The following is a 56,653-nucleotide window of genomic DNA, read 5'->3' on the forward strand; positions in this document are numbered from 1 at the left end:
TTCGGCTTTCTAGCGGGTGGTGGAAGAACTATAGTTTCATAGAAATCTTCCAGATCTGCAAATGTAGACTGCAGGATAAGTTCATCCTTTGTGTGCTTGGTTACAGCAGTTCGCAGGTTATCGGGCACAAAGTATTTCGTAACAGCACCATAAAATGAAACAGCATGGGCACAGCCTTCTATAAAACATGGGAGCTTCTCATTTGGAAAAGCTTCTGCATAGATCAGGCTGCTGACTCCAAGCGTGGTCGCAAAGATATGGACTTTTTTGATCTCGCCCGTTTCGGTATCTGTTAACAGTTCCGGCTGATCACCGACCCAGTCGATATACATCTTTTCACCCGGGATTCGGTTTACGGCCATTGATACCTTCTGGCCACCATAGTTTTCTGCTATGAATCGGTTGAAGTATTCGTAAAACTGTGACTTCTCATAACCATCAGGATTCTTTTCTTTATAATCCAGCCAACAGAACGAAATGTTCATGCGGCTCCCTGGTGCATGGATTCTGTCATAGTAATACTGGAAATCTGGAAGTGGGACATCTTTCCTCTGTAGATTTTTCTGCGGATAGAAAAGGTTCTCCACTTTCTTAGGTGCCATCATTCGGAGTTCCTCGATTGGGATTCCGTTGGCATGGTATCGGCTCATGATCAGATTTAATGTACCTGAGCCAATCTTGTAACGGTCCATAACGGACCTGGTCTGGCATCCATTCAAACGCATCTGGATGGAGCCGATAATCGTGTTGTAGTCTTGCATAGTTATGCCTCCTTTCGCAATCATTTGATGACTACGAAAGAACTATAACACGTTGAAAACTTATTGATCAGCTGAAGCGGAAACGCGTTCAGTTACATCCGGAAAGACTGATCAGCTCTTAGCGGAATGCGTGGTCAGATGAGCCGGAATTTGCAATATGATGTGAGTTGTGAAATGAAAGGAGCTTAATTTTATGAATCAGTTAAATTTAAAAAAATCAACACATTTATTATCAGTTGTCTGCACCATTATTGTTGCAATTACAATGATAGCAAATATTGGCGCCATACTTCTTTTAAGTGGAACATTATTAAGTCAGATTATTAGTCCGGAATACTTGGTAACACAGATGATACAAGCAGACATGGGGTTGAGTTTTAGTGAATGGATTATATTATTAATTTGTTTCATCATAAAATGCAGCTGCATGTTTTGTATGGTTAGATACTCAAAAAAACTATTTAGTTGCATTTCAAAAGCTGAATCGCCTTTTACTAGCAACACAACAAAATGCATTGAAAAAATCTCTATTTTTGCATTTTTATCTGTGATATGTCCGATATATCCATATTATCACCTCAGTGTATTGTTATTTATAGAAGGAATCCTTGTAGCTTTGGTTTTGCGAAGTATTGCTCTGATATTCCATTATGGATGTGAACTCCAACAAGAATTCTATGGGCGTCCCTCATTGGATTGATTTATTTGGGCGCCCTGTATTTCCGTTATTCCTGTTTCTTGCCGCAGATAGTTTTTACTATACCCACAGCAAAAAGGGATATATTAAAAGACTGTTGTTTGCAAGTTGGGGTATGACGATTTTAACCTTTATTGTGCAACGGCTCGTTCCTAACGATACGATTATGCTGGCGAACAATGCGTTCAGCACATTTTTTGTCGTAGCAATATATATGCTAAGCTGGGACTATATAAAAGCAGGTATAAGGAAAAAGAATAAGAAAGATATTGGAAAAGCTGCTTTGTTTATGCTTTTACCAATCCTGTTTATGCTGCCGATGGTTCTCATGAGCTATCTCATTTCATCTGGGTCTACATCCGGTGGATTACTCCAAACATTGGCATTTATTTCTATGCTGCTTCCGAATCCCGTTTCTGTTGAAGGCGGCTTACTGTATGTTTTGATGGGGATTCTGCTTTATATTTTTAGGAAAAACCGTCGTATCCAAATTGCTGTTGTTATTGTAGTTGGGGCTATTGCGTATTTTAGATTTGGAGGTGTACAATGGGCTATCTTGTTAGCTCTGATTCCTATGGTTCTGTATAATGGGCAGAAAGGAAAAGGATTTAAAAATTTTTTCTATATTTTCTATCCAACCCATATTATTGCCTTGTATCTATTAGCAACACTTTTAATGAAATGATAATTATATTCGTCTGATCGGATATAAACCTTATACAACTAAATACCCGCTACTTACCAGAACGGCGAAAAACTGTTCTGTGAATACGACCAGCAAGTGAAGCACTACCCGGAAAAGCGTGGTATCTGCCACAATGAAATCCTGCTTTGTGTGCAAAAACGGCAGTTCTGTCACTGAACTGCCGCTTACATAATTACATAACATACATATACAGATTAAAATTTTCGTTTAACCCTTACAGCATACACTCTGCAGGAGCCGGAAATCCTATATCTCCCCGTACAGGGCCAGACAGCTGAAAATTTATATTTTTTTCAGACCATCCTCTCTTATGATCATTGATCTATGATCCCTGAGTATTTCTATCGGTTGTTAATAGCTGTCACAAGCGCGTCAACAGAGGCATGGATAATATCCGAGTTTACACCGGCGCCCCAGGAAAGACTGCCGTCCGGCTTCTGGATACCCACATATGCAATAGCCTTGGAACTGGAGCTCTGCTCCAGCGCATGCTCCTGATAGGTTACAAGATTAAACTTAAGTTCATATGCCTTTTTCAGAGCATTGCTGACTGCGTTAAGACGTCCGTTTCCGGCAGCTTCTGTGGTAGTTGTTTTTCCGTTAAAGCTGGATGTTACCTGAGCAACAAAGCCTCCGTCTTTCTGCCGGAAATGAACCTCATCCACACGATATGGCTCCACCACATTTTCAAAGGTCTTTTTAAACAGGCTGAAAATTTCTTCCGGATGCAGCTCTTTATGACTGTGGTCAGAAACAGCCTTGGCAGCATACCCCATTGCCTCCCGCATTTTTGCCGGAAGATTCAGACCATACTGTGTTTCCAGAATATAACCTACGCCGCCTTTTCCGGACTGGCTGTTAATACGGATCACATCTGCATCATAATTTCTTCCCACATCTGTAGGATCAATAGGAAGATAAGGAACTGTCCAGTGACCCGGATCTTTTTCCTCTCTCCAGTGCATTCCCTTGGCAATAGCATCCTGGTGTGATCCGGAAAAAGCAGCAAACACAAGCGCTCCGCTGTAGGGGCTTCTTTCATCTACCTTCATGCCCGTACATTTTTCATAAACCTCACAGATGCCCGGCATATCTGAAAAATCAAGCCCCGGATCGACTCCCTGAGAATACATATTCATTGCAAGAGTTACAATATCCACATTTCCGGTACGCTCTCCGTTTCCAAAAAGAGTTCCCTCCACTCTGTCTGCACCTGCCAGAAGTCCCATCTCTGCGTCAGCCACACCGCAGCCTCTGTCATTATGAGGATGCTGAGAAAGAATCACATGTTCCCGATACTTCATATGAGTGCTCATGTATTCAATCTGGCTTGCGTACACATGAGGCATGGAAAGCTGAACAGTTACCGGAAGATTGATAATGCATTTATTTTCCGCTGTTGGTTTCCATACGTCCAGCACCGCATTGCAGACTTCAAGAGCATATTCCGGCTCTGTTCCTGTAAAGCTTTCCGGACTGTACTCAAACTGGAAATTGCCTTCCGTCTCCTCTGCCAGTTCTTTTAAAAGCTGTGCACCTTCTACGGCAATACGGATAATTTCTTCTTTTGACTTTTTAAATACCTGCTCTCTCTGTGCTACAGAAGTGGAATTGTACACATGGATGATCGCTTTTGGAGCGCCTTTGACCGCCTCAAAGGTTTTTCTGATAATGTGTTCTCTTGCCTGAGTCAGAACCTGGATAGTTACATCCTCCGGGATCAGGTCCTGCTCGATCAAAGTTCTGAGGAATGTATATTCCGTCTCAGAAGCGGCCGGAAAACCAACCTCAATTTCTTTAAAGCCAATTTTTACAAGAAGCTTGAAAAACTCTATTTTCTGCTCCAGGCTCATGGGAATCACAAGGGCCTGATTTCCGTCGCGAAGATCCACGCTGCACCAGGACGGAGCTTTTTCTACATATTCTTTTTGCGCCCACTTTGTACACTTTTCAGGCGGCATATGATACTGCCTCTGATATTTTTTTACATTTTCCATTCTTTTTCCCTCCATTTTCGTATCATGCGTTTTCAATGTGAGATTTCTCTTTATAAAAAGAACAAAAGCATAGCGAAAAACCATTTTCACAGACTGTTCCATTCATATTTTCCAGATATTTCTGCCAGTATGCAGAACAGTACCTTTTTACAGAAAAAATATATAATAGATTTCTCTGCAAAAGAACAGAACAGACAAGACAGCTTCGAACTCTTTCCATCCTCCTGGAGCATTTTTATATACCAGAAAAATCAATACAGAATATGCTGCTTTTCCGGTATACAAAAAAATCTCCCATCTCTACATTTCTGTAAGAGACGAAAGATTATACTTCCGCGGTACCACTCTTCTTTATGAACAGTTTCATACACTCACAGGATACGGAATCTTCCTCTTGCATCTGTCTGCTGAAAATCCTTATATCCCTTCCATATAACGGTGGATTCCGTCTGCGCCTACTAACCACTGGCTTTGGGGCAGATACTCCAAGGTGAGTTCCATGATTCCCTTCTACTGTCTTCCACCAGCCGACAGCTCTCTGTGCTCCAGTTTTCATGTACTATTCCTTATCAACGCATTTACGTATTAAATTGTTTCGATGGATATAGACTAACACACATGATACAATTCTGTCAAGAAATTTTTTCTTCAAAAAATTGTTGCAAAACTATACACACTTTGATATAATAATCATCACCGGGGTATGGCGTAGCTTGGTAGCGCGCGCGGCTGGGGGCCGCGAGGTCGCAGGTTCAAATCCTGTTGCCCCGATTTATATTTAAGAATGAAAGATTTCCGAGATTTCGGAAATCTTTTTTGTTTATCAGGAAACAGGAAAGTAGTACATTTTATACAAGTCTTTCCAGTAAATAAAAACACTCCGCGAATATGCAAGCAGATGCAGAAAAACGAAAAAGCAGCTCCCGGTTCTTTGTCTGGTTTTCGTCTTTTCCTTTCTGCAGGACAGGACATCGGAACAGTACCTCAGCCCCGCCCTTCTGTATGAGAGTAAAAATTATTTTAGCTTTGTGATTTTATAACGGGAAGTGTATTCTCTGCCAGACTGTTATGAGAATATCCGTCATAGCGTTTTTTCCGATTATAAAAGGTTATAGAAGCTTTCTGATGATCTTGATCAAGGCTGACAGTTCCATATGCAATATCTACCGGAACCACCCCATATGCAGGTTCCCTGCCCTTTATAATCTCCACGTTGGAGGTGTTTGCCTGAGCTTTTTTCAGATAGTAACGGAGCACCGGCTTTTCATATACCTGATAAGTTCCCAGGGGAATATTGGAAACTGTCACCTCCAAAAGCGCATAACCATTTCCGTCCACCTGATATGCATCCTGCATAAAAACAACAGAATCTTCATATTTCCGTTTATTTCCGCGAATATCCGTGCCCTCGATCACAAAAGAAAACGTAGGATTTCCATGCGCCCAGGTAATTTCTGATTCAAGGATCTTTTTAATAATTGTGATCTGTCCTGTGGGAAGCTGAACAGGTTCATTTTCCGCCTCCAGTTCCAGGATCTGCCCGTCTTCTGTCAGATGGATTTCCTTTTCCCATTTTCCCTGATACCCCTGTGGAACTCTGGTTTCCTTTATCATAAATTTCCCCTGATTTTCATCCGTAAGTTCCAGCTCAGAACATGTGTAACACTGTTCTTTTTCCTCATAGCTAAAAAGAACTGCTTTTTCTTCATAGCTTCCTGCTACTTCATTCCATGCATAAGCCTGAAATTCCGCACCTTTCAGCTTCTCTCCTGTAATGGCATCCTTTTTTCTGATATGCACAGTTCCGTACTTTTTGGGGATTGGATCATTTTTCACAGAGAACTGCAGTTGTACGTCCTGTTTCATCAGATCAATTTCCTGACTCCATTCTCCCTGATACCCCTGCGGGTTCTTTGTTTCCTCTATTCGAAATTTTCCCTGATTACTGTCTGTGAGCTTCAGGATCTGACTTTTATAAATCTCCCTCTGCTCATCGTATATCAGTGCTGTTCCCTCTTTTTGATACTCCTTTTGTTCCTCATTCCACTCATAAATAACAAATTCCGCACCTTTCAGCAAACCTCCTGTCTCAGAATCCAGCTTACGGATTTCCACCATGTGTTCTTTAAGAGGAGCATTGGTTACACGATAAGTAAATGTTTTATCAGTTCCCGGTTCTGTAAGTATCAGTTCCTGGCTCCAGCTTCCTGTGTATCCCGGAGGATTTTTTGTCTCCTCTACTTTAAACTTTCCCTGATTTATTTCCGTATACACAAAAACATCTGAAATATATTTTTTCTGTTCTTTATCGTACTTCAAAAGTTTTCCGTTTTCATAGTTTCCTGAATTTTTATTCCAGGTAAACAAAGTAAATTCTGCTCCCTCAAGAAAAATTCCTGTTCCGCCAGCAACCTTTTCAACAGATACTTTTCCCTTCATATCCGGATCATCTTTTACCTCCAGTGTAACGCGTTTCCCGGAAGAAACAGTACAGGATGAAGCAGAAACTGTGATCAGATAGCCGGGAGCCGCCGTTCTTTCTTTCACATAGTACTTTCCCGGAACAAGGCTGTCAAAAAGAATCTCTCCTTTCTCATTTGTAGTTCCCTCTGCAACCTTTTCATCCTTTGCGTAAATGCGTATGCCTCCACTGTACAGATCCTGTCCTGCATATAGAGAATATACTGCACCAGCAACCGGCTGGCCTGTCAGAGAACTTGTTTTTTGGAGAAGAATACTTCCGGAAGGCTGAAACGAAAGATTTAATTTAAGAATCCCCCTGTCTCCCTGGTATACGCAGGCTCCAAAATCCTGAATATCCTGTCCAGTCTGAACAGAACCATCTACAATAATATATTTTACAGGTCTCAGTGTCATTTTCCAGGAAAACTGTTTCGTACCTTTTGAATTTTCCGGAAATACCAGTTTAAAACAGTATCCGTTTTTCATCTTTACACTTTTTCCCTTTGCCAAACGATTAGGGCTATCCGGTTTTTCTTTTGCCGCGCTTTCACTGGTCCAGTAAGCAAGCTGCCACGCATCGTTAGTTCCTCTGGAGATTGTCAGTCCGTTTCCGGCTTTTCCTGTATCTATTACTGTACACAAAGGTGAAATCTGAAATCCGTTTTTAAATGTTGACTCCAGCCACCCAAATCCGGAGGACGGTTTGATCCGATACAGGGTCATACCAATATTCAGAGGATTGGCTGTAACGGTATTGCCGCTGGTATTGACTGATTTAAGTTTTACTGCACTTCGGCTGGGAATGGTGAGACTTTTCAGTTTGTCAATAAAACGAAGCAGCCCCACATGCTTGATCTGAGCTTCCGTCGCTCCATTTACATCATTGGCATATACTTTGGAAAGCGCCTGGTGAGTAAATACATATCTGTTCTGCCATTTTGACCAGTTCACATGGGAACAGCTCGGATTATAACTGTCGCAGATATCTCCCGGTCCTCCATATCCAAAATAAAGAATCTTTCTCAGAGTCGAATTGGAAAAAAATTTTACTGCGTCCGGCTTCAGATCCACGTTTCCGTCAATTCCCATTTTAGACGCCTTCATACAATAAAGAGGCGATCTTGTTACCGCTCCATCTGAATCTACATACTCTATATAACGCAGTCGGGCATGAATAGGAGAATTTGCAGTCCACACTTCATCACAGTTTACAATTGTCGAAGTGGAAATAAGTCTGTACCTGTCCGGAGCAAGCAGAACTGACGCATCCTCTTCTGACATCAGCTCTGTTTCACCAATATCTGTAAGAGAGGCAGGGGCAAATCCTACAATCTCTCCTTCTTCAATTTCCCTGATCAGCTGTTCATCTTCCGGTGTATCTCCAAAAAGACTGTCTGCATTATCCGGAGTAAGAATGGTTCCTGTAAATTCTTCCGTAATCTCTTCCGGCTCTGCATGTGGCTTTTCCCCATCGAAATCTTCCGGATTTTCTGGCGCTTCTTCCGAAGACGCGTCTCCCTGCATCTCTTCTTCAGTATCTTCCTCAACCTTGATTTCAGGTTCTTCCTCTAATTCCAGCCCTTCAAACTCCCCTTCTTCATTTTGTTCCTGTTCCATTGTCCCATTGTGTTCTTCTTCCGGAATACACAGGCTCCCTGCCGGCGAAGACAGTCCCATCACTGCTGCCAGCAAAAAACTGACTACTGTTTTTTTCATTTCCTCCGCCCTCCTTTCCTGCAGATAAACACTGTCAGGATCACAGCTCCGGAACTTAAAAGAATCATGAATACTGCCTCCGGTTGTGAGAAATCTCCTGTTTTTACAGAGGAGACTTTTTGCGCTTTTTTATGACCTGAAGCTTCACTTTTTCCTGAACCAGTTTTCTTTTCAGAATTTTCATTTACCGTAAATATCCACCGCACTTCTGCATCCCTCAATGCGTAGGAATTATCCCATTCTGAAGGTATTGAAAGGGAAAACCTCAGTTTTCCTTTTTCATCAGGAGAAAATTTCCCAAGGGAGTGATTTTTACTAAGTCCGGGAGAATCCAGAGTTCCCTCGTACAGTCTCGTATCATCCATATCTACTGTAAGTTTTACTCCCTTCAAAAGCTCTGTCTGGCTTTTGTTCTGTCCTTCCACTGCTGTACGGAATAATATTTCCGCTTCCTGATCCGTTGTATTGGAAACTGTGACTGTATCCTGAAATTTATCTCCCGGCATGGCAGTTCCCATATTCACAAAAAAGTCACCCGGAACAGACAAAAGTTTATGAGCCTGTCCGTTAAACTCCACTGACAATTTTGTTTTTTTCTTTCTGCATACAGTTGTACCATTCTCTTCATGAACACAAAGCTGTATCTCCTGATTTCCCCATGGCGACATTGCTTTAAAATCCGGATTAAAATTTGCCGCCTGGATTGCCTCTGCCTGAACGGTAATTCCAAGCTGCTGCCCGGTATGCTCCTCCGTCCATGTTTCCGGAACTGTTACCTCTTTAAAAAGATCTGTACTGTCCTTCCGTTTCAGAATACTTGTATAGTAATAATACTCACCTCTCTGCACCCACTTTTTTGACATTCCGGATATATTTTTGTCACTGAATCCCTCCATATTCTCCCTGTCATTTTTGTAAGTGATCCGTGCCCGCACCCAGCAGGGGCTTGCATAATTGGTGATTCTGGGAATTTTGGATATAACATCTCCCGGAACTACTGCCTTGGTTCCTGCAAAAGATACCTCTGTACTTCCTTTTTTTTCATATTCCTTCAGTCCGATATTAATGTCTCCTGTGGAAATATGATTTTTCACCTTTAAAGTATCTGAAAAATATCCATAAGTACCGGTTCCTCCCAGAAAAGCAGCCGCTGTTAAAACCGCCGCTGCTTTAATCAGCTTTTTCATCTGCACCACCTTCCTTTCAGACCGGAGAGCCATAATATTCCCAGGCCTTTTCATAGTCAGAAAATCCGGCAGACTGAACAGACTCCTCGTATACCTGTATTTTAAATTCAGGCAAAAGATCCAGATAAGTATCATCCAGCCTGGAAGAGTCTATAGATACTCCTGTAAACAAAGGAGCAGTGGTCTCTCCCTCTTTTAAAATATGGCGATAATAATAATACCCGTCATCTCTATGCACCCAGTTATCCGTATCCAGATTCTTCAGAACCACTGCCTTTCCGATATCATTATTGGAATATCCCAGCGAAATCCGTACAAAACAGTCTACATTAAAGCCCTCTTCCCCTGACGCTGTATTAGATACCCATACCTTTTTCTTATATTCCGGATTTTTATCAATGGGAGTGGGTGTTATATTGGGAAACTCTTCCTCTATATCTGTTGTATTATGTCCTGCTGCCACTGTATTCTCAGCTTTGTCAAAAGACGTCAGATATGCTGCAGTTCCCCCGATTCCCAACGCTGCTGCCAGTATCAGTGTCACCCCTGTAATCTTTTTTCTTCCGGTCATTTCTCACATCTGGCCTCCTTTTTGTCATAACGGTCATGTTGTCACCTGACCTTCCTGCTCTTTATTCTGATTTACATATTTTTTATAGGCTTCTTTTGCCTGTTCCGGAATACTGTCTTTATCTCCTCCTGTATAGGAGCTCTGAATGGCATAGGCTCTTACAGGAATACTGATCTGCTGTGTGTCCAGCTGTCCTTCAATAATATTCAGGAATTTCACCATGTCAAACAACGGCTCCGTGGTCTGCTCCGGTTTCAATATTTTATCGTATGCATATACATAAACAGCTGCCGTTTCTTTTTTCTTTTTGTCGATCAGGGACCAGTTTTCCTTTGCTGTAAAGGTAAACAGTTCCTGCATTTTTTTATTCAGCCGGTTGCCCTCCTCATCCGCTGCCATCACATCTGCCATAGGAACTGTTACTTCCATATACACAAATGCATCATTGACTCCCGTGTTTTGGATTTGAGGATCCTTTTCTATTTCTTTTCCCGGTTCGATCTTCGTATGTTCTTCCTGTTTCCATCCCGGCTCTTCCAGTTCAATTTCTACTTTTCCTACTGTAAACTGATTATCAGCTTTGTCATAATCTGTCAGATACGCAGAAACACCCCCAAGAACAGCCAGACACAAAGCACCTGTTAAAAATATCGCTTTACTTTTATTTCTTACTGATTTTTTCATATTTTCTGTCTGTGCAGAACTGCCTGCACACTCCTTTCCATTGCATTCCAAGAAAAAACAATTCCTGTATGAGCATAAGACTGATAAGACCAAATACGGGTTTGCTCTTCAAAAATGCTGCCACATATCCCAAAACCGGAATAAAAAATACCACAGTTCCAACAATCTGTTCCTGCATAACAGGAGCCGCATCCTCACCTTCATTGGCATCGCCTCTGGTAATATAAGCAGAATCCCTCTTATCAGTAACCCTGTGTGTGACCAGCATATCATCCATACGATACGTAATAATATCTCCGATCCCCGGCATGGTCTTTTTTGTGTCTGTAAAAATAATTCCACCGGTTTTCAGCGCCGGTTCCATGGAACCGGATAATACTACGTTCACAGAAAATCTTTTAAAAGCAGCAAGAATCAAAAATACTCCGGCAATAGCTGCAAGCAGGATTCTTCCCGCATACTCTCTCTTTTTCATATGCTCATCCTTTCCTGTCTGATCAAATAAAAACAGCTCCGCTTTCTTTTGGCGGAGCTCTACCCCGCAGATATTTTTTCATAGATCACGCCCGCTTTCTCCTTCTTTAAAAGAGGTTTGATGAAATGAAATGTTCTGAATTGAAATTTAAGAATAAAAAAGAATTGAATGACACCTGACGATAAACAGATCATATGCTCTGCTCTGAAGATCCCCTGTAAGGAGAAGGCGGCGTATTCTTTTATATAAGACCAAGGAAATATATTTTCCTTAACCTTCGCAATAAATAAAACTGCTGTACGGGAAGAACAAAGGCGTCCCGTTCTGTGTATATCCAAATAATCCGTTTATGGAATTTCCCCGATATTCCTTCAGAAGAAGGTGGTGCAGGAAGAAGCTCCTGCTTGTTAAGATGATTTTATTCTAGTCCTGCCAATACAAAAAGTCAACGAAATTCGTTCGCCAAATTACGCCTGTAAATTATGACATTTTTCTTATTTTGTTCTGTCTGTAAAAACCACATGTTTTTTTAATTGAAATGCCTGTAAAAATGTGTCCGATTCTTTTGTATTTGCCTGTGTGTACCCATAAAAAGCCTGATCATTTTTGTGTGCATATGCCAGGCTTCATTGTGCCATATTCAGTCTTTCTCCGTTTACAGAAAACAAAGGATATAGATAAAAGTGATAAAGCCAAAAAATCAGCTTCCGAAACCTGTCCCGGATCCGGAAGCTGATATATGTTTATTTTTCGGTTTTTGCATTAATATAATTGATCAAACCGCCTGCCTGAATGATATTCTGCATAAATTCAGGAAATGCCTGACCCTGGAACTCTGTTCCTCTGGTACGGTTATAAATAACGCCTGAGTCAAAGTCCACTTCAACCTGATCGCCATCCTCAATCCCTCTGCTGGCCTCAGGACATTCAATAATAGGAAGCCCGATATTAATGGCATTACGGTAAAAAATCCTCGCAAAAGTCTCTGCGATCACACAGCTGACTCCTGCCGCCTTAATGGCAATGGGTGCGTGTTCCCTGGAAGAACCGCAGCCAAAGTTTTTGTCCGCTACAATAATGTCTCCCCTGTTTACCTTATTTACAAATTCCTTATCTATATCCTCCATACAATGTGTTGCCAGTTCTGCCGGATCTGAGGAATTCAGATAGCGTGCAGGAATGATCACATCTGTATCTACATTATCTCCATATTTAAAAACTCTGCCTTTTGCCTGCATTCTTCTTCCTCCTTATAATCCCAGTTCTTCCGGCGCTGCAATTTTTCCCATGACTGCGCTTGCAGCAGCCACAGCCGGACTTGCCAGATAAATTTCAGACTCCACATGACCCATACGTCCTACAAAATTTCGGTTTGTAGTAGAAATGCATCTTTCTCCTGCTGCCAGAATACCCATGTATCCTCCAAGACAGGGACCGCAGGTCGGAGTGCTGACCACTGCACCTGCCTCAATAAAGATCTTCAGAAGTCCCTCTTCCATTGCCTGAAGATAAACAGACTGTGTTGCCGGAATGATAATGCAGCGCACGCCCTTTTTCACTTTGCGTCCTTTAAGAATCTCTGCTGCTGTTCTGAGATCCTCGATCCTTCCATTGGTACATGATCCGATCACAGCCTGGTCGATCACGATCTCCTGGCTGATCTCATTCATTGTTTTTGTATTTTCCGGAAGATGCGGAAAGGCAACCGTAGGTTCCAGCTTACTGAGATCAATGGTATACTCTGCCTCATACACGGCATCCTCATCCGCCTCATACACTTTATAAGATCTCATGGAATGTTCTTTCATATAAGCTTCCGTCTGGTCATCCACAGGGAAGATACCGTTTTTTCCACCTGCCTCAATTGCCATGTTTGCAATGGTAAAACGGTCATCCATGCTGAGATTCTTAATTCCGTCTCCTGTAAACTCCATGGACTTATATAAAGCTCCGTCCACGCCGATCATTCCGATAATATGCAGGATCACATCTTTTCCGCTGACCCACTTTTTCGGTTTTCCTGTCAGATTGAATCGAATGGCTGACGGAACCTTAAACCAGGCTTTGCCTGTGACCATTCCTGCTGCCATATCCGTACTTCCCACACCTGTGGAAAATGCCCCGAGAGCTCCGTAGGTACAGGTATGGGAATCTGCGCCTATAATCACATCACCAGCTACTGTCAGCCCTTTTTCCGGAAGAAGCGCATGTTCAATTCCCATTTCTCCTACGTCAAAATAATTGCTGATCTCATGCCTGCAGGCAAACTCTCTTACACATTTACAGTGCTCTGCTGATTTAATATCCTTGTTTGGGATAAAATGATCCATAACAAGGGCGATTTTATCTTTGTGGAACACGGTATCCGCTTTCATTTTATCCATTTCATGAATCGCCACCGGAGATGTGATATCATTTCCAAGAACCAGATCCAGTTCCGCCTCTATCAGCTGTCCGGCCTCCACATGATCCAGCCCTGCATGGGCAGCCAGAATCTTCTGTGTCATTGTCATTCCCATAATCTATGTCCTCCCTGTAAATTCATACAGCCGTTTTATAAAAACTGCAGATAATTTTCTTTTTATGATGTTATTTTATCACAGGCTCTGATATAATACTAATACATATTATTCATACTTATTATGTTTTACAGTTATATTAAGGAGGCTAATTATGCAGGAAAATTTATCCCTTTATCATATTTTCTATGTTACAGGAAAAACAGGCAGTATTTCCAGAGCCGCAAAAGAACTGTACATCAGCCAGCCCGCTGTAAGCCGTGCTGTACAGAAGCTTGAACACAACCTTAACACCTTGCTTTTTAAAAGAAACTCCAGAGGAGTTGCCCTTACCCCTGACGGAAAAATTCTTTTTGAAAAAATACAGGCAGCCTTTGAGCTTGTCGATGAAGGAGAACGTGCCATCCTTCATAACGGTTCCAGAAACGTTCCGCAGCTCCGTATCGGAACCAGTACCACGCTCTGCCGATATGTTCTTCTTCCCCGGCTGAAGCCCTATATCCTGTCTCATCCCCAGGTGCGGATCAGCATTTCCTGCCAGTCCACTTATCAGACTCTGGAACTTCTTGATGAAGAAAAAATTGACATAGGGCTGATTGGCAGACCCCATAATCTTCAGGGATATTATTTCCGCCCGGTTATGACAGTCAGCGATACCTTCGTTTCTACCACACAGTATTTAAAAAACCTGCAGGAACTCTATCCTGGGGAGCCTCTTTTTCACAATGCAGTATTTATGATGCTTGACGAAGAAAATATTTCCCGTCAGACCATAAATGCAAGAATGAGGGAGCACCATATGGAACCGGCCCATATTCTGGAGGTTTCCACTATGGATCTTCTGATACAGTTTGCGGAAACAGGACTGGGAATTGCAGGCGTTGTCCGTCAGTTTGTGGAACCGGAGCTGAAAAACGGCGTTCTTTGCGAGATCCCTCTGGATTTTGATTTTCCGGATCGGGAAATCGGATTTGTGTGCAAAAAAAAAGACAGAGGACTTCCCCTGCTCCAATACTTTTTCCCGGATATTTAAAAAGGACAGGAAACTTCTCGTTTCCTGTCCACTGATGTACTGATTTTAGTTGTTGATCAGCTTGTCTTCGCCGTTCCAGCTGTACAGCTTACGGATCTCTTCACCGACTTTTTCAGATTCATGCTCTGCAGCAAGCTTTCTCATTGCCTTAAAGTGAACCTGACCGCCTGCTGAAGACATATCCAGAAGGAAATCTTTTGCAAAAGTGCCGTCCTGGATGTCCGCAAGGATCTTCTTCATAGCCTTCTTGGTATCTTCTGTGATGATCTTCGGTCCTGTAATATAATCGCCGTATTCTGCAGTGTTGGAAATAGAATATCTCATTCCTGCAAATCCGGACTGATAGATCAGGTCAACGATCAGCTTCATTTCATGGATACACTCAAAGTATGCGTTTCTCGGATCATAACCTGCCTCGCAGAGAGTTTCAAAGCCTGCCTGCATCAGCGCGCATACACCGCCGCAGAGAACTGCCTGCTCGCCAAAAAGGTCTGTTTCTGTTTCTGTACGGAAAGTTGTTTCCAGAACACCGGCTCTTGCTCCGCCGATTCCGAGAGCATAGGCAAGCGCCATATCAAGAGCTTTTCCTGTGGCATCCTGCTGAACAGCTACCAGACACGGAACACCCTTGCCGGCCTGATACTCGCTTCTTACCGTATGACCCGGTCCTTTTGGAGCGATCATCGTAACGTCTACATTCTTCGGAGGCACAATACATCCATAATGGATATTGAATCCATGAGCAAACATCAGCATATTGCCTTCCTCAAGATTCGGCTCAATATCGTTTTTGTAAAGAGCAGCCTGCTTCTCATCGTTGATGAGGATCATAATAATATCTGCCTGTTTTGCTGCCTCTGCCGCTGTATATACTTCAAATCCCTGCTCCTCAGCCTTTTTCCAGGATCTGCTGCCTTCATACAGACCAATGATAACATGGCATCCTGACTCCTTTAAATTCAGCGCATGAGCATGTCCCTGGCTTCCGTAACCGATAATCGCAATCGTCTTACCATCCAGTAAACTTAAATTACAGTCTTCCTGATAAAAAATCCTGTTTGCCATTTTTATTTCCTCCTAAGTTTTTATAAATTTTTTCATAATATATCGTCAAGGGATTCCCCTCAGCAATCCGGCTGAAAAATCAGAAAAATCTTACATCTGCCGCTCCTCTGGAAAGTCCTGTGATCCCTGTTCTGGCAAGTTCCAGAATCTCATAGTCTTCCAGAAGATCCACGAACGCCCCCAGCTTACTTTTACTTCCGGTAAGCTCGATCACAAGGGAATCTTTTCCCACATCGATCACATTGGCGCGAAAAATATTGGCAATAGATATAATTCCTTCTCTCTGCTCCGGTTTCGCTGCAACCTTTACCAGAACCAGCTCTCTGCTGACACTGTTATCCGGCTCCAGTACCTTGATATCTCTTACATCTACCAGCTTTGCAAGCTGTTTTGTAATCTGCTCCAAAATCAGCGCATCTCCACTGCATACAACTGTCATTCTGGAAAAACGCTCATCTGCCGTAACACCAACGGAAAGACTGTCAATGTTATAACCTCTCCGGCTGAAAAGTCCTGAAATACGACTGAGCACACCTGCGGTATTATCTACTAACAGGGACAAAATTCTCTTTTGCATAACACACCTGCTTTCACCACTTTAGTCCTGTAAACCTTTACTTCATAAAAACTCTGCATGGATATCATTATAACAAGATTCAATCATTTGTCAATGTAAAAATGTATGTTTATACAAGATATTTATTTTTCAGGGTTTCAATTGCCTTAGGAGTCAGATAAAGCGCTTTTTTCAGAAAATGTTCCACAGAACCGAAATCCTTTTCAATTGTGTCAAAAACTGTGTCCAGATATTCCCCTTTGACCTTATAAAGAATCCGCACTTTGTCCATTACCTTACTGTCTACAATGGTTTTTGTTTCCAGATAACGGACCATATGCTGCATCTCCTCTTCCAGATAAAGATTTGTTTTCATAAAATCCTCACGGATGGTTTTTCTGGGAACCCCAAGAGCGCAGAGAAGCAGGGCGGTACCAATCCCCGCCCGGTCTTTTCCTGCACTGCAGTGCCACAGAACAGCGCCCTTCTCATGGTTCAGAAGGATATCCATAAAACGAGCATACTGCTTCACTGAATACTCGTCCCTGACAAAGCTGCGGTACTGATTATGTAAAAAATCATCGGGAAGCTGACCGGCTTCTGTAATCAGCTCCAGGAAACTTCCTGTCTGGGAAATCCCGGCCGTCTCTTCATCCACAATAGGAATCTCATGATAACGCACTCCCTCGATCACAGTATCCGGTTTTTCCAGGATCTCTTTCTGGGTTCTGAAATCAATCACTTCCGTAAGATGATATTCTTCTGTGAGGACATCCTGGTCTGTCAGAGAAATATGATAAAGACTGCCGCTTCTTAAAAGACGTCTGGGAAGAATATGTCTTCCGTCCTCTGTCATCAGCGCTCCCAGGTCTCTGGTATTCGGAAGACTCTGCAGGTGGATCCTGCCTCCTTTCGGAAAGCCCACCACAATGTCAGGATTCAGCGCTTTCAGAAGCTGTACACAGTCTCTTACTTCCCTGTCTGTCATATCAAATTTATAGCGTTTGCGTCTTCTGGTCACAACCACCAGATAACTGGTGCTGATCTGTTTCTGAGCGCCGCCTTCCACTCCTTCCTGTCTTTTATAAACCCACAGGATATCCCTGCATGGAAGATAGTTCATCATCATATGTCTGGCAAAGACCAGGTTTCCATCTTCAATCCTTATTTTCCCATATTTCATAATGATCCCCCCATTGCAGATTTCCGCCATGTTTTTCCATTGGCTTTTTCTCTCTTTCTCTTATTCCCTGTGATCTGTCGCAGGTTCAGCAGACTTTTCCCATTTTTTTTATCATCTGATAAACCGTTTCCAGACTGTACGGAAAAATATTTTCATCCAGCTCCATCTTCGGATGATGAAGCGGATATTCTTTTCCCGGAACTGCTGCCAGAAAAATCAAAAAGACTCCCCTTGTCCTCTGGAAGTAGCGATAGGCATTGTCTCCTGCCAGAAACAGTTCATCCTCTCCCTCAAGAATAAAACGCTCCCCGAATACCTCCTGACCGATTCCTGCTGCAAGCTCTGTAAACTCAGAATCGTTTGCAAAAGAAAGCACAGGTTCCTTTAAAAGACTCAGAGTGATCTTTGTTCCGGTTTCTTTTTCTGTATTTTTCAGACGTTCCTCCAGCAGACAATACAGTGCCTGAAAATCTTCTTCTCTGCAGGCCCTTATATTTCCGGTAAGCGTCATGGAATCTGCAATAATATTTCCGTATTCACCTCCGTGAGCCGTTCCGATTCCCACAAGACAGGGCGCATGTCCCTGATAGCTTTCGTTAAGGTCATGCACCTCCTGTATCACTCTGGCGCCTGCATAAATACTGTCAATTCCTTTATGAGCTTCACTCCAGTGGCTGGATTTTCCTTTTACCTCAATTCCGATTCCTGCAATCATAGCAGAAGCCTGGCCTTCGTGAACCGCCATTCCAAAGGGCATATCCACAGCAAAATGAAACATCAGAAAAGCATCTGCCGGACCGTCCAGGGCTCCTGCTTTTATCATCCTTTTTGCCCCTTCTCCGATTTCTTCTGCCGGCTCAAACAAAAATCTTACATTTACCGGAAATTCTTCTTTTTCCTCAGAAAGAATACCGCATAAAGTCAGCGCCACTGCCAGAATACCGTCATGTCCGCAGGCATGCATACGCCCCGGATTCACAGAGGCATATGGAAGCCCTGTCTTTTCTTCCATAGGAAGGCCGTCCATTTCTGCCCTTACCACCACAGTTTTTTTCCTTTTTTTCAGCTCAGGCAGTTCCGCGATCATTCCTGTAGGAAAAACCGGGGTAATTTCATACCCCAGTTTCTCCAGATAGCTTTTTATATATGCCGATGTTTCCTTTTCCTCAAGACCCAGCTCCGGATGCATATGAAAGTAATGCCTGTGCCGGAGAAGCTCTTCTTTATAGTTTTCCGCCTCTTTCATTAACTGAACATCTCTTTAAATGTTTTTTTCTGTTCCACTGCCTCTGTAACAAAAGCCATTTTTGAAGTATCGCCAATAAGAATAGCTCCGCAGAGACGGTTGTTCAGGAAATAATATTTCTCATACTGCTTCCGTCCCATGTCTTTAAATTCCACAGTTCTGTAAATAAGATTCGGATTTTTTCCATTATCTCCGATGGCATAAAGACCTGTGTTCATTCCGTGGAAAGAAAGTCCTGCTGAAACCGTAGTATATGTCAGCGCATCTCCTGCCGCATTGGCTCCTGCAACCTTTCCCTGTTCCAGAGCCTGAGGCCAGATGGCATAATTGATTCCTTCATATTCCGCGCAGTCTCCGCAGGCAAAAATATTCTCGTCACTGGTACTCATATCTGCATTTACCACAATGCCTCTGTTAATGTCAAGTCCTGCATTTTTTGCAGCTCCCACATTTGCGCGTACTCCTGCAGAAACAATCACCAGCTCTGCGGGAAATTCTCTTCCGTCAGCCAGTTTTACACCCGTTACAGAGCTTTCGCCCTCGATTGACGCAATCTGAACTCCTGCGTGAATGTCAATTCCATTACTCCTGCTGATGTCTGTAAGCATCTGGCTTGCGCCCTCATCAAGCTGGCGTCCCATGATCTGCGGCGCAGCCTCCAGAACAACCACCTGTTTGCGGTTTTTTTTCAGCTCCCAGGCGGCTTCCAGACCCAGAACGCCTCCGCCGATCACAACCACATTCTGTACTCTGTCCAGCATTGCCTCGATCTTTTCGATATCGCTCATACGGCGGATGGCAACAACCTCAGGCTTGTCCGTTCCCGGAATCGGAGGCACAAAGCATTCGGACCCCAGAGCGTAAATAAGCTTTGTATATTTCAATGCTGTTCCGTCCGAAAGTGTTATCTCTTTTTTATCTGTATGAATACCTGTTACTTCTTTTTCAAGGAGAAGGTGGATATTGTTCTCCTGATACCAGGCTTCCGGCTCAACCAGGATTTCTTTTGCATCCAGCTCCGCTACCATGGATTTTGTCAGCATAGGACGGTTGTACGTAGGATAAGCCTCATTTGAGATCATGATCACAGAGCCTGTTTTATCCCTTTCACGAATTGCTTTTGCCGCGCTTAATCCTGCCGCACCGTTTCCGAGGATCACATAAAAATGATCTGTATTTTTACGGAAGCTGCTTTCTTCTGCATCTACCGGCACAAAATTCTCTTTTCCCACACCGCAGACCGGGCAGACTTCCATGGATGAATCAAAGATCTCACCGCAGACAAGACATTTTACCAGTGTGCGTGAACCTTTTTTCTTCGGATTCTCTTTTTTCTGAAGAATGCATCCGAAATTATATCCGTATTCATAGGCATCCAGAAGATTGTTTTCGCCTGGTTTAAAACGAATCTTCAGACCATCTACAACCTTCATGCGAAGCTGTTTCAGTCTCTCGATAATATGAGGAACTCCCTCGCCGCTCCATCCGTAGCTTCCAAAGGCGCTTGCCAGCTTTCCGCCGTGTGTTCCGGCAAATATGGAGGTAGTCAGATCCCAGATTGGTTTTAAGGCCTCTCCTACGATTGTGGGAGTACCGAACAGAATACCGTCTGCAAAGCCCAGTTCCTCCAGCACCTTGTCCTGGTCAGCTTCCACAAGGTCATAGCTTCTGACATCAATATCGCCGCTGTCCTGAATACCTCTTGAAATTTCTTCGGCAAGCTGCTTCGTATAACCATATGCGCTTACATAAGGAATAATGACTGTTTTTTTCCGGTTGGGATTTACAACCGTACACCAGTCCTCATAAATGTTATACATACGGTCGATATTTTCATCGATCACCGGTCCGTGTCCCGGGCAGATCATGGATACATCAAGCTGACGTACCTTGTCCAGAGCCTTTAGCATAAACGGCTTAAAGGGTCCGATAATACAGTCAAAATAATATTTTGTAGCACGCATATAGCCTTCCTGATCTGTGACCTTGCTGGCAAGAACATCATGGAAACCATAATGAGAACCAAAAGAGTCGCAGGTTACAAGAAGCTGTTCTTCTTCAATATAAGTATACATGGTATCCGGCCAGTGAAGATTGGGAACTACAAGGAAGCGGAGAGTTTTTCCGCCGATTTCCATAGTCTGATTATCTTTTACAGCAATGGAAGTAAAATCATGATTTACAATTTCTTTCAGAAATCCAATGGCGCAGCCTGTAGCTACGATTTTCATCTGAGGGCTGTACTCCAGAAGTCTTCCAATACTTCCTGCATGATCCGGCTCTGTATGATCCACGATCAGATAATCAATTTTTGTTACATCAATAATTTCTTTCAGCTTGTCAAGATATTCGTCAAAAAATTTCTCTTTGGCTGTCTCAAAAAGGACGACCTTGTCTCCGGCTTTCCATACATAGGAATTATAGGTAGTTCCAAATTCCGTATACATGATAATATCAAATACCCGAAGATTATCATCCACAATTCCTGCCCAGTAAAAACCATCGCGTAATTCAAGCGTTTTCATCCAAATTCCCTCACTTTCCAGTAAATTATTCTGTTTCTCTCTTTCAGACGAAAAGCATACTCTCTGTCTGTCAGAATCTGCTTCCTGTTCCGATCAGTCCCAGCTTTTCCAGCCCGTTTTTTATTCCATAATGGAACATATCCGTGGTAATATGATCTGCCAGCTCTTTGATCTTCTGTGAGGCATTTCCCATTGCCACCTTTGTTGCCGCATATTCAAACATGGAAAGGTCATTATTGCTGTCTCCAAAGACAACCGTATCCTCCCATGGAATATTGTAGATTCTGCACACCGCAGCTATTCCCGCAGCTTTGCTGCAGCCCTTTGGTATCAATTCCACTGTTGTCCCCACAAAAGAATTATTTTCATGACGGATCACATCGTAGTAGGCGGACAGCTCTTTCAGAGCCTGCTCTGCATTACAGCCTTCTTTCATTTTTGCACTGATCTTATTGATCCTCATAGACTTTTCATTGCCTTTAATGGGACGCCACTTTGGTCCAAGAGCTTCCGTGATAAGATCCCGGTACCAGTTTACTTCCAGTGTATACTCATCCTTGTCATAATACATAAAATCCGCCCCTTCCATTACCGGGACCAGACCGTATCTGCGCAGGATTTTTACAGAAAGCTCTGCAACTTCAGAAGACATCTCCTTGTTAAACAGCCGCTGGCCGTTTTTTTCTATGGTAGCGCCACAGGCGCTGATCATTCCGGTAAAAGGGATCTGTTCCAGATATCCCGGAACAAACGCCCTGCTTCTTCCTGTACACAGCCATGCCTCATGTCCGTTTCTCACAAGCTGTGTAATGGCTCTTACCGCGCTGTCCGGAACTCCCTTCTCTATATCGCAGACAGTACCATCCGCATCAAAAAATACCGCTTTTTTATTCATTTTTCCTCGTCTGTCTTTCTTTTATGCTGTTATTTTCAAAATCAGCCTGTATTCTTTTACGCAAAAAACAGTTCTGCTGCTTTTACCAGACTGTAGGTGTCCATCACTCCGGCTGTCTCATAAGGAGAATGCATAGCAAGCTGAGGAAGTCCGATATCTACCGTGCTTACCGGCACCTGAGTATTGGAAATATTTCCCAGAGTAGAACCGCCTGCTATGTCGGAACGGTTTACAAATGTCTGGTACGGAACCTCTGCTCTCGCGCAAATTTCTTTAAATACTGCTGCTGATACAGCATCTGTACAATATTTCTGGTTTGCATTATATTTAATGACAATTCCGCCGTTCAGAACCGGATGGTTCACCGGGTCAGACTGATCTGTATAATTCGGATGAAGAGCATGAGCATTGTCTGCTGAGATCATAAAGCTGTCTGCCAGGCACATCAAATATTCTTCATAGGTCCTTCCCAGGCCGGAATTGATGCGCAGCAGTGTATCCTTCAGAAATGCAGAAGCTGCCCCCTGTCTGGTTCCGCTTCCCACTTCCTCATTGTCAAGAACACAATGTACAGCAATGCTCTCTTTTTTGCCGCCTGAAAGAAAGCCTTCCAGAGATGCAAAAGCGCACTGAAGATCATCCAGTCTTCCTGCTGAAACAAATTCCCGTTCAGCCCCCCATACGGTTCCCTGAACCCGGTTGTACAGAAACAGGTCATGCCCTAAAATATTTTCCTCACTGGTTCCTGCTGCCTCTGCGATCAGTTTTCCAAATGGCTCTTTGGTTCCTGCTGTTCCATACAGAGGAAGAAGATCCTTCTGCGGATTATAGGCATATCCGGAATTTACTTCCCTGTTCATATGAATGGCAAGGCTGGGGATCATAAGAAGATTTCTGTCAATGTCTACCAGTTTTTCTTTCAGCTCTCCGTTTTCCCGGACAACCACTCTTCCTGCCACGGAAAGAGGACGGTCAAACCACGGAGACATAAGCATTCCTCCGTATTTTTCCACATTCAGCTTTACATAAGCCTTTTCCACTGTGATCTCAGGATTTTCTTTAATCTTAAAAGTCGGAGAATCGCTGTGACTTGCCATAATGTGAAAGCTGTACGGCGCTTTTTCCGGAATGGAAAAAGCGATCAGCGCTGAATTGTTTCTTGTAACCATATAATTTCCGCCGGGGGTCAGGCTCCACAGTTCTTTTTCGGAAAGCTCCTGAAAGCCATTGCCAGCCAGTGTTTTTTTCATTGTATCCACTGCATGAAAAGCAGTTGGACTTTTTCTGATAAATTCAAGTAATTTCTCTGCTGTTTCGTAATACATTTCTACTTACCCCTTTATCTTTTGACTCCTTTCTATTATACGGTAAAATTCACAGTAACGCAATGAAAACCTGGTTTCTTCAATCGAGTAGGAGGGGAAATATTATTTCCCCGACCTCTCACACCACCGTGCGTACCGTTCGGTACACGGCGGTTCAATCAACTTCACAAGTAACACACCTTTCGGTGTAGTAATCTAACATTGAGACTAGTCCAAATGAGGCTAGTCTTTTATTGCTTATTGCAATCTGTAGGTCTCCGCATCGGGCGGGTCTCGCATAGCCATGTATATATGCTGTTTTCCATGCGCTCCATTGTGGCACACCTAGCTTAATCAGATTCTTTGCTCTGTTTTGTGGAGTTTTCCAATGTTTCCAAATGCACATACGAAGTCTGTATCTGATGTTACCGTCAAGTTTCTGGCAGAGTTTCTTCATACTACCTATCTTGAAGTAGTTAATCCAACCTCTGATAAGCTGATTAAGTTTCTCAACCTTGCAGCTGTTTGTTATCAGTCACTTTATAACAAACCGATCTTTCAATTTTCATGCAAAATAAAAGAGGTCCTGATATAAAGGAATCTGACGTATTTTTCATCAGATTGTTTTATCCTGAGACCTCTTGTATTATCATATGGTTTTGTAACCACGAAATAAAAAGCAGAAACCTCCCCGACCAAAGTTCGATTCCTGCTTTTACCCAAACATAGCTTACGCTACATTTATGCATACCTATGATAACAGTTTATACAGGAAACTACAACCTTATTTCTCAGGATTTTTACAATAAAACTATTGATTCTCTTGATCTGAACCTTATTTCATGTACCTGTGGCCACTCCGGCTGTCTCATCCGTTATGGTTCTTACAAACGCAACGTCCAGCTTACTGACCGTGTCCTCTCACTTTCTGTCGTTCGTGTGTACTGCAAGGCCTGCGGGCATACCCATGCGCTGTTACTTTCATCCATGATCCCTTATTCACTGATCCCTCTGATTCTGCACGTCCGTCTGATTCATGCTTATGAGCATGAAATCGGATTCCGGAACATACTGGCAGAGCAGTACCTCGTGGATGAAAACAACCTGAAATCCATCATCCGGAACTACCGCTTACATTGGAAACAGCGGCTGCTCTCCATGAGGCTTCCTTTCCCTGATATCCCCAGCCTGGTCTCAGCATGCTTTTCCCTCTTTTCCAGACAGTTCATGCAGATTAAATCAACCTCCAATAAACTTTTTTCCTGCCAACATAACCTTACACGACAGGTCCTGTTTTATCCCTTATCCTTAAGAAAAAGGAGGTATATAAAACTTATGAAGCAGGAAAAACAACAGGAAGTCGCCCTGATGCGCTATGGTGCCATCGCACCTATCATTGCGGGACTTGATGAACGTTATCCAAGCAAAACCGCTTTTTTCGCAGAAATCTCTGCAAAAGGACTTATGGGGCCAGATGGAACTGCGGCAGACACCAAACAGGGATATGCGCCGCTACGAACGCCCCCATATCAACGAAGTCTGGTGTGGGGATAGCAGTGTCGGTCCCCGTCTTACGACGCCTGATGGCAAAAAACACCGGATCTATATCATTGCACTGATCGATGATGCCAGCCGGTTCATTACCGGGATCGATGTGTTCTACAATGATAACTTTATCAACCTGATGTCGGTCATGAGATCAGCCATAGCAAAGTATGGGCGCCCCAAGATTTTCAACTTTGATAATGGAAAATCTTATAAGAACAAACAAATGGAACTCCTTGCCGCAAGGATCGGCACCACACTCAGTTACTGCCAGCCATACACGCCAACCGGAAAAGCCAAGATTGAGCGCTGGTTCCGGACCATGAAGGATCAGTGGATGGCCTCCCTTGATATGCGGGATTTCCATTCACTGGAAGAACTGAGGGGAAGCCTGCATGCTTTTGTCCAGAGATACAACCAAGCCCCACATTCATCCCTTCGCGGGCTGTCCCCACTGGACCGTTTCTTTTCAGAGCCGGAACAGATCCGGAGACTTTCAGAGGAAAGCCTCCGGCAGGATTTCCTTCTGGAGATTGAACGCCGGGTATCTGCTGACAGTGTGATCGTCATCGACCAGATCGAATACGAAGTGGATTACCGTTTTGCACGGCAGCGTATCCGCCTTCGCTATTCCCCGGATATGAAAGAGATCTTCATTGTGGAAACTGACGGGATGCTGACTCCGATCCGGCTTCTCAACAAAACGGAAAACGCATTGATAAAAAGAAAAAAGTACGCTTATGCAAAGGAGACGAATGATTATGGATTACACTGCAAGATACGGAACGGATTGGAATTCAATCCTTTCCTGAAAAACTCAAAGGAAGTACTCGTGGAAACACAAGAATACAAATTTGCTGAATAACACACGCTCTTTCCTCTCATCTATCCGCCACATTTACTCGTACTTCCAGCAACCTTTGGACTTCATCTTCTTTTGCAGACTTATCCTTATTTCCGAGCCTCATATGTGATTTCTGTCCGTCGGACCAAGAGTTTGCCTACAGCTTCCACCTCACGATGGACACCCTTGCTGTTCGGCTATACACTTCCTCGTTGCCTAGGCGTGTTCGGGACTTTCACCCATTAGAGCGCGCCCATGGCGCGCAAACAAAAAGCTGCAGGTCATATACAGACCAGCAGCCTTCTGTTTCTTTAAATCTGTGTTATACGATGGATTGCTTCCTGTGTGGTTTCGTAGGAACCAAATGCTGTCAAACGAAAAAAGCCTTCTCCATGAGCGCCGAATCCGGATCCTGGAGTACCCACTACATGCGCATTTCTCAGAAGATGATCAAAAAACTCCCAGGAGGACATCTGATCCGGTGTTTTCAGCCAGATATAAGGAGCATTCACTCCTCCGGAGACGGAATATCCGGCTTTTTTCAGTTCACTGTAGATATAATGGGCATTTCTCATATAATATGCCACCTGTTCCCGAAGCTGTTTTTTTCCTTCCTGAGAATACACCGCCTCTCCGGCTCTCTGAACAATGTAAGGAGCTCCATTAAACTTGGTTCCATGACGTCGTGCCCATAACCTGTGAAGCGACACTCCATCGCGAACCAGTTCCCGGGGTATCACCGTAAATCCAAGACGCACACCGGTAAATCCGGCATTTTTTGAAAAGCTGCGCAGCTCAATCGCACAGGTTCTTGCCCCGTTGCATTCATAAATACTGTGAGGGATATCTGTTTCCGTAATATACGCCTCATAAGCTGCATCATAAATAATCACTGCACCTGTACGATTGGCATAGTCCACCCATTCCTGAAGCTTTTCCTTGGTAATGGCAGCGCCGCTTGGATTGTTCGGAAAACAAAGATAGATCAGATCCGGCACTTCTTCCGGAATCTCGGGAAGGAATCCATTGGATTCCAGACAGGGCATATAGATCACTCCGTCAAAATTTTCCTTTTCTTTGTTATAAGCCCCGGTCCTTCCCGCCATCACATTGGTGTCCACGTAAACCGGATAAACCGGATCACAGACAGCCACCTTATTATCTGCCCCAAAGATCTCCTGGATATTTCCGGAATCGCTTTTTGCTCCGTCAGAAATAAATATCTCATCTGCTGAAATGTTACATCCTCTGTCTTTGTAGTCATTCTTTGCAATGGCATCTCTCAAAAATTCATAGCCCAGATCCGGTGCATACCCCCGGAAAGTTTCCTGATGTGCCATTTCATCCACTGATCTGTGAAGACTTTCAATAATTGCCGGGGCAAGAGGCTGTGTCACATCTCCAATTCCAAGGCGAAGGATTCTGGCTTCCGGATTTTCCTTTTGAAAAGTGGACACTTTTCCGGCAATTGTGGAAAACAGATAACTGCCCGGCAGTTTCAGATAGTTTCTATTTACTGTTACCATATTCTATCTCCTGTTCTTGTTTATTTCTTCCGTAAGGGCGTCCCTTACCGCCTCAGGGCTTGCTGTACCCTTCAATTCTCTCATCATCTGACCTACAAAAAAACCGAATACTTTATCCTTACCTCCCAGAAGCTCTGAAAAAGGACCCGGATTCTCTGCAAGAACCTTCTGAACCACACGCTGCATAAGATCGTCATTCTGCACGATCCCCAGACCATGCTCCCGGACAAAAACTTCCGGTTCTGTATCTTCGTTAAAGATATGCTCAAATACCTTTTTTGCATTGGCAGGGCTGACCTTCTTTTCCTCTACCATATAAATCAGCCGTGCAAGGTGTTTCGGCGAAAAACAAACCTTTTCCGGTTCTGTACCGTATTCTTTTATCAGGCGAAGAACTTCCCCCATAAACCATGCTGCTGTCCTTTTGGGATTCTGACTGAGTTCTGCTGTTTTTTCAAAAAGATCAGCCAGATGTGCCGATTCCGTCAAAACTCTGGCATCATAATCGGAAAGTCCCATCTCATCCTGATATATCTGCTGCTTTTCTTCCCGCAGCTGTGGCTGCGTATTACGGATTCTCTGAATCCATTCATCTGAAATATGAACCGGCGGCAGATCCGGATCCGGAAAATATCGATAATCCTTAGCGTCTTCCTTTGATCTCATGGCACGAGAGCTTTCTTTATTGTCGTCCCACCGCCTTGTCTCCTGAATTACCGGCCTTCCCATTTCAAGAAGCTCGATCTGTCTCTCCCGTTCAGCTTCAATCGCTCTTGTGATGGCTTTGAAAGAATTCAGGTTCTTCATCTCTGTTCTGGTTCCCCAGACATCGCTTCCTGACTCACAGACAGAAAGGTTGACATCTGCACGCATGGAACCTTCCTGAAGCTTACAGTCCGAAATTCCAAGATACTGCATCATACAGCGAAGTTTATCCAGATATGCAATAACCTCCTCAGCGCTTCTCATATCCGGTTCGGAAACAATCTCGATCAGAGGTACTCCGCTTCTATTATAATCTACCAGTGAACAGTCTTCCCATTCGTCATGGATCAGTTTACCAGCATCTTCTTCCATATGTATTTCATGGATCCTGATCTTTTTCTTTCCGGCTGAGGTTTCAATCTCTATCCATCCATCATGACACAACGGCAGATAGAGCTGTGATATCTGATAATTCTGCGGATTGTCAGGATAAAAATAATTTTTCCGGTCAAATTTGCATAGTTGATTGATCTGACAATTTGCCGCAATTCCGGCTTTCAGTGCAAATTCCACCACCTGACGGTTCAGAACCGGAAGAGAACCGGGCATCCCGGCACATACCGGACAGGTATGGGTATTTGGCTCTCCGCCAAATTCCGTAGAACAGCCGCAGAAAATTTTGGTTTTTGTGGCAAGCTCTATATGAACCTCCAGTCCGATCACGGTCTTATACTGTCTCATACCTCTGTGCCTCCTTTTTCTGCTGATGGAAATTTCCCCCGTGCATTTTCAAATACAGCCGCTGACCGGATCAGCGTATTTTCTCCAAAACAAGGGCCAATCATCTGAAATCCTACGGGCAGCCCTTTTCTGTCAAAGCCACCCGGAAGGGAAATGGCAGGAAGGGCGCAGAGATTTACTGCTACTGTATAAATATCACCCAGATACATGGTAAGAGGATCTTTCAGGCTTTCTCCCAGCTTTGGAGCCGTATGGGGAGCCGCCGGAGCAAGAATCACATCATACTTCTCAAAGGCCTGGTCAAATTCTTTTTTAATCAGAGCTTTTGCCTTTAATGCTTTCAGATAATAAGCGTCATAATAACCGGAGCTCAAAACAAATGAGCCCAGCATGATTCTGTTTTTTACCTCTTTTCCGAACCCCTGCGTTCTTGTTTTTCTGTACATATCATGAAGTCCCTGATATTCTGCCGCACGAAATCCATACTTTACACCGTCAAATCTTTCCAGATTGGAGCTTGCTTCTGCACAGGCAATGATATAATATGCCGGGATTACATATTCCGTGGTTTTCATTGAAAAAAATTCCACTTCAGCTCCCAGTTCCTCCAAAAGCTTCAGAGAAGCAAGAAAAACCTTGCGGACTCCTTCTTCCATTCCCTCTGCCATATATTCTTCAGGAACGCCAAACCGCATTCCCTTCAGATCTTTCCCTGAAGTCAGCCCAGGTTTCGGAAGTTCTCTCCTGAGAGAAGTGCTGTCCTTTGGATCATATCCGGCAATTACCTGAAGGAGAGCAGCACAGTCTTCTGTATTTTTTCCCACAGGACCAATCTGATCAAGAGAAGACGCATATGCCACCAGACCATATCGGGATACGGTTCCATAGGTTGGCTTGATTCCGGTCACTCCGCAAAAAGCGCTGGGCTGACGAATGGAACCGCCTGTGTCGGATCCAAGAGCCATATATGCCTCTCCGGCCGCAACTGCCGCACAGGAACCCCCTGATGAACCGCCCGGTACATGCTCTGTATTCCACGGATTTGCCGTAACACCAAAAGCAGATGTTTCTGTTGTACTTCCCATGGCAAATTCGTCCATATTCGTTTTTCCTATGAGGATCATTCCTGCCTGTTCCAGACGGTCGATCACCTCAGCCTGATATGTAGGAATAAAATTTTCCAGTATTCCGGATGCACAGGTTGTCTTTTTACCTCTGATACAGATATTATCCTTTACCGCGATCGGTACTCCTGCCAAAGGACCTGTATAGATTCCCTGCTCAATTCCTTTCTGAACCTGCTCTGCCCTCTTATATGCGTCCTCTTCATAAAGATCCAAGTATGCATGAATTTTCTTTTCTTTTTTTCTGATCTGGTGAAACACACTTTCTACACTGTCTGAAACGCAGATCTTTTTTCCCCTGATATTACGGGACAGTTCCAGTGCAGTCATCTGGCTTAATTCCATTTATGTCACTTCCTATCCTATTGTCTTCGGCACATGATACTGGCCGTCTTTTGTTCTTGGCGCATTAAACAGCATGGCAGTTTTCTGGTTTTCATTTACGATTTCATCCTCACGGAACACATTCTCACTGCCAAAAATATGGGACATAGGCTCTGTACCTTCTGTATCCAGCTGATCCAGCTTCTCTACATAGGTAAGCATTTTCTGCATTTCCGCCCGTGCGGCCTCCCGTTCTTCCTCTTCCAGAGAAAGCTTTGCAAGAAGGCAGACATTTTCCATTGTTTCATCATCTATGATCTTTGCCATGGATATTCCTCTTTTCTGCTTTTTGATTCCCTGTTAACCTGAAATATTTTTCCTGTATCCGGATCAGGGTTCCAGACGGTTCATGTCTCTTGGAAACAAACAGGCTTCACGGACATTTTCCTCTCCCAGAAGCTGCATCGTCAGCCGTTCCAGGCCAATCCCCAATCCGCCATGAGGCGGCATACCATGTTTAAAAGCATCCAGATACTGTTCCATGCCTTCTTCTTCCATCCCTCTGTCTGCAATCTTGGCGGTAAGCTGCTGATAATCATGAATGCGCTGTCCTCCAGTTGTAACCTCAAGACCACGGAACAAAAGATCAAAGCTCAGCGTAAAACGCGGATCTGCCGGATCATCCATTGCATAAAACGGCCGCTTTTTTGACGGGTAATGAGTGACAAATACAAAATCAGAATTATATTCTTCCTTAAAATACCTTCCGATCAGAGCTTCCTCCTCCGGTTCCAGATCGTAAGGATTGCGGACGGGCCTGTTATATTTTTCTGAAACAAGTTCTTTTGCCTTCTCAAACTGTACTGCCGGAATCCTGTCTACATTTGGAAGCTCCAGTTTCAATAAAGACAGTTCTTTATCATAACTTTTTTTTAAAAGAGCCATGGCATATTGAAGATATCCGGTTTCCATGGACATGATTTCCTGAAAGCTGTCTATATATCCCATTTCCAGATCCAGACTGGTATATTCGTTTAAGTGACGTTTGGTATTGTGCTTTTCCGCCCGGAATACAGGACCTGTTTCAAACACTCTGTCAAATACTCCCACCATCATCTGTTTATAAAACTGCGGACTTTGCGCCAGAACAGCCGGCTTATGAAAATAACTCAGTTTAAAAACATTTGCTCCGCCCTCTGCTCCTCTGGCTCCTAATTTTGGGGTATGGATCTCTGTAAAACCATGTTCATAAAGATAATCCCGAAAAGCTCTCACAAGAGCCTCCTGAATCCTGAATTTGGAACGTTCCCTGATATTTCGAAGCGCAACGGAACGCATATTCAGCTTTGACTCAAGCGAAGTATTCAGTTTCCATTTGTCTATGGCAAGAGGCATAGATTCTACCGGGAAAGACAATATCTTCACACCTGTGATCCTCAGTTCCCGTCCATGAGGAGCCCGCTCCTCTTTTTTCAGAATTCCTTTCACCTGTACAGTCATTGCTTCTTTCAGCTGATGAACTGAACAGTCCGGAATTTTATTTTCCAGAACAGTCTGAAACAGCCCCTCTCTTTTTCTCAATATTATAAAAGCCACATCGCCCATATTTCGGATGCTGTGAACGGCTCCTTCAATCACTGCTTCCCGGTCCAGCAGGGAAGTACTCATAAGCTCATCCCAGTCCGTACTGTTTTTTTTCCATTTCCCATCCGTATATTCCATATCCTCATCCTCCATTACGTCAGTGGCTTATTATTTTTTCATGTTACTCCTCGTTATTCCTCAAAAAACAGCATCAGGATCATCTGGGCTGTTTCCACCATGTTCGTTCCTGAATCCATACTGCATTTCTGTATATAGCGATATGCTTCCTCCTCACTGAGGTGGTTTCTCTGCATCAGGATCAGTTTTGCATTGGAAATATAATTCTGCTCTTTCCAGCTTCTGTTCTTGTTTTTTTTCTTTTCTTTCCTTCTGCGTCGTTCCTGCTGAGTCAGCATCATATGAACAGTATTAATCAGATCGCAGGTCTTGACAGGCATTTCCACACAGAGGACAGAATCCGGTACCTGGCATATAAACCCTGCCGATGCCAGCAGGAGCATTTCAAATCCCTCCGGCATACATTCCTTAATCTCCAGATATCCTGTATCAGAAAGCCGGCGTCCACATATCAGCACACCATTTCCAAGCTCCGATAAATAAGAAAGAGCGCCTGATCCGGAACTGCTCACTGCCGCCACCGAAAAACCATGCCGTTCCAGAACCGCACGCAGCTTCTTTGCGTCTTCAATTTTCGGTAATGCGATCACAATGCTGTCCATATGTTCCTCTCCTTAATCCTTCCAAAACCCGGATTCCTTTTTACGGGCTACAGACGGTACAAATACTCCTCAACCTCCCAGTCTGTTACCTGCCGCGTATATCTCAGCCATTCTTTTTTCTTAGACTCCACATAAATCCTGCAGAAATCCTCTCCCAGGATTTCTCTGATCCAGGAACTGTTTTCAAAAATATCGATTGCTTCTTTCAAAGTCTCCGGAAGACAGTCCGGATTCTCCGTTTCCCCCGCTTTCAGAGGAACCAGCCGTTTTCGAATACCGTCCATCCCTGCTGCCAGGCATACCGCCAGCACAAGATAAGGATTTGCCGCAGCATCCGGGCTCCTCAGTTCTACCATGGACTCCTGTCCTCTGAAAAACGGGATCCTTACAAGAGATTTCTGATCTGAATCTGTCCAGGTAAGTTCAGTAGGCGCCCCGTATCCGGGAACCAGGCGCTTGTAAGAATTCACCAGCGGATTGGTGATCAGCGCCATTTCTCTGCTGTGTGCAAGAAGACCTCCTGCAAAATAAAATGCCGCATCACTGATTTTCCCCGGTGTCTCCTTACACTCAAAAATATTCTGTCCGTCTTTTACAAGAGAAAATTTCAGATGCATACCGGAACCATTAAACTCTGATCTGGGCTTTGGCATAAAAGTTGCATGGAGTCCATGGCGTCTGGCAACTGTACGGACTGCCATCTTAAAAGTCATGACACAGTCGGCGATCCTGCCCGCTTCCCCGTATCTGAAATCAATTTCATGCTGTGCCGGTGCTTTTTCATGGTGGGAGGATTCTACCTCCACCCCCATATCTTCCAAAGTAAGAACCATGTCTCTCCGTGCGTTTTCTCCAAGATCCAGAGGACTCACATCCAAATATCCTGCCTGCTCATGACTGACAGTAGTGGGAATTCCATTATCGTCTGTATGAAACAGAAAAAACTCACATTCCGGATCTGCAAAAAACGTATATCCTTCTTCTCCTGCTTTTTCCAGATTCTGCTTCAGGATATATCGTGAACTGTTCTTATACGGTGTACCGTCTGCACAGTAGAGGTCACACAGAAATCTGGCCACCTTTCCCTGCTGAGGCCGCCAGGGAAGGATTGCAAACGTATCAAGATCCGGGTAAAGAAACATTTCTGCCTCATTCTCCATACATTCACCTGTTATCAGTGTCCAGTCTACTCTGCATCTGTTATCCAGTACCCGCGGAAGTTCTCTGGATGTCACTGCGATATTTTTAATAACACCAAACATATCTGTAAACTGAAGGCGGATAAATTCCACATCCTCTTCTTCAACCAGCTGTAATATTTCCTTTCTGGAATAATTCCCCATGTTATTCTCTCCTTAATCGCTAAATTAAAAAAGGCGCACTTCCAACAGTATCCCCATTGAAAGAACGCCTTTGTTCATGCAGGTATTATAGCAATGTGTTTTTCCTTTGTCAACAAATTCCTGAAGAAGATCTCCTATAAACTTTCGACAAAATTCTTCACAGAATCAGAGATTGGTATATCCCATCAGAGATTCATCCACAGCTCTGGCAGCCTCTCTTCCTTCCCGGATTGCCCAGACAACAAGAGACTGTCCTCTGCGCATATCTCCTGCTGCAAATACACGGGGAACCGTCGTAGCATAGCCGTCCGGAGCCGTCTCCACATTGGTTCTTTCATTTACCGCTACCTGAAAAGCATCTGTCACATATTTCTGGCTTCCCAGAAATCCGGCTGCGATCAGAACCAGATCGGCAGTGATCACTTTCTCCGTTCCCTCGGCCGGAATCATGATCATCCTTCCTGTTTTTTCATCCCTTTTACTTTGCAGTCCAACTGTCTTTGCCTTGCAAATATTCCCTTTTTTGTCGGCAATAAACTCTGTAACCGTTGTCTGGTATACTCTTGGATCCTTTCCAAAGACAGCAATGGCCTCTTCCTGTCCATAGTCGGTTTTCAGAACTCTCGGCCACTGTGGCCACGGATTATCAGCAGCTCTTTCAGCCGGAGGCTTCGGCATCATTTCCAGCTGTGTAACAGATTTGGCTCCCAGACGGATCACTGTTCCCACACAGTCGTTTCCGGTATCGCCTCCGCCTATCACAAGAACATGCCTGTCTCTGGCCATCTCATATGGTATCTTTGTAAAATCACTGTCCAGAAGAGCTCTGGTTACTGTTCCCAGGAAATCTACGGCAAACCATATTCCCTTTGCGTCTCTTCCCGGCACTCTGATATCTCTGGGAGACGAAGCTCCGCAGGTCAGAAGTACTCTGTCATACGTTTTCAGAAGCTCCTCTGCTTTGACATCTTTTCCCACGTCTGTCTTTACTTTAAAGATTACACCTTCTTCTTCCATCAGACGGATTCTGCGGTCTACTACAGATTTTTCCAGCTTCATATTTGGAATTCCATACCGCAGCAGACCTCCGGGACGATCGCTTCTTTCATAAACAACCACCGTATGTCCTCTCCGGTTCAGCTCCTGCGCCGCTGCAAGACCGGCTGGTCCGCTTCCTACGATTGCAACTGTTTTTCCGGTACGAACCTTTGGTTTCTGAGGCTTCACCCAGCCTTCTGCAAATGCGGTTTCAATAATGGCTCTTTCGTTTTCTTTGGTTGCCACCGGCTCTCCGTCCAGATTGCAGGTACAGGCAGCCTCACAGAGAGCCGGACACACTCTGGACGTAAATTCCGGAAAGCTGTGTGTCTTGGTCAGCCTTAAATAAGCCTGTTTCCAGTTCCCTGTGTATACCAGATCATTTATCTCTGGCACCAGATTGTGCAGAGGACAACCGGAAGTCATTCCTGCGATCATTGCGCCTGACTGGCAGAAGGGAACGCCGCAGGCCATACAGCGTGCTCCCTGCAGTCTTTGTTTTTCGAGGCTTAAAGGGAAACGAAATTCATGAAAGTCCGCAATTCTCACCTTAGGAGCCAGTACCTTTGCATTTTCTCTTTTATATTCCAAAAATCCTGTTGGTTTTCCCATAGCTTCCTCCTTAATGTTTTACTCCGATACTTTCATAAAAAGCTTCCATTTGTGCCTGTTCACCGGTAAGACCTTTTTCTTCAAGCTTGGCGCTTAAAGTAAGCATCCTTTTATATTCATCCGGAATCAGCTTTTTAAAATGAGGAAGATAATATGCAAAGTTATCCAGAATTTTTTTACCAAGCTCTGACCCAGTCGCCTTCACATGGGCCTCGATCAGATTCCTCAGCTCCTGTCTGTCATATTTATTTTCCACCTGTTCGATAGAGATCATCGCTTTATTGATATTCCGGTAAAGCATGTTCTCTGTATCCAGTACATAAGCGATGCCGCCGCTCATACCCGCCGCAAAGTTTTTGCCGGTCTTTCCAAGAACCACAACCCGGCCTCCGGTCATGTATTCGCAGCCGTGCTCGCCTACACCCTCTACCACAGCGCAGGCCCCGGAATTTCTCACTGCAAACCGTTCTCCGGCCACGCCGTTGATAAAGGCGGTTCCGCTTGTGGCGCCGTAAAGAGCCACATTTCCCACAATAATATTTTCTTCTGCCTTATATCCGGCCTTTTCCGGAACTTTTACGATCAGCCTGCCGCCGGACAGCCCCTTGCCAAAATAATCATTGCTGTCACCGGTAAGACAAAGCGTCAGACCTTTTGGGATAAACGCTCCAAAACTTTGTCCGCCGGCACCTTTGCAGTTGATTACAATGGAATCATCCGGAAGACCTGCTGGGTTCTGTCTGGTAATTTCTGCTCCCAGGATTGTTCCAAATGTACGATCTGTATTGGTCACTTCCACGTTTAATTCCGCCTTTGTTCCGCCGGAGACAGCCCGAATACATTTTTTCAGAAGAATTTTTTCATCTAACGTTTTTTCCAGTTCAAAATTATAAACAGCCCTGGAATCAAAGGTCACCTTCTGTGTTTTGCCTGTGTAAGGATTATCCAGGATAGCGCTCAGGTCTACTTTTCCGATATGCGGTTCGTCAGCCCTGTCCGCCGCCTTGAGAAGATCACTTCTTCCTACCATCTCGTCAACGGTACGCACGCCCAGTCTGGCCATATATTCCCGCAGCTCTTCTGCAATAAATTTCATGAAATTTTCCACATATTCAGGTTTTCCCCGGAAACGCTTCCGAAGCTCCGGATTCTGTGTAGCTACACCTACAGGACAGGTATCCAGATTGCAGACTCGCATCATCACACAACCCATGGTTACAAGAGGCGCTGTGGCAAATCCAAATTCCTCTGCTCCTAAAAGCGCCGCAATGGCAACGTCACGTCCGCTCATGAGCTTTCCGTCTGTTTCAATACGCACCCGACTGCGAAGTCCGTTTTTCAGAAGTGTCTGGTGAGTTTCACTAAGTCCCAGTTCCCATGGAAGTCCCGCATTGTGTATGGAGCTTCTGGGGGCAGCTCCAGTTCCTCCATCGTATCCGGAGATCAGAATAGTCTGGGCTCCTGCCTTGGCCACTCCGGCAGCTACTGTTCCTACTCCCGCCTCTGATACAAGTTTTACCGAAATATCCGCAAATTTATTTGCATTTTTCAGATCATAGATCAGCTGGGCCAGATCTTCAATGGAGTAAATGTCATGATGCGGCGGAGGGGAGATCAGACTTACTCCGGGAGTGGAATGGCGGGTTTTTGCAACCCATGGATAAACCTTCTTTGCCGGAAGGTGTCCGCCCTCGCCCGGTTTTGCCCCCTGCGCCATCTTGATCTGGATTTCTTTTGCCGATACAAGATAACGGCTGGTCACGCCAAATCGTCCGCTGGCAACCTGTTTGATGGCAGAACAGCGGTCATCCGCCGATCCGGAGGAAGCAATCCTCTCCTCACTTTCCCCGCCTTCACCTGTGTTGGACTTTCCATGAAGATGATTCATTGCAATAGCAAGGGTCTCATGGGCTTCCTGTGAAATGGAACCATAAGACATGGCGCCTGTCTTGAAGCGCTTCACAATCTCCTCAACGCTTTCCACCTCATCCAGAGGGACTGGATTTTCTGAATAAACAAAATCCATCAGTCCCCTTAAAGATCCGTGATTCTCCTTATCTACCAGTTTTGTATACTCTTTAAACATCTCATAGCTTCCGCATTTTGCAGACTGTTGGAGTAAATGAATGGTTCTTGGATTATAGCGATGCTCTTCTCCCTGACTGCGCATTTTGTGCGCACCCACACTGTCAAGAGTCAGATCCGTATTCAGCCCCAGAGGGTCAAAGGCTTCCGAATGGAGTTTTTCCACATTTTCCTCAATATCCTCCAGAGTAATACCACCGATCCGGCTTACGGTTCCGGTAAAATACTTATCGATCACCTCTTTGGAGATACCTACCGCCTCAAAGATCTGGGATCCCTGGTAGGACTGGATCGTGGAGATTCCCATTTTAGACGCAATCTTTACGATTCCACTCAGTACTGCATGATTATAGTCTTCTACTGCCGCATAATAGTCCTTGTCCAGCATGTGATTATCAATCAGCTCCCGGATGGTTTCCTGGGCAAGATACGGATTGACTGCACTTGCACCATATCCCAGAAGAGCAGCAAAATGATGAACCTCTCTGGGCTCTCCGGATTCTACGATAATAGCCAGAGAAGTACTTTTCTTGGTTTTTACCAGATGCTGATGCACCGCGGAAACTGCCAGAAGAGACGGGATCGCCATATGGTTCTCATCTACTCCCCGGTCTGAAAGCACCAGAATATTGGCGCCTTCCCGGAATACCTTGTCCACCTCCACAAAAAGACGATCCATTGCCCGCTCCAGTCTGGTGCTCTTATAATAGAGAGTCGATACAACGGCGGACCGCAGGCCTTCCTGCTTCAGATTTTTGATCTTCAGCATATCCGTATTGGTCAGGATCGGGTGCAGGATTTTCAGGACACGACAGTTTTCCGGCTGCTGCACCAGAAGATTTCCGTCCTTTCCTGCATAAACACTGGTAGATGTAACAATTTCCTCACGGATAGCATCAATGGGAGGATTTGTCACCTGTGCAAAAAGCTGTTTAAAATAATCAAACAAAGGGCGGTGTTCTCTGGACAGAACCGCAAGAGGGGTATCAGCTCCCATGGCTCCGATGCTTTCCGCTCCATTTAACGCCATATTTCTGATGGAAGTCCGGTACTGCTCATAGGTATAGCCGAAAGCCTTCTGAAGCCTCGCCCTCTGCTCCTCTGTATATTCCTCCACACGGACATTGGGGATTTTGATATCTTTCAGACGTACCAGATTGCTGTTCAGCCACTCTCCGTACGGCTGCGCTTTGGCATATTTTTCTTTCAGCTCATTATCGTCGATCACCTTGCCCTGAACCGTATCTACCAGAAGGATTTTTCCCGGATGGAGGCGCTCCTTCAGAACAATATTTTCTTCCGGTACCGGAAGCACACCTACCTCAGAAGAAAGGATCATATATCCGTCAGAAGTAATATAATATCTGGAAGGACGAAGACCGTTTCTGTCAAGAACTGCGCCCATTACATCTCCATCCGAAAACAGAATAGAAGCCGGGCCGTCCCAGGGTTCCATCATTGTCGCATAGTACTGATAGAAATCCCTTTTTTCCTGGGAAATTGTATCATTGTATGCCCAGGGTTCCGGAATCGTGATCATAACCGCAAGAGGAAGCTCCATACCGCTCATAACAAGAAATTCCAGTGTGTTGTCAAGCATGGCGGAATCAGAACCGTTTCGGTTCACCACCGGAAGTACCTTGTGAAGTTCTCCTTTCAGATAGGGAGATTCCATGTTTTCCTCTCTTGCCAGCATCTTGTCTGCATTTCCACGGATGGTATTGATCTCTCCGTTATGAACAATAAAGCGGTTTGGATGTGCTCTTTCCCAGCTGGGATTGGTATTGGTACTGAACCGTGAATGGACCATTGCAATGGCGGATTCATAATCCTTATTCTGAAGATCCGCAAAGAAAGTCCGAAGCTGCCCCACCAGAAACATTCCTTTATACACAATGGTCCTGCTGCTCATGGACACCACATAGGTATTATCATTGCTCTGTTCAAATTCCCGACGGGCAATATAAAGCCTCCGGTCAAAACTGATTCCGGCTTCCACATCCTGGGGTTTCCGTATAAATGCCTGCATGATACAGGGCATACATTCTCTTGCCTTACTTCCCAGAACCTCCGGAAATACCGGAACCGTCCTCCAGCCCAGAAGCTTCAGATCTTCCTTTTCAAGAATAATCTCAAACATTTTTTTCGCCTGTGCACGGCGGATCTCATGCTGCGGAAAAAACAGCTGGGCAATTCCATATTCCCTTTCTCCGCCAATATCAAATCCCTCTTTTTTGCATACTTTTTTAAAAAATTTATGGGAAATCTGCAGAAGGATCCCTACTCCGTCACCAGTCTCGCCTTCTGCATCCTTTCCTGCACGATGTTCCAGATGCTCTACAATCCTCAGGGCATTGGCAACTGTTTCATGTGTTTTTTTGCCTTTAATATTTACTACTGCACCGATACCGCAGTTATCATGTTCAAACTCCCGGCGATAAAGCCCCTGTTGTTCTTCCTTTCTCACTTCTTTCATAATCCTCATCCTCCTGTATCTTTAATCAGATATCCTCATTTCCTTCCTGTGTGCACTGGCCGCCTCCACAAATCCCCGGAAAAGAGGATGCGCATGATTTGGTCGTGACTTAAATTCAGGATGTCCCTGCGTTCCCTGAAAAAACGGATGATCTTCCAGTTCAATCATTTCCACGATTCTTCCGTCCGGAGATGTTCCGGCGATCACCATTCCGTTCTCTGACAGTTCCTGCCGATACGCATTGCTGACCTCATAGCGGTGTCTGTGGCGTTCCCTGATCTCCCTTGTTCCAAAAAGCGCCTCTGCTCTGGAGCCCTCTGCAAGAATACAGGGATAACTTCCCAGCCGCAGAGTTCCTCCCAGATCCTCCACTTTTTCCTGATCCGGCATAAGCGCGATTACCGGATGACCTGTTGAAGGAGCCAGTTCTATACTGTTTGCATCCTCATAGCCCAGTACATGACGGACAAATTCTACAATAGCCATCTGCATTCCCAGACAGATTCCCAGGTAGGGGATCCTGTGAACCCTTGCATACTGTGCTGCCAGAATCATACCCTCGGTTCCCCGGTTTCCGAAGCCGCCGGGAACAAGGATCCCGTCCGCTGTATGGAGCAGCTGATCCATATTTTTTTCATTTAATTCCTCGGAATCAATCCATATAAGCTCTGTCTTTGCCCTGCAGGATATCCCGCCGTGCTTCAATGCCTCCACTACACTTAAATATGCGTCGTGGAGCTGCGTATATTTTCCAACGATGGCAATGTTCACCGTTGTTTCCGGAGCCCGGAGATCTGCCACCATCGCTTCCCAGTCACGAAGATCCGGCTTTCTGTTTTCCATACGAAGGCTTTCCAGCACTACATCTGCCAGTTTCTCTCTTTCCATTGCCAGAGGCGCTTCATAAAGATATTCCACATCCAGATTCTGCAGTACATGACTGACCGGAACATTACAGAACAGGGCAATTTTCTGCCGGATTTCTTCGGTAAGAGGATATTCGCTTCTGCATATGAGAACATCCGGCTGGATCCCCATTCCCTGAAGTTCCTTTACACTTGCCTGGGTAGGTTTTGTTTTCATTTCTCCAGATGCTTTCAGATATGGGATCAGAGTAACATGGAGCAGGACAGCATTTTCGTGTCCTGTCTCCTGCTGAAACTGGCGGATTGCCTCCAGAAAAGGCTGGCTTTCTATATCCCCTACAGTTCCTCCCACCTCAATGATGGCGATTCGGTCCTCATCCTGTTTTTTTGCACGGTAAAAGCGGCTTTTAATCTCATTTGTAATATGAGGTATCACCTGAACGGTTCCTCCTCCAAAATCTCCGTGCCTTTCCTTCTGAAGAACAGACCAGTATATTTTTCCGGTTGTCACATTGGAATTTTTGTCCAGATTTTCATCGATAAAACGTTCGTAGTGACCAAGATCCAGATCTGTTTCTGTTCCGTCTTCTGTAACAAATACTTCTCCATGCTGGATAGGGTTCATAGTTCCCGGATCCATATTAATATAGGGATCAAATTTCTGCATGGTCACCTGATATCCTCTGGCTTTCAGAAGCCTTCCAAGGGACGCTGCTGTGATTCCCTTTCCAAGACCGGATACCACTCCTCCGGTAACAAATACATATTTTACCATCTTCGATTTCCTCCTCCAGATCATAAAAAAGCGTCGGAAGCCTGAAAGGGGAGGGTAAGCCCCAAAGCTTCTGACGCCTTTGTCAGATATTACTGATCTGTTTAAAATATGTTCCCTACTATAACCTATTTTTTTTCGTTTGTAAAGATATTTTTAACAAAATTTCAAGTCAGCAAATTTCAAAAGCTCCGATTCGCTCTTATCGGATCTCCATGGGATAATTTCCGTCAAAGCAGGCTCTGCATAAAGGCAGTCCCCCTGCCATCCCTTCCAGATATTCCAGCTTCATATAGCCCAGAGAATCGGCGCCGATCATACGGCAGATCTCCTCTGTACTGTGGATGGATGCGATCAGCTGATCGTTGGAAGGAACGTCCGTCCCAAAATAACAGGGATGAAGAAAAGGCGGAGACGAGATCCTTACATGAACTTCTCTGGCTCCTGCCTTCTTCAGCATATGGATCAGATTGGCAATGGTGGTTCCTCTTACTATGGAATCATCTACCAGAACGATCCTTTTCCCTTTTACTGCTGATTCCAGTACGCTGAGTTTCATATGTACACTGGATTCTCTTTCCTTTTGCGTAGGTTTAATAAAGGTTCTTCCTATATAGCTGTTTTTATAAAAGGCAAGACCAAAGGGAATTCCAGATTCCTCTGAGTAGCCTTTTGCCGCCGGAATGCCGGAATCCGGAACGCCGGTAACCAGATCCGCCTCCACCGGATAGGACCTTGCAAGAGATTTTCCACCCCGGATACGGGCATCATAAATTCCAACTCCGTCCAGAACGCTGTCAAGCCGGGCAAAGTAAATATATTCAAATACACAATGTGCAGTTTTTTCTCCGGCAAGCTCACGGTTGGATCGTATCCCCTCCCGGGAAATGATCACCATCTCTCCCGGCTCCACATCACGGACAAACTCAGCACCTACAGAATTCAGTGCGCAGCTTTCGGAAGCAAGCACATACGTGTGATCTCTTTTTCCAATACAAAGAGGCTTCAGTCCATAAGGATCGCGGACACCGATAAGCTTTCTTGGACTCATGATCACCAGACCGTAAGCCCCCTTTAATTTTCGCGCTGTTTTTAAAACTGCTTCCTCTACGGAATCGGAATGAACTCTTTCTCTTGCAATATGAAAAGCGATTACCTCAGAATCTGTTGTCGTATGAAAAACGGCCCCATTCTGGATCAGTTCCCATTTCAGTTCTTTTGTGTTGATCAGATTTCCATTATGGGCAAGGGCAAGTGTTCCCTTAATATAAGACAGTACAAGAGGCTGCGCGTTTTCTGCCACAGAAGCTCCGGTAGTAGAATACCGCACATGTCCGATCCCCAGATCTCCTGACATTTTTTCCAGTGTTTCCCGGCGGAGCACCTCACTTACCAGCCCCAGATCCTTATGAAACTGAATATTTCCAGCTTCTCCCTTTGTATTGGAAACTGCAAGTCCGCAGGACTCCTGTCCTCTGTGCTGCAGTGCCGTAAGACCATAATAAACAGCCGGTACCACATTCCCTCCTTCCAGGTCATAAATTCCAAACACACCACAGGCTTCTTTTAATTCTGCCATCTTATGTCCTCCTCTCTTTTTCACACTGCCATTATAGTGTGATAAAATTTTTTGTCAAGTTTTTTGTAAAAAGTTATTGACAACCGTAATTTTTTGTGTATACTACTTCACATAAGCAAAGACGCTTTGAATCTTGACCATCAGGATCCGAGGCGTCTTTTTTATTTTCTGAAACCTATACCTGAAAGGAGAAACTCTTTATGGAAAAAAATATTCCCGAACTGTATGGAAGCCTTGTTTTTAACGACAGGATCATGAGGAACAAATTACCTAAGGATATGTACAAGGCTCTGCGCAAAACCATCCAGAACGGCACGCATCTGGAACTGGATGTTGCCAATTCTGTAGCTGTTGCAATGAAAGAATGGGCCATTGAAAACGGTGCAACCCATTATACTCACTGGTTCCAGCCAATGACCAATTTTACAGCCGAAAAACATGACAGTTTTATTTCTCCTGCAGGAGACGGACAGATCATTATGGATTTTTCCGGAAAGGAACTGGTAAAAGGAGAGCCGGATGCCTCCAGCTTTCCATCCGGAGGACTTCGTGCAACTTTTGAAGCCAGAGGCTACACTGCATGGGATCCGACTTCTCCGGCTTTTATCAAAGACCGTACTCTTTATATTCCGACGGCTTTCTGTTCCTACAGCGGAGAAGCTCTGGACAAAAAAACTCCTCTTCTCCGTTCCATGGATACGCTGAACAGAGAAGCCGTGAAGATTCTTCATCTTCTTGGAAATAACGAGATAAAGCATATCAATACCACCGTAGGTCCGGAGCAGGAATACTTTCTGGTAGATAAGAATCTTTACAATCAGCGAAAAGACCTGATTTTCTGCGGCCGTACACTGATCGGCGCTCCGGCGCCAAAAGGCCAGGAAATGGAGGATCACTACTTCGGAACTCTGAAACCCCGTGTATCTGCCTATATGCACGATCTGGATGAAGAGCTGTGGAAACTGGGAATACCTGCAAAAACCAAACATAACGAAGTTGCTCCGGCACAGCATGAACTTGCTCCGGTTTTTGATACCACCAATGTTGCCGTAGACCACAATCAGCTTACAATGGAAATCATGAAAAAGGTTGCTGACCGCCACGATCTGGTATGTCTCCTTCACGAAAAGCCTTTTGAGGGAATCAACGGAAGCGGTAAGCACAACAACTGGTCCATGATCACCGACACCGGCGTAAATCTTCTGGATCCCGGCAAAACACCTGCCGAAAACACACAGTTTCTGGTATTTCTGGTAGCTGTTATCAAGGCCGTGGACGACTATGCAGATCTCCTCCGTATCTCAGTTGCCAGCGCGGGAAATGACCATCGTCTTGGCGCCAACGAGGCACCGCCTGCTGTAGTTTCCATTTTTCTTGGGGATGAGCTGACCGACGTTCTCAGGGCAATTGAAAATGATGAATATTTCAGCAGTCATGATTCTGTGCAGATGGATATCGGTGCCAAGGTACTTCCGCATTTCATTAAAGATACAACTGACCGAAACCGTACTTCTCCTTTTGCTTTCACAGGAAATAAATTTGAGTTCCGTATGCTGGGTTCCTCATCCTCTGTGGCAAACCCCAACATCATCCTGAATACGGCAGTTGCAGAAGCACTTCATCAGTTTTCAGAACAGCTTAAGGAGGTCCCTGCTGATAGAATGGAAACAGCTGTTCACAATCTTCTGAAAGAAACGGTGACTGAGCACAAAAGAATTATCTTTAACGGAAACGGATATACAGATGAATGGCTTAAGGAAGCCGCAGACCGCGGACTTTATAATCTGGTTTCCACACCGGATGCTCTGCCTCATTTTACAGATACTAAAAATAAAGAGCTTCTGATCTCACATAAAATTTTTACAGAACCCGAACTTTATTCCCGCTATGAGATCAAGCTTGAAAACTATGTGAAAACACTTCACATTGAATCCTGCACTATGGCAGAGATCATTCAGAAGGATCTGATCCCGGCTGTCTGCACCTATATGGAACAGATCGCTCATACAGCCAGTCTGAAGAAGGCTGTCGTTCCGGATATCTCTGTCTCCGGCGAAGCTGAACTTCTGAAAAAACTGACGGCACTTTCTGAAAATATGATGACAGAACTTTCCGCCCTGAAATCAGATACCGCCCGGGCTCAGGAAACAGCGGATCTTCTGGAAAGTGCCAGAATGTACCAGAAAACAGTCCTCACAGATATGGATAAACTCCGCAGCTTTGCGGATGAAGCAGAAACACTGCTTCCTGAAACTGTTCTTCCATATCCTGCCTATGGCAAACTTCTTTTTTCTGTATAAACAGAGGTAAGCATTACCAATTTCATATTCAGGTAAATACAGAGGATATCCTGCAAGTCAGACTTGCTCAATTTGATTATCGATTTCCTCATCCATTCGTCATATATCATAACGGATATCCTCTGTTTTACATATTATAAAGCTTCGTAAAGGCGCGAGAAAATCTGATTTTCCCGCGCTTTTTCGATATAAAAAGGAAAAGGGGAGATTTATTATGGAATTTTCAGCAGTAAACACGATCTGGGTGCTGATAGGTGCCGCGCTTGTCTTCTTTATGCAGGCTGGTTTTGCAATGGTAGAAACAGGTTTTACCCGTGCCAAAAATGCAGGCAACATCATTATGAAAAATCTGATGGATTTCTGTATTGGTACACCGACTTTCTGGATTATCGGATTCGGTATCATGTTTGGTACAGGAAACGGATTCTTTGGTTCCATCCACGGAATTGCATCTGAAGCGAACTATGGTAATGCAATGCTTCCGGATGGTGTACCTTTCTGGGCATTTCTTATTTTTCAGACTGTTTTCTGTGCCACTTCCGCCACGATAGTTTCCGGCGCAATGGCAGAACGTACTAAATTTTCCGCATACTGTGTCTACAGTTTTCTGATCAGCCTTATTGTATATCCGGTATCAGGACACTGGATCTGGGGCGGCGGCTTTATCAGCCAGATGGGCTTCCATGATTTTGCCGGCTCCTGTGCAGTACACATGGTAGGCGGTATCGCAGCACTGATCGGTGCAGCCATTCTCGGACCCCGTATCGGAAAATATTCAAAAAGCGGAAAATCCAAAGCTATTCCCGGCCACAACCTGACCGTCGGCGCACTTGGCGTTTTCATTCTCTGGTTCTGCTGGTTTGGCTTTAACGGTGCTTCCACTGTCAGTATGGAAGGCGATGCTATTGTAAGTGCCGGCAAAATCTTTGTAAATACCAACCTTTCTGCGGCAGTTGCCACAGTAGCCGTTATGTTTATCACCTGGTTCCGTTACAAAAAGCCTGATGTTTCCATGTCTCTGAACGGCTCTCTTGCAGGTCTTGTGGCAATTACAGCAGCCTGTGATACCGTTTCTCCGGCTTCTGCAGCGATCATCGGCATCATTTCCGGTTTTGTAGTTGTATTTGGTATTGAATTTATTGATAAGGTTCTGAAAATTGACGATCCGGTAGGCGCAGTTGGTGTCCATGCCTTAAACGGAGCCTTTGGTACACTTGCCGTTGGTCTGTTTTCTGACGGAACAGGAACAGGCTGGAAAGGACTTCTTACCGGAGGCGGCTTCCATGGTTTCGGCATACAGCTTCTTGGTATGTGCATCACCATTGGCTGGGTAGCAGTTACTATGACTATCATCTTCCAGGCACTGAAGCATACTATGGGACTTCGTGTTTCTCCGGAAGAGGAAATTGCAGGTCTTGACGGAAAAGAGCATGGTCTTGCCAGTGCTTATGATGGATTTGTTGTTCATGATACCATGTCACCGGTTCCTACACCTATGGGCGTAACAAAAGAAGCTTCTGTCCCGAATTATTCTGCCGCCTCTGCTCCTGCAGAAGCCATTCCGGAAATTCCCGCAGAGGGAGTTCACAAACTGACTAAAATTGTTATTATCACCCGTCAGAATAAGCTGGAAGATTTCATGCATGCCATGAATGAAATCGGGGTCACCGGAATCACTATCACTAATGTGATGGGATGTGGGGTACAAAAAGGAGCTCGAACCTATTACCGTGGTATTGAAATGGATATGAATCTTCTTCCAAAAATTAAAATTGAAATTGTTGTCAGTCTGGTTCCGGTTCAGACAGTTCTGAAAGCAGCCAAAGAAGTGCTTCATACCGGACAGTACGGAGACGGCAAGGTATTTATCTATGACATCGAAAATGTTGTCAAGATCCGTACCGGAGAAGAAGGATATCTGGCACTTCAGGATACACAGCCAATCGAATAATTATCCGTTTCTTTCTCAGGATAAGACAAAGAGACTGTGGTTTTCAAACAACCACAGTCTCCTTCAATTTGGGAAATCTATTGTTTTTGCAGCTCCGGGACTGATCAGATTCCGGCCAGTTTCAGAACTTCCGGAACTTTGGATTCCCAGCCTAATGCCATGATATGTACACCCTGGCAGTATGGCTTACATTCTCTGATAATACGGGCAGCGATCTCAACTCCGGTAATACCGGCTTTTGTTTTTTCTTTATCTGCTTTCAGTTCATTGATCATATCTTCCGGAACATGAACGCCTGCAACATTGGCATTCATGAATCTTGCCATTCCCACTGATTTCGGAATGATGATACCGATCTGAACAGGTTTTCCGAACTGTTTTGCTTTTTCCATAAATTTAATAAATTTTTCCGGCTCAAAAACAGCCTGAGTCTGGAAATAGTCTGCTCCGGCAGCTACTTTACGTTCCATTTTTGCAAGCTGCGCATCAACAGAGTCGCTGCACGGAGATACAACAGCGCCTTTTGCAAATTTGGGTGGCTCGCCTACCAGCTGGTTTCCACCCAGATCAACACCTGATTCCAGCTGTTTTACCGCATGGATCAGAGATACGGAATCCAAGTCAAATACCGGTTTTGCCTGCGGGTGATCACCCATTTTTGTATGATCGCCTGTGAGAAGCAGAAGGTTTTCGATTCCCAGCATTGCTGCGCTTAAAAGATCAGACTGCAGCGCAATACGGTTTCTGTCACGGCAGGTAAGCTGGAAAATAGGGGTAAGGCCTTCATCCTTCAGAGCCTTACATACGCCCAGAGAACCAAGACGCATAACAGAAGACTGATTATCTGTTACGTTTACCGCTGTAATATCGCTTAAATATGTTTTTGCTTCCTCCAGCAATCCCTCAATATGAATCCCTTTCGGCGGTCCTACTTCTGCTGTTACTGCAAATTCACCACGTTCAAATGCTTCAGTAATTTTCATCGTACATTGCTCCTACTCTATAAATTTTAACCGTTGTCTTATTTGGACACTTCATCATCCGTTGCGAAATTACGGATCTGTGTGGGGCATTTCAGCACATCCAGGCGTCCGATCTGTGCCAGACGTCTGTAAATGCGCTCCCAGCCGCATTCCATTTCGCTGTCCACTTCACATTTTCCATCCTTGCAGCCACCGCACTGTCCATTGACAAGGCTCTTGGAGCAGGCAGTGATAGGACAGATTCCTCCGGTTAAGTTCAAATAACATTCTCCGCACTGGTCGCATTTATATTCCAGAGGAGTCACACCCTGAAAACCCGGCAGCGGATATGTATCACAGGCTGCATATACCGGCTTGTCTTCAAGATATTCTGCAACTGTCTGTACTCCTACTCCGCAGGAAAGTACCAGAACAGCATCAGCCTCCTGAATTTCGCTCATATGTTTTTCAAGACGCAGCTTCATGTTTTCCGGATTACAGATATAGTCGGTTGTAATAAAACCTGTCAACTTCCCGTCAGCAGCCAGCTCCTTGCGGAGTTCCATGGATTCTTTTTCCGGGAAATGTACTTCCTTACATCCCTGGCAGTTGATCATAAAAACTTTTTTTCCGTCCACCAGTGATGCGATAGTCTCTTTTGATTTCAGTTCAGTAATCAGCATATCACTTCATCTCCCTTATCGCATTTTTTCCGGCTTTGATCTTGCTTACCAACGGAATCTTGGAGGAACAGATAAATTCACAGGAACGGCACTCCACGCAATCCATTACGTTCATGTCTTTCATACCCTGCCAGTTCTGCTCATCCGCAAATTTTGCAAAATACAGCGGTGAAAGTTCCATTGGACAGACGTCTACGCAGCGTCCGCATTTAATACACTCCATTGGCTGAGTCTGGTCAGTATCAATGGCAATGATTCCATTGGAGCCCTTCATCATAGGAACATTGAGATCGGTAAGCTCAAATCCCATCATTGGTCCGCCCATTTTGATCATAACATCGTCATCTGTCGTTCCGCCGCAGTAGTCGATCATTTCCTTCACACTGGTACCGATCTTGACAATATAGTTTCCAGGATTTTTGATCTTCTCTCCGGTTACGGTAGCCACACGCTCGATCAGCGGCATTCCTGTACGGATCGCGTCAGAAATCGCTTTAACGGTACTGATATTGCTGACAACCACTCCTACATCTGCCGGCAGCCCGCCTCTTGGCACGGTTCTTCCCATTACACGCTTGATCAGAGTTTTTTCTGCTCCCTGCGGATATTTGGTCTTAGCAGTCACCACTTCAATATTGTCGCAGTCAGCAAGCTTCTCTTCCATCAGCGCAATGGCATCCGGCTTGTTGTCCTCGATCACAATGATACCCTTCTGAGCGTCAACAGTCTTAAGCACTGCCTTCAGACCATAGATAATGTCATCTGCAAATTCCAGAAGCACTCTGTGGTCTGCAGTCAGAAGAGGCTCACATTCGCATCCGTTCAGAAGAACTGCTTCAATCGGTTTGTTTGGTTTTAATTTAACAGCAGTCGGGAAACCGGCGCCTCCCATACCTACGATTCCTGCTTCACGGACAATTTCAATGATCTCATCCGGTGTCAGATCCTCGTATCCTTTATGTGGTTTTACAGATTCATGCAGAGTATTTTTTCCATCAGATTCAATGACAACAGCCATAACCTCACCGCCTCTGGTGGCATGGAGGCGCGGTTCTACTGCAACTACAGTTCCGCTGACACTGGAATGTACAGGCGCACTGATAAAGGCTGATGCTTCACCGATCTTCTGACCTACCTTAACGGTATCGCCCACCTGCACAATCGGATTTGCAGGAGCGCCAAGATGCTGTGACATGGAAATAACAACTGTCTTCGGCTCCGGAAATCTCTTAAGAGAAAGATGCTCACTGAATTCTTTACGCTCTGATGGATGAACACCGCCATAGTAGCCTGCGAATCGTTCTTCGCGGACAGCTTTTACATAATCATTGATCACCTTGAAATTGGTTTTGGAATAATCACGAAGCTGCACCGGCTGGTTTAAAAATTCCTCAAGACGACCCTGTTTTTCAAGTCTTCTGTAAATTTTTTCCCATGCGCAGTCTTTGTTTCCGTCTACCTCACATTTACCGTCCTTTGCACCGCCGCACTGTCCGTTGACAAGACTCTTGGAACAGTCAACGATAGGACAGATTCCTCCTGTAAGATTCAGATAGCACTGTGCACAGGCATCACAGCTCTTTTTGGTCAGAGCCATTCCGTGATGTCCGGTATAGTTCAGAGAGTTGCTGGCAGCATATACAGGCTTGCCTGCAAGGTCTGCAACTGTCTGAATACCCAGTCCGCAGGAGATCACAATAACATTTTTTGTTCCCTCCGGAATGATATCCTGTAATTTTTTCTCAGTCTGAGTTTTGTTGCACAGGAAATCAACCTTTACACTGCCCGTAACTGTTTTTCCCTGTTCAGCAGCAAATTTCTCAAACTCACCACATTCCGGTTCTTCAATGGTTTCAAATTCCTTGAAACACTTGTTACAGGCAACAACGAACAAATGATCCTTATCGGCCAATAATTCTGCCAGTTCATCGTTACTTTTTAACTTATACTTGGTGTAGTTTTCCAATTGCTCACCTTCCTTGTCAAATTGATATACAAGCTTTCTGCTTCTCTGTTTCGCTATTTTTTCCCTCTGCATTTAGAAAAATAACAGGCAGATCACTCAGCTTTGCAGTTAGTACACTTTAGTATAACACACATTAGCCATATTTTCCATTTTAATTATATATTTTTCATCACAAATATGCATTGTATACAAAAAAACTCCGGTCTTTTTCGCCTGATTCTGCTTATGCTCCCGTTTTCCGACAGGCCTAGTCCTCTCTTTTCAGCCTTGGAAGATTCCATCTGTAATGAGCCGCCAGATAACGGATCAGAAATACCACCGCAGAAGCCCCTACCATGGCTGCCACCGTCCCGAAGCTTCTGTACATATACACACATACTACTGCTCCCACAATCGAAGCGCAGGCATAAATATGCTTGACAAAGATATAAGGTGGAACTCCTGCCATCATATCTCTCAGAAGTCCTCCTCCTACACCCGTAATAGTTCCCACAAATACCAGGAGAAACGTATTGTCCATATACCCGTGACGGATTCCTGTATTTACACCTACCACAGTAAAGATCCCAAGTCCTATGGTGTCCATGATCAGCATAAAACGGTCATAGATTTCCCTGAAATGGCCTTCCACAAGCTCTTTTTTCAGATAAAGCACCCAGAACACCACACAGGAGGTTGCAGTTGCCACAATCGTATAAACCGGCTTCTGAAACATTCCCGGAGGAATGATTCCCAGAACAATATCGCGGATCATACCTCCGCCTACGGAAGTGACTACTCCAAGAACACAGACACCAAAAATATCCATTCTTCTGCCCACTCCTACCATGGCGCCGGAAGCTGCAAACGCTATGGTTCCAATAATTTCCATAATAAAAGTAATGATTTCCTGCATAATTTCATTTTTCTCCCCATTCCATTGATCTTGTTTTTGTATCAGTCATGCTGTGCCCCAAGCCGGTTCCGTATCCTTTTATAATAAAGAAATCCTGCCAGATCTGCCAGGATCCAGCCAACAGGGATTGCCCACCAGATAGCGGACACCCCGAACTGCGGCATTGGCGCAAATAAATAAGCCAGAGCTACTCTTGTTCCAAGAGAAAGGACTGTCAGAATCAGCGACATCACCGGACGTTCAATTCCCCTGTACAGTCCGTACAATAAAAACAGGCACCCGATTCCCCAGTAAAAAGCGCCTTCTATATGAAGATAATGAACGCCTGCACAGACGATCTCCGGTTCTGCTCCTGACAGAAAAATTCTGATGAGAGGCGCTGCAAAGATCCACACCAGAACCGAAACAGCCACACAAAAGCCTGCAGATACTTTCACAGCAAGCCCGGAAGCCTTCCGAATCCTGTCGTATCTTTTTGCTCCGTAATTCTGAGAAATAAAAAGAGAAAACGCATTTCCAAATTCCTGGGCAGGCATGTATGCCAGAGTATCAATCTTTACTGCCACAGCAAAGGCAGCCATGATCACTGTGCCAAAGCTGTTTACCAGCCCCTGGATCATCAATATGCCGAAATTCATCACAGACTGCTGGGCACAGGTCAGCATAGAATACTGAACTACTCTGTTCAGTGTTTCCCGTTCCATGTGCATATGCTCTTTTTTCAGCCTCAGAAAAGGAACTTTCCAGATTGTATAGCCAGCTATCCCGATTCCGGATACTGCCTGAGCAATAACCGTTGCCTCAGCTGCGCCTCCCACTCCCCTGTTCATTCCTGCCACAAACCAGATATCAAGAATAATGTTTAAGACAGATGAAACTGCCAGAAACCACAGAGGCACCACAGAATTTCCGATTGCCCGAAGCAGACAGGAAAAATAATTATACAGAAAAGTAAACATAATTCCTGCAAAAATAATTCTGATATATGTATACATAAGAGGATAAACCTCTTTTGGAATCCGCAGCAGGTGAAGAACCGGTTCTGTCCATATAAATACTGCCACATTCATAAGAACTGTCACAGCACCTACAAACAGAAAAGATACCCACATACTTTTTTTCAGTTCCTGCTCATTTCCTGCCCCATAGGCAATGGAAAATACAGCGCCGCTTCCCATACAGAGACCGATGGTCACTGAAGTCAGAAAAGTCATCAGCGTATAGGCCGATCCTACTGCCGCCAGGGCTTCTGCTCCCAGAAATCTTCCAACCACCATAGTATCTGCAATATTATAGACCTGCTGGAGCAGATTTCCCAGAATCATGGGAACCGCAAAAATCAGCATGGTCTTTAAAATACTGCCTTCTGTCAGATTTTTTTCCATTTTTACTGCTGTTTTCATTACCGTGTTTATAACCTTTCACCACTGATATGGATAAAATTATAAGATATTCTGTACAAAAAAGTCAACACAGGTCAGCCCGGAAACTATATTTTTTCTAAATACAGGAAAAAGATAATACAGGAAAAATATCGAAAAAGCATCAAAAAAATTGAATTTGTATGGTATTCTGTTACTTCCTATATTATACTTAGATTGATTTTATTTAAGGAGTGTTTTATTTTATGCGTCTTGCAAAAAAAGCAGCAGCTTCCCTTTCTGTTTACTGTTAGCTGCTGTGCATGAAATAAATCAAACAGCTCCAAGGAGCCTGCTATCACAATCCGGTTCTGTCCCATTATATTTTGCGTACTCACAGTTTATATGGGAAAATACAGGAACAAAAAACAGACTGCAATTACAGGTGAAGTTTAAAGACAGGGAAGTCCACAGGAATATTTGACGCTTACGATAAAATTTAAAATAAAGGGGAAAACAAAGATGATATTGGAAACAAAACGATTATATCTGCGCGAAATGAATCCGTCAGATTTTAATTCTTTATGCAGGATTTTGCAGGATGAAAAAGCAATGTACGCATATGAAGGAGCATTCAGTGATCAAGAAGTTCAGGAATGGCTTGACAGACAAATTTACCGCTATCAAAAATGGAACTTTGGTTTATGGGCCGCTATTCTGAAAGAAACAGATAAAATGATAGGACAATGCGGACTTACAATGCAGCAGTGGAAAGATCAGGAAGTTCTTGAAATCGGCTATCTGTTCGAAAGATCACACTGGCATCAGGGATATGCCACTGAAGCGGCAAAAGCATGTAAACAATACGCATTTGAAAAATTAAATGCCAGTGAAGTATGCTCCATTATCAGAGATAGCAACACAGCCTCTCAAAATGTGGCAATGAGAAACGGCATGGTCATGAAAGATCAATGGATCAAGCACTATAAAGGAGTTGATATGCCTCATTACCGATATGTAGTTTATCGCTGATAAAACGAAAAACCAGAATTACCATTTCCAGGTAATTCTGGTTTTTATTAGCAGGGGATGAGAGAATCGAACTCCCACCAAAGGTTTTGGAGACCCCTATCATACCATTTGACCAATCCCCTTTGCGATTACTTTATGAATTATACATTCAAAAGAAACAATTGTCAATAGATGAATACAATTTTTTGCAAAATCTTTCAATAATTGACCGGGGGAAATTGACCAGGATTAACCAAGATTGACCAATAATTCAGAAAACCCATATAAGACAAATTCTCATCTTATACAGGTTTTCATCATTCTGATTACTCTGCTACAAAATTTTGCAGCCATACTCCTTTTTTTACAAGAATAAATCCTATCAGTGATTTAATAATATCTGCAGACTGAACCAGAGCAAAAATAGCTACCACTGACAGATTTGTATATCTGCTTAAAACAAACGCAAGGCTTACACTGACGCACCACATAAATACGCTGTCAAATAAAAATGTAACAACTGTTTTTCCTCCTGACCGCAAAGTAAAATACGCAGCGTGAAGAAATGCGCTGTTTGGCATAAAGATTGCTGAGATTATGATAAACCTGCAGGCCAGCTCCTTTGCCTGTGGGTTAGTATTATAAAGCTCAGGGAAAACAGGCGCCATTATAAGAAGTATCAGAGCCACTCCCATACAGCAGAATATAGAAAAAGCAATCATTTTATTGTCTGTGTCTCTTGCCTTTTTCATGTCTCCGGCTCCCAGAAGCTGTCCTACCACAATGGCAACAGAATCGCCCAATGCAATAAATACGATGTTAAAGACATTGCTTATGGTGTTGGAAATATTCTGGGCTGCCACAACGTTTAGTCCACGAATGGAATAGCACTGAGCAAGCACAGCCACTCCGCATGCCCATAAAGCTTCATTTAAAAGCAGCGGCGTACCTTTTACAAAAATCTTCCAGACCAGATTTCGCGGCACCATCAGCGTACGGTACAGACCTTTGATAAAAGGAAGCTTTTCTGTGTTTCTGGATGTCCAGATCAGAATAATAAGAACCTCCACATAGCGGGAAAGCACGGTTGCAATTGCCGCACCCTGAACTCCCAATTCAGGAAATCCGAATTTTCCATAAATCAAAAGATAGTTAAAAACAAGATTTACACAAACGGCCGTAACTCCTGCCTTCATAGGCAGAACTGTTTCTCCGCATTCTCTCAGAGTACTGGAATATACCTGCCCTAACATAAAGGGCGGCAGACCAAGCAGCATAATATAAAGATATTGCTTTCCATACATCAGTGTAGATGTTATCTCCTCTGCGCTTCCTTCCCCATGAAGATAAATACGAATCAGAGCATCCCCTGATACCAGAAATACAAGAGCAGTTACCACGGTCAGAATAACTGCCAGCCAGAATTTATAACGAAAAGTCTGGCGTACACCTTCGTGATCCTTTTGTCCAAAATACTGTGCAGTAAATATCCCTGCGCCTGCCAGTCCGCCAAACATACATAAATTGTATACAAAAATCAGCTGATTTACTATAGCAGCTCCTGACATCTGCTCAGTTCCGATCCGGCCAATCATAATATTGTCAAGAAGACTTACAAAATTTGTAATACCATTTTGGATCATAATAGGAATAGCAATGGCAAGTACCATCTTATAAAACGCTTTATCTCCTATAAATTTTCTCCAGAATCCTGTTTTTTTCTGTGTCATTTCCATGAATTTCCTCCTCTCCTGTTTCTATCAATGGACTTTCTTCCGCATAAACGCACTGAAACTAAGAATACTATAGAAAGAGAATATATTCAAGTTTTTTGTAATGACCAAAAGAAAAATATCCGCAAACACATATCTGATAATAGGACTTCTTCTAGGTTCAGATAACTTTTCGTATTAATCCAGCTTACAGGCAGCTTAAATAAGTTAAATATATTTTTAAATAGAAAAAACCAGTACTTCTGTTCAGTACTGGTTAAGTTGCACATTCAAAACTACATACATGTTGACATTTGGAATCGTG

38 protein-coding genes, 2 tRNA genes, 3 pseudogenes and 1 other annotated feature are annotated in these 56,653 nt (G+C 44.2%); of the genes and pseudogenes, 8 read left to right on the top strand and 35 right to left on the bottom strand.

Translation table 11 applies throughout. The features are described from left to right. A pseudogene (locus NSA57_RS14765) lies at nt 1–761 on the bottom strand (Mu transposase domain-containing protein); the annotation flags it as partial. Between the two features lie 193 nt (nt 762–954). On the opposite strand from NSA57_RS14765, the gene NSA57_RS14770 reads away from it, so the two are divergent. Together NSA57_RS14770 and NSA57_RS14775 are read left to right on the top strand one after the other, a co-directional pair. Further along, nucleotides 955–1,461, top strand: coding sequence for a hypothetical protein (locus NSA57_RS14770; protein ID WP_257465248.1), 507 nt, complete (start codon nt 955–957; stop codon nt 1,459–1,461). Next, nucleotides 1,439–2,143 (top strand): TraX family protein, encoded by a 705-nt coding sequence (locus NSA57_RS14775; protein WP_257465249.1) that lies wholly within the window; start codon nt 1,439–1,441, stop codon nt 2,141–2,143. The genes NSA57_RS14770 and NSA57_RS14775 overlap by 23 nt, the downstream gene beginning before the upstream one ends. Nucleotides 2,144–2,505: 362 nt before the next feature. Here NSA57_RS14775 and NSA57_RS14780 read toward each other — a convergent pair whose 3' ends face one another. After that, a complete protein-coding gene (locus NSA57_RS14780) occupies nt 2,506–4,161 on the bottom strand; it encodes a 2-isopropylmalate synthase (RefSeq protein ID WP_257465250.1) in 1,656 nt (551 codons plus the stop codon). 310 nt (nt 4,162–4,471) lie between these two features. After that, nucleotides 4,472–4,743: a binding site (T-box leader), on the bottom strand. A gap of 115 nt (nt 4,744–4,858) precedes the next feature. On the opposite strand from NSA57_RS14780, the gene NSA57_RS14785 reads away from it, so the two are divergent. After that, nucleotides 4,859–4,932, top strand: a tRNA-Pro gene (locus tag NSA57_RS14785). Between the two features lie 249 nt (nt 4,933–5,181). Here NSA57_RS14785 and NSA57_RS14790 read toward each other — a convergent pair. The 7 genes from NSA57_RS14790 to leuC all read right to left on the bottom strand — a co-directional run bounded on the left by NSA57_RS14790 (nt 5,182) and on the right by leuC (nt 13,776). Next, entirely contained in the window at nt 5,182–8,340 is a 3,159-nt protein-coding gene (locus NSA57_RS14790) for a SpaA isopeptide-forming pilin-related protein (protein ID WP_257465251.1), read from the bottom strand. Further along, nucleotides 8,337–9,527 (bottom strand): SipW-dependent-type signal peptide-containing protein, encoded by a 1,191-nt coding sequence (locus tag NSA57_RS14795; protein WP_257465252.1) that lies wholly within the window; start codon nt 9,525–9,527, stop codon nt 8,337–8,339. Before NSA57_RS14795 ends, NSA57_RS14790 begins: the two co-directional genes overlap by 4 nt. Nucleotides 9,528–9,543: 16 nt before the next feature. Next, the gene (locus NSA57_RS14800; protein ID WP_257465253.1) at nt 9,544–10,098 is read right to left on the bottom strand and encodes a SipW-dependent-type signal peptide-containing protein; all 555 of its coding nucleotides are present in this window, start codon (nt 10,096–10,098) and stop codon (nt 9,544–9,546) included. Between the two features lie 33 nt (nt 10,099–10,131). Further along, nucleotides 10,132–10,782, bottom strand: coding sequence for a TasA family protein (locus NSA57_RS14805; RefSeq protein WP_022066683.1), 651 nt, complete (start codon nt 10,780–10,782; stop codon nt 10,132–10,134). Continuing rightward, a complete protein-coding gene (locus tag NSA57_RS14810; protein WP_147599550.1) occupies nt 10,760–11,257 on the bottom strand; it encodes a signal peptidase I in 498 nt (165 codons plus the stop codon). The genes NSA57_RS14805 and NSA57_RS14810 overlap by 23 nt, the downstream gene beginning before the upstream one ends. A gap of 743 nt (nt 11,258–12,000) precedes the next feature. Next, nucleotides 12,001–12,495 carry a 3-isopropylmalate dehydratase small subunit gene (gene leuD, locus NSA57_RS14815; protein WP_022066685.1) on the bottom strand — a complete coding sequence of 165 codons (495 nt, stop codon included), beginning with the start codon at nt 12,493–12,495 and terminating at the stop codon, nt 12,001–12,003. 12 nt (nt 12,496–12,507) lie between these two features. Beyond that, nucleotides 12,508–13,776 carry a 3-isopropylmalate dehydratase large subunit gene (gene leuC / locus NSA57_RS14820; protein WP_022066686.1) on the bottom strand — a complete coding sequence of 423 codons (1,269 nt, stop codon included), beginning with the start codon at nt 13,774–13,776 and terminating at the stop codon, nt 12,508–12,510. 154 nt (nt 13,777–13,930) lie between these two features. On the opposite strand from leuC, the gene NSA57_RS14825 reads away from it, so the two are divergent. After that, nucleotides 13,931–14,809, top strand: a complete 879-nt coding sequence (locus NSA57_RS14825) for a LysR family transcriptional regulator (protein ID WP_257465254.1) — start codon at nt 13,931–13,933, stop codon at nt 14,807–14,809. A 45-nt stretch (nt 14,810–14,854) separates the two neighbouring features. Here the strand turns inward: NSA57_RS14825 and ilvC are convergent, their stop codons facing one another. The 8 genes and pseudogenes from ilvC to NSA57_RS19815 all read right to left on the bottom strand — a co-directional run. Next, nucleotides 14,855–15,874, bottom strand: a complete 1,020-nt coding sequence (gene ilvC, locus NSA57_RS14830; protein ID WP_022066688.1) for a ketol-acid reductoisomerase — start codon at nt 15,872–15,874, stop codon at nt 14,855–14,857. Nucleotides 15,875–15,953: 79 nt separating this feature from the next. Next, the gene (gene ilvN, locus NSA57_RS14835; protein WP_022066689.1) at nt 15,954–16,451 is read right to left on the bottom strand and encodes an acetolactate synthase small subunit; all 498 of its coding nucleotides are present in this window, start codon (nt 16,449–16,451) and stop codon (nt 15,954–15,956) included. Between the two features lie 109 nt (nt 16,452–16,560). Beyond that, nucleotides 16,561–17,613, bottom strand: coding sequence for a tyrosine-protein phosphatase (locus tag NSA57_RS14840; RefSeq protein WP_147599646.1), 1,053 nt, complete (start codon nt 17,611–17,613; stop codon nt 16,561–16,563). Between the two features lie 85 nt (nt 17,614–17,698). After that, a complete protein-coding gene (locus tag NSA57_RS14845; protein WP_147599545.1) occupies nt 17,699–18,859 on the bottom strand; it encodes a M20 metallopeptidase family protein in 1,161 nt (386 codons plus the stop codon). Then, on the bottom strand, nt 18,859–21,384 hold the full coding sequence (locus NSA57_RS14850) for an FAD-dependent oxidoreductase (RefSeq protein ID WP_257465255.1): 2,526 nt from the start codon (nt 21,382–21,384) through the stop codon (nt 18,859–18,861). The genes NSA57_RS14845 and NSA57_RS14850 overlap by 1 nt, the downstream gene beginning before the upstream one ends. A gap of 70 nt (nt 21,385–21,454) precedes the next feature. After that, nucleotides 21,455–22,279, bottom strand: a complete 825-nt coding sequence (locus NSA57_RS14855) for an HAD family hydrolase (RefSeq protein ID WP_257465256.1) — start codon at nt 22,277–22,279, stop codon at nt 21,455–21,457. A 56-nt stretch (nt 22,280–22,335) separates the two neighbouring features. After that, nucleotides 22,336–23,604, bottom strand: a complete 1,269-nt coding sequence (locus NSA57_RS14860; RefSeq protein ID WP_257465257.1) for a M18 family aminopeptidase — start codon at nt 23,602–23,604, stop codon at nt 22,336–22,338. 154 nt (nt 23,605–23,758) lie between these two features. Continuing rightward, nucleotides 23,759–24,115 (bottom strand): annotated as a pseudogene (locus NSA57_RS19815) (group II intron maturase-specific domain-containing protein); the annotation flags it as partial. Between the two features lie 803 nt (nt 24,116–24,918). Here NSA57_RS19815 and NSA57_RS14875 point away from each other — a divergent pair. Then, a pseudogene (locus tag NSA57_RS14875) lies at nt 24,919–25,887 on the top strand (DDE-type integrase/transposase/recombinase). A gap of 396 nt (nt 25,888–26,283) precedes the next feature. On the opposite strand, the gene NSA57_RS14880 reads toward NSA57_RS14875, so the two are convergent. The 11 genes from NSA57_RS14880 to purF form a co-directional block, all read right to left on the bottom strand. After that, entirely contained in the window at nt 26,284–27,498 is a 1,215-nt protein-coding gene (locus NSA57_RS14880; RefSeq protein WP_257465260.1) for an LL-diaminopimelate aminotransferase, read from the bottom strand. Nucleotides 27,499–27,501: 3 nt separating this feature from the next. Further along, entirely contained in the window at nt 27,502–28,944 is a 1,443-nt protein-coding gene (gatB, locus tag NSA57_RS14885) for an Asp-tRNA(Asn)/Glu-tRNA(Gln) amidotransferase subunit GatB (protein WP_257465261.1), read from the bottom strand. Beyond that, a complete protein-coding gene (gatA, locus tag NSA57_RS14890; protein ID WP_147599541.1) occupies nt 28,941–30,413 on the bottom strand; it encodes an Asp-tRNA(Asn)/Glu-tRNA(Gln) amidotransferase subunit GatA in 1,473 nt (490 codons plus the stop codon). The genes gatB and gatA overlap by 4 nt, the downstream gene beginning before the upstream one ends. A gap of 12 nt (nt 30,414–30,425) precedes the next feature. Then, nucleotides 30,426–30,719: an Asp-tRNA(Asn)/Glu-tRNA(Gln) amidotransferase subunit GatC gene (gene gatC, locus NSA57_RS14895; RefSeq protein WP_022066698.1), complete on the bottom strand. Its 294-nt coding sequence runs from the start codon at nt 30,717–30,719 to the stop codon at nt 30,426–30,428. A 63-nt stretch (nt 30,720–30,782) separates the two neighbouring features. Continuing rightward, complete coding sequence (gene aspS / locus NSA57_RS14900) at nt 30,783–32,114, bottom strand: aspartate--tRNA(Asn) ligase (protein WP_173753272.1); 1,332 nt, start codon at nt 32,112–32,114, stop codon at nt 30,783–30,785. A gap of 53 nt (nt 32,115–32,167) precedes the next feature. Continuing rightward, a complete protein-coding gene (locus tag NSA57_RS14905) occupies nt 32,168–32,716 on the bottom strand; it encodes an ANTAR domain-containing response regulator (RefSeq protein ID WP_173753270.1) in 549 nt (182 codons plus the stop codon). Between the two features lie 47 nt (nt 32,717–32,763). Beyond that, nucleotides 32,764–34,059: a glutamine synthetase family protein gene (locus tag NSA57_RS14910; protein WP_173753268.1), complete on the bottom strand. Its 1,296-nt coding sequence runs from the start codon at nt 34,057–34,059 to the stop codon at nt 32,764–32,766. A gap of 165 nt (nt 34,060–34,224) precedes the next feature. Further along, the gene (locus NSA57_RS14915) at nt 34,225–35,709 is read right to left on the bottom strand and encodes a glutamate synthase subunit beta (protein WP_257465262.1); all 1,485 of its coding nucleotides are present in this window, start codon (nt 35,707–35,709) and stop codon (nt 34,225–34,227) included. 10 nt (nt 35,710–35,719) lie between these two features. Then, nucleotides 35,720–40,270 carry a glutamate synthase large subunit gene (gltB, locus tag NSA57_RS14920; protein ID WP_022066703.1) on the bottom strand — a complete coding sequence of 1,517 codons (4,551 nt, stop codon included), beginning with the start codon at nt 40,268–40,270 and terminating at the stop codon, nt 35,720–35,722. A 21-nt stretch (nt 40,271–40,291) separates the two neighbouring features. After that, nucleotides 40,292–41,911, bottom strand: a complete 1,620-nt coding sequence (locus NSA57_RS14925) for a CTP synthase (protein WP_022066704.1) — start codon at nt 41,909–41,911, stop codon at nt 40,292–40,294. Between the two features lie 199 nt (nt 41,912–42,110). Then, nucleotides 42,111–43,487: an amidophosphoribosyltransferase gene (gene purF / locus NSA57_RS14930; protein WP_257465263.1), complete on the bottom strand. Its 1,377-nt coding sequence runs from the start codon at nt 43,485–43,487 to the stop codon at nt 42,111–42,113. Between the two features lie 200 nt (nt 43,488–43,687). On the opposite strand from purF, the gene NSA57_RS14935 reads away from it, so the two are divergent. Both NSA57_RS14935 and NSA57_RS14940 read left to right on the top strand, forming a co-directional pair. After that, a complete protein-coding gene (locus NSA57_RS14935) occupies nt 43,688–45,787 on the top strand; it encodes a glutamine synthetase III family protein (protein WP_257465264.1) in 2,100 nt (699 codons plus the stop codon). A 214-nt stretch (nt 45,788–46,001) separates the two neighbouring features. Next, the gene (locus tag NSA57_RS14940; RefSeq protein ID WP_257465265.1) at nt 46,002–47,738 is read left to right on the top strand and encodes an ammonium transporter; all 1,737 of its coding nucleotides are present in this window, start codon (nt 46,002–46,004) and stop codon (nt 47,736–47,738) included. Between the two features lie 104 nt (nt 47,739–47,842). On the opposite strand, the gene NSA57_RS14945 is transcribed toward NSA57_RS14940, so the two are convergent. From NSA57_RS14945 to NSA57_RS14965, 5 genes are all read right to left on the bottom strand, one after another. Next, complete coding sequence (locus tag NSA57_RS14945) at nt 47,843–48,721, bottom strand: methylenetetrahydrofolate reductase (protein WP_022066708.1); 879 nt, start codon at nt 48,719–48,721, stop codon at nt 47,843–47,845. A gap of 38 nt (nt 48,722–48,759) precedes the next feature. After that, nucleotides 48,760–49,383 carry a methylenetetrahydrofolate reductase C-terminal domain-containing protein gene (locus NSA57_RS14950; RefSeq protein ID WP_022066709.1) on the bottom strand — a complete coding sequence of 208 codons (624 nt, stop codon included), beginning with the start codon at nt 49,381–49,383 and terminating at the stop codon, nt 48,760–48,762. A 1-nt stretch (nt 49,384) separates the two neighbouring features. Then, nucleotides 49,385–51,349: an electron transport complex subunit RsxC gene (gene rsxC, locus NSA57_RS14955; protein WP_257465266.1), complete on the bottom strand. Its 1,965-nt coding sequence runs from the start codon at nt 51,347–51,349 to the stop codon at nt 49,385–49,387. Nucleotides 51,350–51,596: 247 nt separating this feature from the next. Continuing rightward, nucleotides 51,597–52,244 (bottom strand): trimeric intracellular cation channel family protein, encoded by a 648-nt coding sequence (locus tag NSA57_RS14960; protein WP_257465267.1) that lies wholly within the window; start codon nt 52,242–52,244, stop codon nt 51,597–51,599. A 41-nt stretch (nt 52,245–52,285) separates the two neighbouring features. After that, nucleotides 52,286–53,629 (bottom strand): MATE family efflux transporter, encoded by a 1,344-nt coding sequence (locus NSA57_RS14965; protein ID WP_138270677.1) that lies wholly within the window; start codon nt 53,627–53,629, stop codon nt 52,286–52,288. A gap of 498 nt (nt 53,630–54,127) precedes the next feature. Between NSA57_RS14965 and NSA57_RS14970 the strand changes: the two genes are divergently transcribed. After that, on the top strand, nt 54,128–54,637 hold the full coding sequence (locus NSA57_RS14970; protein WP_257465268.1) for a GNAT family N-acetyltransferase: 510 nt from the start codon (nt 54,128–54,130) through the stop codon (nt 54,635–54,637). A 51-nt stretch (nt 54,638–54,688) separates the two neighbouring features. On the opposite strand, the gene NSA57_RS14975 is transcribed toward NSA57_RS14970, so the two are convergent. Both NSA57_RS14975 and NSA57_RS14980 read right to left on the bottom strand, forming a co-directional pair. Then, nucleotides 54,689–54,759, bottom strand: a tRNA-Trp gene (locus NSA57_RS14975). Between the two features lie 183 nt (nt 54,760–54,942). Next, the gene (locus NSA57_RS14980; RefSeq protein WP_022066714.1) at nt 54,943–56,352 is read right to left on the bottom strand and encodes an MATE family efflux transporter; all 1,410 of its coding nucleotides are present in this window, start codon (nt 56,350–56,352) and stop codon (nt 54,943–54,945) included. Nucleotides 56,353–56,653 lie beyond the last annotated feature (301 nt).

It is taken from the genome of Blautia caecimuris, assembly GCF_024622975.1.
GTDB classification, from domain to species: Bacteria; Bacillota; Clostridia; order Lachnospirales; family Lachnospiraceae; genus Blautia_A; species Blautia_A caecimuris.

Coding starts and splice junctions, on each gene's coding strand:
- NSA57_RS14770 (WP_257465248.1), top strand. CDS start 955: ATGAATCAGTTAAATTTAAAAAAATCAACACATTTATTATCAGTTGTC.
- NSA57_RS14775 (WP_257465249.1), top strand. CDS start 1,439: ATGGGCGTCCCTCATTGGATTGATTTATTTGGGCGCCCTGTATTTCCG.
- NSA57_RS14780 (WP_257465250.1), bottom strand. CDS start 4,161: ATGGAAAATGTAAAAAAATATCAGAGGCAGTATCATATGCCGCCTGAA.
- NSA57_RS14790 (WP_257465251.1), bottom strand. CDS start 8,340: ATGAAAAAAACAGTAGTCAGTTTTTTGCTGGCAGCAGTGATGGGACTG.
- NSA57_RS14795 (WP_257465252.1), bottom strand. CDS start 9,527: ATGAAAAAGCTGATTAAAGCAGCGGCGGTTTTAACAGCGGCTGCTTTT.
- NSA57_RS14800 (WP_257465253.1), bottom strand. CDS start 10,098: ATGACCGGAAGAAAAAAGATTACAGGGGTGACACTGATACTGGCAGCA.
- NSA57_RS14805 (WP_022066683.1), bottom strand. CDS start 10,782: ATGAAAAAATCAGTAAGAAATAAAAGTAAAGCGATATTTTTAACAGGT.
- NSA57_RS14810 (WP_147599550.1), bottom strand. CDS start 11,257: ATGAAAAAGAGAGAGTATGCGGGAAGAATCCTGCTTGCAGCTATTGCC.
- leuD (WP_022066685.1), bottom strand. CDS start 12,495: ATGCAGGCAAAAGGCAGAGTTTTTAAATATGGAGATAATGTAGATACA.
- leuC (WP_022066686.1), bottom strand. CDS start 13,776: ATGGGAATGACAATGACACAGAAGATTCTGGCTGCCCATGCAGGGCTG.
- NSA57_RS14825 (WP_257465254.1), top strand. CDS start 13,931: ATGCAGGAAAATTTATCCCTTTATCATATTTTCTATGTTACAGGAAAA.
- ilvC (WP_022066688.1), bottom strand. CDS start 15,874: ATGGCAAACAGGATTTTTTATCAGGAAGACTGTAATTTAAGTTTACTG.
- ilvN (WP_022066689.1), bottom strand. CDS start 16,451: ATGCAAAAGAGAATTTTGTCCCTGTTAGTAGATAATACCGCAGGTGTG.
- NSA57_RS14840 (WP_147599646.1), bottom strand. CDS start 17,613: ATGAAATATGGGAAAATAAGGATTGAAGATGGAAACCTGGTCTTTGCC.
- NSA57_RS14845 (WP_147599545.1), bottom strand. CDS start 18,859: ATGAAAGAGGCGGAAAACTATAAAGAAGAGCTTCTCCGGCACAGGCAT.
- NSA57_RS14850 (WP_257465255.1), bottom strand. CDS start 21,384: ATGAAAACGCTTGAATTACGCGATGGTTTTTACTGGGCAGGAATTGTG.
- NSA57_RS14855 (WP_257465256.1), bottom strand. CDS start 22,279: ATGAATAAAAAAGCGGTATTTTTTGATGCGGATGGTACTGTCTGCGAT.
- NSA57_RS14860 (WP_257465257.1), bottom strand. CDS start 23,604: ATGTATTACGAAACAGCAGAGAAATTACTTGAATTTATCAGAAAAAGT.
- NSA57_RS14880 (WP_257465260.1), bottom strand. CDS start 27,498: ATGGTAACAGTAAATAGAAACTATCTGAAACTGCCGGGCAGTTATCTG.
- gatB (WP_257465261.1), bottom strand. CDS start 28,944: ATGAGACAGTATAAGACCGTGATCGGACTGGAGGTTCATATAGAGCTT.
- gatA (WP_147599541.1), bottom strand. CDS start 30,413: ATGGAATTAAGCCAGATGACTGCACTGGAACTGTCCCGTAATATCAGG.
- gatC (WP_022066698.1), bottom strand. CDS start 30,719: ATGGCAAAGATCATAGATGATGAAACAATGGAAAATGTCTGCCTTCTT.
- aspS (WP_173753272.1), bottom strand. CDS start 32,114: ATGGAATATACGGATGGGAAATGGAAAAAAAACAGTACGGACTGGGAT.
- NSA57_RS14905 (WP_173753270.1), bottom strand. CDS start 32,716: ATGGACAGCATTGTGATCGCATTACCGAAAATTGAAGACGCAAAGAAG.
- NSA57_RS14910 (WP_173753268.1), bottom strand. CDS start 34,059: ATGGGGAATTATTCCAGAAAGGAAATATTACAGCTGGTTGAAGAAGAG.
- NSA57_RS14915 (WP_257465262.1), bottom strand. CDS start 35,709: ATGGGAAAACCAACAGGATTTTTGGAATATAAAAGAGAAAATGCAAAG.
- gltB (WP_022066703.1), bottom strand. CDS start 40,270: ATGAAAGAAGTGAGAAAGGAAGAACAACAGGGGCTTTATCGCCGGGAG.
- NSA57_RS14925 (WP_022066704.1), bottom strand. CDS start 41,911: ATGGTAAAATATGTATTTGTTACCGGAGGAGTGGTATCCGGTCTTGGA.
- purF (WP_257465263.1), bottom strand. CDS start 43,487: ATGGCAGAATTAAAAGAAGCCTGTGGTGTGTTTGGAATTTATGACCTG.
- NSA57_RS14935 (WP_257465264.1), top strand. CDS start 43,688: ATGGAAAAAAATATTCCCGAACTGTATGGAAGCCTTGTTTTTAACGAC.
- NSA57_RS14940 (WP_257465265.1), top strand. CDS start 46,002: ATGGAATTTTCAGCAGTAAACACGATCTGGGTGCTGATAGGTGCCGCG.
- NSA57_RS14945 (WP_022066708.1), bottom strand. CDS start 48,721: ATGAAAATTACTGAAGCATTTGAACGTGGTGAATTTGCAGTAACAGCA.
- NSA57_RS14950 (WP_022066709.1), bottom strand. CDS start 49,383: ATGCTGATTACTGAACTGAAATCAAAAGAGACTATCGCATCACTGGTG.
- NSA57_RS14960 (WP_257465267.1), bottom strand. CDS start 52,244: ATGCAGGAAATCATTACTTTTATTATGGAAATTATTGGAACCATAGCG.
- NSA57_RS14965 (WP_138270677.1), bottom strand. CDS start 53,629: ATGGAAAAAAATCTGACAGAAGGCAGTATTTTAAAGACCATGCTGATT.
- NSA57_RS14970 (WP_257465268.1), top strand. CDS start 54,128: ATGATATTGGAAACAAAACGATTATATCTGCGCGAAATGAATCCGTCA.
- NSA57_RS14980 (WP_022066714.1), bottom strand. CDS start 56,352: ATGGAAATGACACAGAAAAAAACAGGATTCTGGAGAAAATTTATAGGA.